Origin of the sequence: Streptomyces sp. NPDC046931 (assembly GCF_040644655.1) — a bacterium.
GTDB lineage: Bacteria > Actinomycetota > Actinomycetes > Streptomycetales > Streptomycetaceae > Streptomyces.
The window spans coordinates 27318-84599 of record NZ_JBEYWX010000011.1; the positions used below are offsets into that span (position 1 = coordinate 27318).

The following is a 57282-nucleotide window of genomic DNA, read 5'->3' on the forward strand; positions in this document are numbered from 1 at the left end:
CCGTCAGGGCCGTCAGGGCCGTCAGGGCCGTCAGGGCCGTCAGGGCCGTCAGGGCCGTCAGGGCCGTCAGGGCCGTCAGGGCCGTCAGGGCCGTCCGGGGAGGAGAGGGGCTGCGGCGCCTCAGCGGACACCGGCCGGCTCCGTCCGTACGGCGCCGGCGCGCTTGCGGGCCGCGCGGCGGGCGATCGGACCGTACGCGCCGCCCGCCATCACCAGCACCGCGCCCGCCGCGATCGTGCCGAGGATCAGCCGCAGCGGCCCCGGAGAGGAGAGCGGGCCCAGTTCCTGGAAGCCGGCCGGGCGGGCCAGCATGCCGTTCATGGGCCACACCACGGCGTCCACGCGGGCGTCCACCGCCTCGCGCTCCACCGTGCCGCTGAAGGCCTCCGTCAGGTGGGCCGTGGAGTCCAGGGAGCCGCTGCGCTCGTCGCCGAGCATGAACAGCCGGTCCTTCGGGACGGTGATCGTGGGGATGTTCCGGAACTCCGCGGCCTGGCCCTTGGCCAGGTACGACTCGTGGATCTCCTTGCCGTCGACGGTCAGCCGGCCGTCGGTGCAGCAGGCGACGGTGTCGCCGCCGACGGCCACGACCCGCTTGACCAGGGGCATGTCGCCCCAGCTCTTCTCCCGGAAGACGACGACGTCGCCGCGCTTGACGTCGGCTCCGTCCACGCGCTGGGCCAGCACCCGGTCACCGGCGGCGATGGTGGGCGACATGGAGTCGGTCGGCACGGTGTACGGCTTGTAGACGATCGCGCCCCAGACGAACCCGCCGAGGAAGAGCACACAGCCGAGGGCCACGGCCAGCCCCGACAGCGTGCTGCCGAGCCGTCCGCGGCCCTCTTCCGTACGGCCGGTTCGACCAGTCCCGCTCATCCCAGTGCTCCCCAGGTCGGAGAATCGACCCCCGCGGCCGTCCAAGGCCACGGAAGATCGGCGATCTGGGACGGCACCCTACCCGGCGGTACCGCCCCCGGGAACCCGAGGGTTTCCGGCGGTAAGGCGCGCGGTGAGGCGGCGCCTGCGCCACAGGACCAGCGGGAGGGCGCCCGTCAGGCCGAGTGCGGCGGGGGCCGTCACGTCCAGGCCCTGCTCGAAGGTGTCCGGGATCGGCAGCGTGTTCCAGCGGGTGGGCGGCCAGGCGACGACGACGGCGCGGCCCACGACGTTCCCCACCGGCACGAAGCCCTGGTACCTGTCCTGCTGGTGATAGCGGGAGTCCAGCGAGTTCTGCCGGTGGTCGCCCATGACCCAGATTCTGCCCTGGGGAACCGTGACCTTGAACTGGCCACCCTGGTCGTCGACGCTGCACGGGGTGTTGCCCGGGTACACATACGGCTCGTTGAGCGGCTTGCCGTTGACGATCAGGGGGCCGGTGTTCCTGCACTCGATGGTGTCGCCGGCGACCCCGATCACCCGCTTGATGAGGTCCTTCTCCTCCGCGGACGGCATCAGGCCGATCCAGCTCAGGGCCGTCTGGAGGGCGTTCGGAGTCGTGGTGGGCTCGCCCGCCAGCCAGTTGTCCGGGTCGTGGAAGACGACGACCTCGCCGCGGGTGGGCTGGGAGCCGAACCAGGGGGTCAGCTTGTCCACGAGGACGCGGTCGCCCTGCTGGAGGGTGTTCTGCATCGAGTCCGAGGGAATCGAGAACGCCTGCACCAGGAACGTCTTGATCAGCAGCGCGAGGACCAGCGCGATACCGATGAGGAGCGGAAGTTCCTTCCAGAAGGAGCGCTGCTTCGGCGGCTGGCCCGTCTGTCCGCCGCCGCCCTGGGTGACACCGTCGTCCGATGGGTCACTCCCGGAGCCGGTGTGGTCGGGCGAGGCCGGGGAAGCCGCGTCGTCGGGTCGTTGCGGCCTCTCTTCGGGGCCTTCGTGCCCAGACCGTGCTCCGACCGCCAAATCCCCCACATCCACTCCTCACTCCGTACCGCCGCCGGCGCCTGAGTCGGCGCAGGCCCACCACTCCCATAACGAGCGGGAGTTCCGCAGGGCTCGGGAGGGGGATCAATCCGTATCGATCCGCGGAGGCCACCCTATGCGACGGACCGAGCGCGGTGGTCGACCCGCTCGGCACGGACGCGTAAGTGTCTGGTTCCCTCAGACGTGTCCAGTGCCCTATGGGCCAGGCGATGACCATGGCGCGGCCGACGACGGACTTCTCCGAGACGGTACCGCCGTACTTCTCGGTGCGGTGGTAGCGCGAGTCGGCCGAGTTGGCCCGGTGATCGCCCATGACCCACAGACGGCCCGGGGGCACGGTCATGGAGAAGGCGAAGTCCGAAGGTTTGTTTCCCGGGTGAATGTACGGCTCGTTGAGGGGCATGCCGTTGACGGTGACGCGGCCTTGCGCGTCACAGCATTTGACGGTGTCTCCGCCGACCGCGACGACCCGCTTGATGAGGTCCTTGTCGTTGTCGGAGGGCAGCAGGCCGATCCAGGTGAGCCCTTCCTTGATCTGCTTGACGACGACCGGGTCGTTCTTCTTGGTCGTCTTCTCGCCCGCAAGCCAGTTCCCGGGGTCCCGGAAGACGACGACGTCGCCACGCTGCGGCTTGGAGCCGAACCATGGGGTGAACTTGTCCACAAGGACGCGGTCGCCGATCTGGATCGTGTTCTCCATCGAGCCGGACGGGATCACGAAGGCCTGCAGCAGGAAGGTCTTCAGGACCAGCGCTATGAGGACGGCGACGCCGACCAGGAGCGGTATCTCCTTGGCCGCGGAACGCCTTCTCTTGCGCTTGACCTTGCGCTGGAGCTTGCGCCGCTCGGCGCGGCTGCGCCCGGTGGGGCCGCTGCCGGCGGCGCGCCGTGCGCCGGTGGGCAGGAGATTCTGTGTGGCGGTGTCGGCCGGCAGGCCGCGCGGCTTGCCGCGGTTACCCATGGACACCGTCCGCCTTCTCCGGCGCGCCGGCCGCCGCGGCGGGTACGCGCGCGTAGGCGCCGGGGCGGGGCAGGCGCCGGAGGTCCGCAGCCGGCCAGACCACCCAGTCGGCCCTGCCGATCACGGCGCCGAGCGGGATCATGCCGCCGCCCGGGGAGCCCAGGTGGTCACGGGAGTCACTGGAGTCGCTGCGGTGGTCGCCGAGCACGAAGAGGGTGCCGGCGGGCACGACGACGTCGAAGGGGACGTCGGACGGGCTGTTCCCCGGGTAAAGAAACGCCGACTCGTCGACCGACCGGCCGTTCACGTCGAGCCTCCCCTCCCTGTCGCAGCAGACCACATGGTCTCCCCCCACACCGACTACCCGCTTGATGTAGTCGGCGTTCCCGAAGTATCCGGTGCCGTCGAACACGACGACGTCTCCCCGCTGCGGTTTCGATCCGAAACGGTACGCCAACTTATTTACGAGCACGCGGTCCCCAACCCTCAATCCGCGTTCCATCGAACCGCTGGGAATGTCGAAGGGCTGTACGACCCAGGTGCTGAGGGTGAGCAGGAAGAGCAGACAGATAAGGACGGCCAGGGTGATCCGTCCGCCGGGCAGCCGGCCGGCGATCCGGGACACCGACGCGAAGCGCGACCGGCCCTCCGCACCCGATGTGTCCGAGGTCTCCTCGGGGTCTCGGGGGCTGGAGGAGCGGTCGCGCTCCGTGTGCTGTGTCTCGGTGTCCATCGGGGCCAGATGCTATCCGGCCCCGGCAGGGACCCCGGGAGGCGCTCAGTTCTCGCGCTTCTCCTTGATCTTCGCCGCCTTGCCGCGCAGCTCACGCAGGTAGTACAGCTTGGCGCGGCGCACGTCGCCCCTGGTGACGAGCTCGATCTTCTCGACGATCGGGGTGTGCACCGGGAACGTGCGCTCGACGCCGACGGAGAAGGAGACCTTGCGGACCGTGAAGGTCTCGCGCACACCGGAGCCCTGGCGGCGGATCACTACGCCCTTGAACTGCTGCACACGGGAGCGGTTGCCCTCGATGACGCGGACGTGGACGTTGACGGTGTCACCGGGGCGGAACGCCGGGAGGTCGGTGCGCAGCGACGTGGCGTCGACGGAGTCGAGCAGGTGAGACATTTCGTCTGCTTTCTTCGCCGATGCCACAGGTCATCGACGGAAGGTAGTTTTTCGGTAAGAAGTCGCCGACCGGGTCGGGGCGGGCGTCGTATCCCCCCGTGGCAGGGGCGCACGCCGGACCTCGGACAACAGCCGCCTATTCTTCCACGGTCCCGGTCCTGCGCCAAAATCGGCCGTGCGCTGCGCCTTCCGAATCCGGTGCCCAGCCCAGGATGGAGAGCATCTCGCGGTCCTTCTTGTCGAAGGCCGAGGGTTCGCAACGCTCGATCAGATCGGGCCGGTTGGCCGTCGTGCGCCTCAGGGCCTCGTCCCGGCGCCAGCGGGCGATCCTGCCGTGGTGGCCGCTGAGCAGCACGTCGGGGATCCCGCGCCCGCGCCAGGCCGGCGGCTTGGTGTAGACGGGCCCTTCCAGGAGGTTCGCCATGGCGCCGGGCGCGAAGGAGTCGTCCCGGTGGGAGTCGGCGTTTCCGAGGACGCCGGGCAGCAGCCGGGCCACCGCTTCGGTGATGACGAGGACGGCCGCCTCTCCGCCGGCGAGGACGTAGTCGCCGATGGACACCTCGTACACGGGTATGCGGGTCGCGTACTCGTCGATGACGCGGCGGTCGATGCCCTCGTAGCGGGCGGGCGTGAAGATCAGCCACGGGCGCTCGGAGAGCTCGACGGCGAGCTCCTGGGTGAAGGGGCGGCCGCTGGGCGTGGGGACGATCAGCGCCGGAGCGTGGGAGCCGGACTCGTAGCCGTCGGAGAGGACGCAGTCCAGGGCGTCACCCCAGGGCTCGGTCTTCATGACCATGCCGGGACCGCCGCCGTAGGGGGTGTCGTCGACGGTGTTGTGCCGGTCGTACGTCCAGGACCGCAGATCGTGCAGGTGCACGTCGAGCTGTCCCCGCGCGCGTGCCTTGCCGACGAGGGAGACGTTCAGGGGTTCCAGGTACTCGGGGAAGATCGTGACGACGTCGAGCCGCATCACGCCTCGTCTCCCACGACGTCGATCTCGGCCCGGTCGTCGATCAGCCCGGGCGGCGGGTCGATGACCGCCCGCTGCTGCTCCAGGTCGATCTCGGTGACGATCTCCGCGACGAACGGGATCAGTACCTCGGTGCCGTCCGCGCGCTCCACCACGAACAGGTCCTGTGAGGGCAGGTGCGAGACCTCGGTGATGCGGCCCACCTGCACGCCGTCCCCCGTGACGACATCGAGGTCGATCAGCTGGTGGTCGTAGTACTCGTCCTCGCCCTCGGGCAGCTCGTCCGGGTCGACCTCGGCGATCAGGAGGGTGTTGCGGAGCGCTTCGGCGGCGTTGCGGTCGACGACGCCTTCGAACCGCAGGAGCAGGTTGCCGCTGTGCACCCGGCCGGACGCGATGGTGAGCGGCCCCGTGGAGGCGGGATCGGTGGCGAGCACGGCGCCGGGCGCGAGCCTGAGTTCGGGCTCGTCGGTACGTACTTCCACGGTGACCTCGCCCCTGATGCCGTGGGCGCGGCCGATCCGTGCGACTACCAGCTGCACTTGTGAAGATCTCCTGTCGTGACGACCACGGGCCGGGGACGGCCCAGTGGCCCTCCCCGGCCCGTGCCGGTGCTGTGTTGCGTTCAGCGGACGTGGTCCACGTCGACTAGGTCGACGCGGACACCGCGGCCGCCGATGGCGCCCACGACGGTGCGCAGAGCGCGTGCGGTGCGGCCGTTGCGGCCGATCACCTTGCCGAGGTCGTCCGGGTGGACCCGGACCTCGAGCACTCGCCCGCGGCGCAGGTTGCGCGAGGCCACCTGCACATCGTCAGGGTTGTCGACGATGCCCTTCACGAGGTGCTCGAGAGCCTCCTCGAGCATGCTCAGGCCTCGGTCGACGCGGACTCAGCCGCAGCCTCGTCCTTCTTCTCGGCCTTCTTCTTCTGGGTGATCGCCTCACCCTTGCCCTCGTCCTCGCCGCTCAGGGCCTCGAACGACGGACGGGTGGCCTTGGGCTCGGCCACGAGCAGCGGCGCCGGGGCGGGCTCGCCCTTGAACTTCTGCCAGTCGCCGGTCTTCTTCAGGATGGCGAGCACGGGCTCGGTCGGCTGGGCGCCGACGCCGAGCCAGTACGCCACGCGCTCGGCGTCGACCTCGATGACCGACGGGTTGTACGTCGGGTGGTACTTGCCGATCTCCTCGATCGCCCGGCCGTCACGGCGGGTACGGGAGTCGGCGACGACGATGCGGTAGTGAGGCGAACGGATCTTGCCCAGACGCTTCAGCTTGATCTTGACTGCCACGGGAGTGGGTTCTCCTGGATTTGACGTGGTGGGGCACGGCGGGACGGCCGCGTGGGGCTGCGGTACCCGAGTGCCCGATGGACGCGTCAGCCGGAGGAGAGAGGGGTCCTGTGCGGCTGTCGAGTACAGCTAGCCATTCTGCCACACCCTTCGGGGGGTCTGAGCCGAGGGGGTCGAGAGGGCCGAGGGCACGCGCGCGTGCGGGCATGCCGAAGGCGCACCCGGCGCCGGGCCCCCGGGCGTGGGTCACGCCACCCGGCGCTCACTGGGTGCTGTCGTCGCTGCGGACGGAGCCGAGCACGGCTGCCACGAGCAGCCGTCCGTTCAGCTCGCCGCGGCCCCCACCGGCTCGGGGATGCGGAACGGCTTGCCGCAGCCGCCGCACACGATCGGGGCCTGGGCCAGCACCGACGGGACGACGCGGACGTTGCGGCCGCAGTCGCAGACCGCCTTGACCCGGACGCCGCCCCCGGAGGAGCCGTGCCGCGCGGCAGGGCCCCGGAAGCTGCGGGCCGTGTCCGCGGCCGTCGCCGCCGAGTGGGCCTTCAGCGCGCGCTGGAGCCGCTCCATGGTGGGGCGGTAGCGCCGCTTCGCCTCGGGGCTGAGCGTGACCAGGGAGAAGCCGCTGCTCGGGTGCGGCTCCTCGGGGTGGTCCAGGCCCAGCTCCTCGGCGATCGCGAGGAATCTGCGGTTGTGGTAGCGGCCGGCGCGGGAGGTGTCGCGTACTCCGCGGGCGGCGGCGATGCCGTGGACTGCTTCGTGAAGCAGTCGCTCGAATGAGAGTTCGTGCCCGCAGGCGGACGACGACTCTCCGATCAGGGACTCCGGCGCGGCGAGATCCGGCAGTTCAGGGTGGTGCCGTTGAATGTCGGCCCACGCCTGTGCCAGCTCTGCGGCGAGTACAGGTGGTGTCGTGCTCACGTAATGACAACGAGCCTGGGGGCTCCCGTGTTCCTATTCCGGGGCATCCCAAATAATTTGCACGTACCCGTCAGTTGCCGCTGATGCGTCCTGACGAGGGCGGGTGCGCTGATCTGCGGAGAAGCCTCACAGCTCCTACCAAGCCGGTGCGTAGTGACGCGTACGGCCCGGCGCGTAGACGAGGCCCGCGCGCCGGGGCGGCTGGGTACTGCGGATGCGCAAGAGGCGTTTCGGTCGCTCTCCCGCTTCTGCCCGTACTTCAGTAAGCGCGCGTGACGGCCGCGACGTTACCCGGGTCGTCCTCGGCCTCCGGCACCGGCCCGTTCCCGGCCACCGGACACCGTACGGTCACCGGGCGCTCGGCGAGCTTCGTCTCGCCGTCCTCGCCCAGCACCGCCCAGTGGATGCGCGCCCAGCCTCCGGCGGTGGCCCCCTCCATGGCCTCCCCGATCGTCGGCACGTCCGCCGTCCGGGACTCGCGGCGCGCGCGGGACTGCGCGAGCAGCAGGGCCTGGTCCTCCTCGAGGATCCCGGGGAGGAGGCTCGCCAGCCGGCCGGTCGCCACCGGCTCCTTCCCCCCGGGGAAGCGGCGGGCCACCATCGCCGTGCCGTCGGCCAGGTCACGCGGACCCGTCTCGATGCGGACGGGCACGCCCTTGAGCTCCCGGTCCACGGCGCGGCGGCCGAAGGGGGCGTCGGTGCGGTCGTCCACCTGGACGCGCAGCCCGGCCGCCTTCAGCCGGTCGCCGACCTCACGGACCTTGGCCAGAACCGAGTCATCGCCCTTGATCGCGAGCTTGATCGCGAGCACCACGACCAGGATGTGCGCGAGGCGCGGCGGAACACGCAGTCCGTCGTCGTCGCCGTGCGCCATCACCGGGGCGCCGATCATGCGGGTCGTCGAGCCCCAGGAGGTCTGCCAGAGCAGCTCCGGCCGGCCCTCCTTCGACAGGTACCGCGTGTTGAAGGCTCTGGCGAAGTCCTGGCCCAGTTCGTGGCTGGCGGCCATCCGCAGGGCCTTGCCGTCGCCCATCTTGGCTTCCAGGGTGAGGGTGTTGACGGCGCCCGCGAAGCGCTCCCTGGCCGTCTTGCGGCCGGGGACGACGTCCATCGCCAGGACGCCGCGCATGAAGTTTTCGTAGAGGTGCCCGTCTCCTTGATGCGGGCGTCCATCCCCGTCTGCATCCGCTCCCACGGTCCGTACCCGTACGGCCGGATGACGGGCGCCGTGAATCATTTGTCAGCGGGGGTGACCTGGGGCGCACCAACGGCTCACACGGAGTGCGCCGCACCCCCTGGACGCCACGACGGGCGCGGAGTTACCTGACATACGGGGGCACGGGGGAAAGTGCGAGCGCATGTCACGGGGGGCCACGGAACCGGACACAGCGACAACCGACAGCGGATTGGGGCGCTTTCGATGACACCTACGCTCGCGGGGCAGCACCTCCCCCACGCGGGGGCGGCTCCCCACGTGGACCGGCGTGCACGCGCGCGTGACTGGGCCGAGATTCAGGAACGCATGCTCGTCCCGCTCTTCGAGGCCGTCTACGACCGGCTCGGTGTGGGCGTCGGGACGCGGCTGCTCGCGCTCGGGTGCGGTACGGGCCTCGCCCTCCTGCTGGCCGCCTCCCGGGGCGCCGCGGTCACCGGTGTCGACTCCGGCGCGGACGAACGGCTGGCGCTCGCCCGTGAGCGGCTGCGGCCCGCGGCGCGGTGGCCACGCGCGCGTGCGGACTCACGGATCGTCGACGGCCGCCCACAAGACGCGGCGCCCGCGCCCGGAGAGGGGGCGTACACCCTGCTGACCGCCTTCGGCCCGGCCGGATACGCGGCCGGCGACGACGAGGACCTCGCCGGACAGCTCGCGGCGGCGGCATCGCTCGCCCGGCGCGGGGCCCCCGTGGTGCTCGCCGGATGGGGTCCGCCGGAACGGTGCAGCACCGTGTCGGTGCTCCGGGTCGCGACCAAGCCGGCCGACCCCGGAGGCGATGCGGTCCGCCCGCGCCCCGCCGGGCGCGACGACCTGGAGGACACCGCGCGGCGCTCGGGGCTCCGGCCGGACGGATCGGGGCGGGTCGCCTGCCCGTTCGGGTACGCCGACCTGGACAGCGCGGTACGGGGGATGCTGTCCACGGGGCTGTTCGACGCGGCGATGGACGCGACGGACCAGGAGCAGGTCGGCAAGGAGCTGGCGGAGGCCCTGCACCCGCACCGGCGGGCGGACGGCACGGTGTGGATGCCGAACGTGTTCCGCTATCTGATCGCACGCGTCCCGTAGGACCAGCGACGGCCCGGGACCGGGAGCGACCGCCCGGGACGGGGGCGACGGTCCGGGATCGCTCAGTCGGCCTTCCTCACGCGCAGGATGCCGGCGATCCGGTACGCCTCCGCCTCGTCCAGTGTCTCGTTGACCAGCAGCGCCTCGGCCAGCGCGTCCAACTGACCCCTGTGCTCCTGGAGTTTGCGGCAGGCCTCCCCGTAGCACTCGTCCACGATGCGCCGCATCTCGATCTCGATCACATCCAGCGTCTGCGGGGCCGCCGCGAGGCCGTACGCCTGCTGGGCGTCGCTCGGCAGCGCGGACAGCCGGCCCACCCGCTCGCTCATGCCCCAGCGCGCGACCATGCCGCGGGCGATGTTGGTGACCTGTTCGAGGTCGCTCTCGGAGCCCGTGGTGATGACCCGGTAGACGACCTGTTCCGCCGCCATGCCGCCGAGCGCGCCGATGATACGGCCGCGCAGGTACTCCTCCGTGTACGCGTACTTGTCGGACTCGGGGGTCGACAGCGTCACCCCGAGCGCCCGGCCGCGCGGCACGATGGTGACCTTGCGCACCGGGTCGGCGCCCGGTTGCAGCATGCCCAGCAGGGCGTGCCCGCTCTCGTGGTATGCGGTCCTGCGGCGCTCCTCCTCCGGCATCACGAGCGACCGTTCGGCGCCCAGCTGCACCTTCTCCAGGGCCTCCGAGAAGTTGGCCTGGGTCACCCGGTCCTGCTTCCGCTTGACCGCGAGCAGGGCGGCCTCGTTGGCGAGGTTGGCCAGCTCGGCACCGGTCATGCCGGGAGTGGTACGGGCCACCTGGGCCAGGTCCACATCGGGGGCGAGCGGGATGTCCCGGGTGTGAATCCTGAGGATGGCCTCGCGTCCGGCGCGGTCCGGCGGGGAGACGTGGACGACACGGTCGAAGCGGCCGGGCCGGGTCAGTGCCGGATCCAGGATGTCGGCGCGGTTGGTCGCCGCGATGACGATCACGCCCTCGGAGCCGGAGAAGCCGTCCATCTCGGTGAGGATCTGGTTGAGCGTCTGCTCGCGCTCGTCGTGGCCGCTCACCGACGCGCCCGCGCCACGTGCCCGCCCGATCGTGTCGATCTCGTCGATGAAGATGATCGACGGGGCCACCTTGCGGGCCTCGGCGAACAGCTCGCGTACGCGGGAGGCGCCGACGCCGACGATCATCTCGATGAACTCGGAGGCGGAGGCGGAGAAGAACGGCACGTCTGCCTCGCCCGCCACCGCCCGCGCCAGCAGCGTCTTGCCGGTGCCGGGCGGGCCCGTGAGCAGCACGCCGCGCGGCGCCTTCGCGCCCATCCTGCGGTAGGCGTCGGGGTGCTCGAGGAAGTCGACGACGTCGTCCAGCTCGCCCTTGACCTCGTCGATCCCGGCCACGTCGGCGAACGTGGTGCGCGCGGTGCCCGGCCGCAGCTCCACCGGTCTGGGCGGCGCCTTGCGGCCGAGCATGCCGCCCGGGCCGCCGAGACCGGCCCCGATCCGCCGGGCGAAGAAGACCCACAGCGCCACGAGGATCACGAGCGGCGCGAGCGAGAGCAGCAGGTTGGACAGGAAGCTCCGCTCCTGCACCACGGGCTGGGCGGTGACCGTCACATGGTGCTTGCTGAGGTTCTGCCAGAGCTTGTCGTCCGCGAAGGCGGGGCGCTGGGTCTTGAACTTGGTGTATTTGCCGCCGCCGTGGGGTTTGGCCTGGGGATGCCTGAGCTGCCCCTGGATCGCGTCGCCCTTGGAGTAGATCGTTTTGACGTTGTCGTCGCCGATCTGCCTGCTGAACTCCGTGTACGAGATGGTCGGCTCGTTGCCGCGGTTGTAGTAGGACACCGTGGCGTAGGCGACGAAGAAGACGATCACCGCGGCGACGACCAGGCCCCACCAGCCGCCGCGCATCCTCCTGCCGCCCGGCCACCTGGACGGTTCCTCCGGCGTGCCCTCGGTGCGCCACGGTTTCTCGGGGGTCTTGCGTGGTGGCGCGGCGTTGCTCATACCTCGGACGGTACGGCACCCGGCAGGCCCCGGCACGCGCTGAGGGCGCCCCGGGAAGGGGGCGCCCTCGGTGCGGTACGGCGGGAGCCTTCGTACGGGCCGCCCGGTGAGTCCGGGTCAGCCCATGAACTTCTTGAACTCGTCCGGGAGCTCGAAGTCCTGACCGGCCTGCTGCGGCAGGCCGAAGGCGCCCTGGCCCTGGGCCGCTGCGGCGCGGCGCGCGGCCTCCTCCTGCTCCTGCTGCTTGCGCTTCATCGGGTTGCCGGAGCGCTGCTTGCCCTTGGCCTTCTTCGGCTGCTTCCTGGCCCGGCCGGGGCCGCCGCCCATCCCCGGGATCCCCGGCATACCCGGCATCCCACCGCCCTGCGCCATGCGGGACATCATCTTGCGTGCCTCGAAGAACCGCTCCACGAGCCCCTTGACCGCGCTGACCTCGACACCGGAACCCTTGGCGATACGGGCGCGGCGCGAGCCGTTGATGATCGTCGGGTCCTGGCGCTCGCCCGGCGTCATCGACTTGATGATCGCGCCGATGCGGTCGACCTCCCGCTCGTCCAGGTTGTTGATCTGGTCCTTGATCTGGCCCATGCCGGGCAGCATGCCGAGCAGCTTGCTGATGCTGCCCATCTTCCTGACCTGCTCCATCTGGGCCAGGAAGTCGTCCAGGGTGAAGTCCTGGCCCTTCTTGGACGCCAGCTTGGAGGCCATCTTCTCGGCCTCTTCCTGGCTGAACGTCTTCTCCGCCTGCTCGATCAGGGTGAGCAGGTCACCCATGTCGAGGATGCGGGAGGCCATCCGGTCCGGGTGGAAGGCGTCGAAGTCGTCGAGCTTCTCGCCGTTCGACGCGAACATGATCGGCTTGCCGGTGACCGAGGCGATCGACAGGGCGGCACCACCGCGGGCGTCGCCGTCGAGCTTGGAGAGGACCACGCCGTCGAAGCCGACGCCGTCGCGGAAGGCCTCCGCGGTGTTGACGGCGTCCTGACCGATCATCGCGTCGACGACGAACAGGATCTCGTCGGGCCGCACGGCGTCGCGGATGTCCGCGGCCTGCTGCATCATCTCCTGGTCGATGCCGAGGCGGCCGGCGGTGTCCACGATCACGATGTCGTGGACCTTGGTCCTGGCGAAGTCGATGGAGTCCCGGGCGACCTTGACCGGGTCCCCGACGCCGTTGCCCGGCTCGGGCGCGTAGACGGCCACGCCCGCGCGCTCGGCGACGACGCTCAGCTGGTTGACCGCGTTGGGGCGCTGGAGGTCGGCGGCGACCAGGAGCGGGGAGTGGCCCTGCTCCTTGAGCCACTTGGCGAGCTTGCCCGCGAGGGTGGTCTTACCGGCACCCTGGAGACCCGCGAGCATGATCACGGTCGGCGGCTGCTTGGCGAAGCGCAGGCGGCGGGTCTCGCCGCCGAGGATCGTGACCAGTTCCTCGTTGACGATCTTGAGGACCTGCTGGGCCGGGTTCAGGGCCCGGGAGACCTCGGCCCCGAGGGCCCGTTCCTTGACGTTCTTGATGAAGGTCCGGACCACCGGCAGCGCCACGTCCGCTTCGAGGAGCGCGATGCGGATCTCGCGCGCGGTGGCGTCGATGTCCGCCTCGGAGAGCCTGCCTTTCCCGCGGAGGCTTTTGAAAGTCGCGCTGAGGCGGTCGGAGAGGGTATCGAACACGGCGGCGTCGGTCCTCGGAGTCGGGGTCGTTTCGGGCTGCCCTCCAGGGTATCCGGCCCGGCGAGCAAATCGTCCCCGCCCGTCGTGGCGGGCGGGCGGGGGCCTGTGTCGGCAAACTCACGCTCGCAGCGTCTCCTCCAGCGTGCGCGCCACCGAGGGCGCCTCCTCCCCCGGCAGCGGGTCGCCCACCCCGGTGGTCACGTAGAAGGCGTCCACGGCGTTGGAGCCCAGCGTCGACACATGCGCGCTGCGGACCCGCACGCCCGCTTTGTCCAGGGCCTGCCCGATCCGGAACAGCAGTCCGGGCACGTCCTGGGCCCGCACCTCGATCACCGTGGCGTGCCGGGAGGCCGCCGGGGCGACGGTCACGCGCGGCGGGGGCGCCAGCACGCCCCGGCGGCGGGGGTAGGCCGCGTCCCGCTCGGCCAGGCGGCCCGCGATGTCCAGGGAGCCGTCCAGGGCCCGTACGAGGTCGGCACGCAGCCGTGCGGCCTGCGGCAGCGAGCCGTACTCCGCCGCGACCCGCCAGTCGAGCAGCAGGACGGAGCCGTCGTGGACGCCGTCCGGCAGCTCCAGGGTCCGCAGCTCGGCCGTGCGTACGGTGAGGCGGTGCATGGCCAGGACGCCCGCCACCGCGGGCAGCACGCCGGGCTGGTCGGGCACGGCGACGAGCAGTTCCACGCCGAGGGGTTCCGGCCCGTCGGCCGGTTTGCCGGTGGGCGGCTCGGTCTGTGTGCGCAGCGCGAGGACGGGGCCGCCCGTGCGGAACGCCTCGATGGCGAGCCGTTCCTGCTCGGCGGTGGGCGCGGCGGCCTGGGGGCCCTCGGGCTCGTCGCCGGCCAGCAGTGCCGAGACCCGTTTGACCAGGTCGGTCACCAGTGCGCCCCGCCAGGACGACCAGGCGGCGGGTCCGGTCGCCAGCGCGTCCGCCTCGGTCAGCGCGTGCAGCAGTTCGAGCGTGCTCTGCGAGCCCACGGCCTCGGCGACCGAGCGCACGGTGGCCGGGTCCTCCAGGTCGCGCCGCGTCGCCGTCTCCACGAGCAGCAGATGGTGGCGCACCAGGGTGGCGAGGACGGCGACGTCGCCGCGGTCGAAGCCGATACGGCCGGCCACGTCCCGGGCGATGATCTCGCCCGCGACCGAGTGGTCCCCGGGCCAGCCCTTGCCGATGTCGTGCAGGAGCGCGGCGACCAGGAGGAGGTCGGGGCGGCCGACCCGGCGGGTCAGTTCGGAGGCGCGTACGGCCGTCTCGATCAGGTGCCGGTCGACCGTCCACACGTGCACGGCGTTGCGCTGCGGGCGACAGCGCACGCGCTCCCAGTCGGGCAGCAGACGGGCGATGAGTCCTTCGGCCTCCAGGGCCTCCCAGACGTCGACGGTCGGGCGGCCGGAGCCCAGCAGGGTCACCAGTTGTTCGCGGGCCTCGGCGGGCCAGGGCGTGGGCAGGGGGCGTGCGGTTTCGGCCATGCGCCGTACGGCGTGCAGGGAGAGCGGGAGGCCGGCCTGCGCGGCGGCCGCGGCGGCACGCAGCGGCAGTACGGGGTCTCGCTCCGGGCGCGCGGCCCGGGCCAGCACCACTTCACCGTCCTGCTCCACCACACCCTCGGCCAGCGGGGACCGCTCCGCGACGGGCTTGCCGCCGAGCATGGCGCGCAGCCGGGGCCGGGCGCCGCGTGACCGCAGGACGCGCCCCACCTCGCGCCAGGTGACATCGCTGGCGTACGAGATGACGCGCGCCGCCTCGTACACCTGGCGCAGCAGCGTGTCGGCGTCCAGCAGGCCGAGCTCGGCGGCGACCTGGTCCTGCTCCTGGAGCCCGAGGCGGTCGGTGGCGCGCCCGGTGGTCAGATGCAGCGCGTCCCGGACGTCCAGGAGCACCTGCCGGGCCTCCGTGAGCCCCTCACGGGGGGCGTCGGCGAGCCAGGACGCGGCCACCGCGCGCAGGGCCGTGGCGTCGCGCAGCCCGCCCCGCGCCTCCTTGAGGTCGGGTTCCAGCAGATATTGCAGTTCGCCGTGGCGTGCGGCCCGCTCGGCGCACAGTTCCCGTAGCTCGGGGAGCCGCTTCGGCGCCTGGTTGCGCCAGTCGGCGAGGACGGCCGTGCGCAGGCCCGCGGTCAGTCCCGGATCGCCCGCGAGATGCCGGGCGTCCAGCAGGCCGAGCTGCACCTTGAGGTCCTCGCCCGCGGTCCTGCTGGCCTCCGCCGGGGTGCGGACGGAGTGGTCGAGGGCCAGGCCGAGGTCCCAGACGGGGTACCAGAGGCGGTCGGCCAGGGCGGCGACCGCCTTGCCGTCGCCGCCGTCGTGCAGCAGGAGCAGATCGAGGTCGCTGCGCGGGGACAGCTCACCGCGGCCGTAACCGCCGACGGCGACCAGGGAGGCGCCGCGCAGCCCCTCGGCACCCGCCCCGAACAGCTCGGCGAGCCAGCCGTCGGTCAGTTCGGCGAGGGCGGCACGGCGCGGCGGCCCGGACCGCGCCTCCTCCGTGAGGAGACGCAGCCGGGCCGCCGCGTAGCCGCCGGGTCCCGAGCCCTCTGCTTCCGTACGTACGTCCGTACTCGCCACCCGGCGACTCCTGTTCCGTCGTTGCCTTACAGCGCGTCCGGTCCGCGCTCGCCGGTCCGGACCCGGACGGCCGTCTCGACCGGGATGGACCAGACCTTGCCGTCTCCGATCTTGCCGGTGCGGGCCGCCTTGACGATGACGTCGACCAGCTGCTCGGCGTCGTCGTCCTCGGCCAGCACCTCGATACGGATCTTGGGGACGAGGTCGACGGTGTACTCGGCGCCCCGGTAGACCTCGGTGTGTCCCCTCTGCCGACCGTAGCCGCTCGCCTCGGTGACCGTCAGACCGTGCACTCCGAAGGCCTGGAGGGCCTCCTTGATCTCGTCCAGCCGGTGAGGCTTCACGACGGCGGTGATGAGCTTCATGCGTCCACCTTCCTGCTCTGCGGGGCGGCCGGGGCCGAAGCGGTGGCGGTGCCGATGACGCCGCCGCCCGCGCCGCTGAAGTCGTATGCGGTCTCGGCGTGCTCGGCCTGGTCGATGCCGGAGATCTCCTCGTCCTCGGGGACCCGCATGCCGATGGTCTTGTCGAGGAGGAAGGCGAGGATCGCGGAGGCGATCAGGGAGTAGGCGAGGACCGCGAAGACACCGGCGCACTGCTTCCAGAGCTGGTCGAAGTCGCCGCCGTAGAAGAGGCCCTTGACGTTCGACTGGCCCTTGCCGCTGGCGAAGAAGCCGATGAGCAGGGAGCCGGCGATACCGCCGACCATGTGGACGCCGACGACGTCGAGGGAGTCGTCGTAGCCGAACTTGTACTTCAGGCCGACGGCCATGGCGCACAGGACACCGGCGATGGCGCCGACGGCGATCGCGCCGAGCGGGGAGACCGCGCCACCGGACGGGGTGATCGCGACCAGACCGGCGACGGCCCCGGAGGCGGCGCCCAGCGTGGTGAACGCGCCGTGGCGGATCTTCTCGTAGGCGAGCCAGGCGAGCATGGCCGCGGCGGTGGCGACCTGGGTGTTGACGAACATCAGCGGGCCGACGCCGTCGTCGTTGCCGAGCCAGGAGCCGGCGTTGAAACCGAACCAGCCGAACCAGAGCAGACCGGCGCCGAGCATGACCAGCGGGAGGCTGTGCGGGCGCATCGGGTCCTTCTTGAAACCGACGCGCTTGCCGATGACGAGGATCACGCCGAGCGCCGCCGCACCGGCGTTGATGTGGACCGCCGTACCGCCGGCGAAGTCGATGACGCCCAGTTCATAGGCCCAGCCGCCGGTTCCCCAGACCCAGTGGGCGACCGGGAAGTACACGACCGTGACCCACAGTACGAGGAACAGGGACCAGGCGGTGAACTTCACACGGTCCGCGAGCGCGCCGCTTATCAGGGCCGGCGTGATGATCGCGAACATCAGCTGGAAGACGGCGAAGACGAAGACCGGGATGGTGTAGCCGGGCCAGAGGTCCGTCTTGCCGATGCCGCCGAAGCCGACGAAGTCGGAGGTCCAGCCGACGATCGAGCCCTTGTCGGTGCCGAAGGCCATGGAGAAGCCGTAGAGCACCCACAGGATCGTGACGATGCCGAGGCTGATGAAGCTCATCATCAACATGTTCAGGGTGCTCTTGACGCGGACCATGCCTCCGTAGAAGAAGGCCAGGCCCGGGGTCATGAGCATCACCAGGGCGGAACAGATCAGCATGAAGCCTGTGTTGGCGGACGACAGCTTGGGTGCGTCCGCCGCAAGCATGATGGCTGGTGCCATCGGCGTCTCCTCGTCGGTTGGTACGGCCCCGTGCGGGCGAAGCCTTGGGAGCGGGTGCGGTCGTGAGGGGTGGGCCGGTTATGCGCCATGAGATTGGCGCAGCACGGTTTCGGTCGGCGCCCCTCGGTGTTTCGCCGCAGTGACGAAGGCGCCGGGCGTGTTACGCGTCGATGAACTGCCGGATGCCGGCCCGGTCGATCGTTGCCGTGACGCGACCTTTGAGGAATGACATCGCGGCGGGAACACCGCGGCCATCATTTGCGGAAGCCCCGGGACGATCAACGGGGCCCGCGAGAGTCGCGCCCGTTCGGGCGGAAAGAGCATGCGTCCGGCCGCGACAGCCATCCGATGACCTGGCATGGGGGAGCCGAGTCGGGCAGTTCGGGATGGCGGCCGCGGCCGGGGTCGTGGGGACCCTTGCCCTCTGGCGGGCCCGGGGTCAGACGGCCTCGGCGGTCTCGGGCAGATGGGTGGCGAGGTGATCGGTCAATTCGACGACCTCGGCAAGATCACCGAAATCGCGCACGGCGGTGTCGACGGTCTTTCGAATACGAGTGTTGACCCGCTCGGACCGCACTTTTCTGGCGATTTCCATGGCTCGCCTGGCAAGCACCGCGCTCTGTTCCGGTTCGCGCTGGAGGAGGTGCACGGTGGCCATGCCGATGAGATTGAGTGCGTACGACCGCTGGTGCTCGGGGTCCTCGGAGAAGCCGTCGACGGCCTTGCGCATCACCGGCTCGGCGAGGGAGGCGTAGGTGGGGCTGCGGCCCGCGACATAGGCGAGGTCGCGGTAGGAGTGGGAGTTCTCGGCGTGCAGCTCCGCCTCGGAGAAGAAGCGGATCCAGTCGGGCTCGGGCTCGTCGAACTCGAGTGCGTCGGCGAAGGTGTCCTCGGCCATCCTGACGGCACGCTTGCACTTGCCCGGCTGGCCCATGTTCGCGTAGGCCCGGGCCTCCATCGCATACAGCATTGCCTGGGTGCGCGGGCTCGCGCACTCCCGGCTGCCGTACTGGGCGAGGTGGATCAGCTCCAGGGCGTCGTCGGGCCGGCCCAGGTGGATCATCTGGCGGCTCATGCTGGAGAGGATGTAGGAGCCGAGCGGCTTGTCACCGGCCTCCTTGGCGGCGTGCAGCGCGAGGACGAAGTACTTCTGCGCGGTGGGCTGGAGTCCCACGTCGTAGCTCATCCAGCCCGCCAGCTCGGCCAGCTCGGCGGCGACTTTGAAGAGGCATTTGGCGGCCGACTCGGACTGTGGTTCCTGGAGGAGGTCGGTCACCTCGTGCAGCTGGCCGACGACGGCCTTGCGCCGCAGGCCGCCCCCGCACTGGGCGTCCCAGCGCCGGAACATCACGGTGGTGGTCTCGAGGAGGTCGAGCTCGGGCCTGGACAGCCGGCCGCGGCCCCGCCCGGACGGTGTGGGCTCGGGCTGTTCGCGGGGGGCTGCGGGGCTGGGCACGAGCCAGCGCTGCATGGGCTCGATGAGGGTCGGGCCCGCGGACAGGGCCAGCGAGGTCCCCAGGAAGCCGCGCCGCGCCAGCATCAGGTCGCTGCGCGAGAACTCGCTGATCAGCGCCACCGTCTGCGGGCCCGTCCAGGGAAGGTCGATCCCGGACACGGAGGGTGACTGGTGGGCAGTGCGCAGCCCCAGGTCCTCGACGGAGACCACACAGCCGAAGCGCTCGGAGAACAGCTCCGAAAGGATGCGCGGGATGGGCTCGCGCGGGTTCTCCCCGTCCAGCCAGCGGCGCACCCGGGAGGTGTCCGTGGAGATGTGGTTGGCCCCCAGCTGGCGGGCCCGGCGGTTGACTTGCCGCGCCAGCTCGCCTTTCGACCAGCCGCTGCGCACGAACCACGAGCCGAGCAGCTCATTGGGGCGCTTGTCAGCGTTCGTACCGCCTTCGCCGTTGCCGCCCACCGGAACGCCCCCATCCCTGAATCCACCTGTGCGCTGTGTGCGCCAAGCCTTACCAGAATGCCGGTGGACAGAGCCCGGCGTCCGTCGGTTCTCGGCCGTCGGACGGGAACCCGGCTTGCCTCCGGCATACCCACGAGTGCGTGCGTCCCCAGGATTCGTGCACTCACGGTAGTCCTACGATCACCCGCCCAGCCATGGCGAATCCATAAGCGCCACCATTCGCCACCCCTTCGAATGAACTCACCGCCACCCCGTCGCGATTCACTTGACACATGACAGCCGGAAGTGGATGGAGCGGTGTATTCACCGGCGTGCACTGCGGAACTCACCACCCTGTACACCACCGGGCGCGCCCCGGATACGGACTCTGAGTCACTTTCCGATTCCACCGCGTAACCATCGGACGGCTGAAACCGTTGGAGGGGGCATGGGCTTCACGATCGGCGGCACGCGGAGTATCCGCGAGATCCGCTCCGGCGCCCGACGCCGGGGCCGCTCGTCGGACTGGATCGCCGTGGCCGAGTACACGGGCCTGTGGGGCTGGCACGTGGTGCCCGGCGCGCGGGCGGCCGCGGGGGCGTGCTCCTGCGGCGACACGGACTGTGCCGCGCCCGGCGCCCATCCCCTGTCCTTCGCCCCCGCGGTGCGCGCCGGTGCGACGCTCGACGAGGCGGCCGAGACCTGGGCCGAGATGCCCGGCGCGGCGGTGATGCTGCCCGTGGGCCGCGCGTTCGACGTGGTCGAGGTCGCCGAGGCGGCGGGGCGCCACGCTCTGGTCCGGCTGGAACGCATGGGCATTCCGGTCGGCCCGGTCACGGCGACCCCGGACGGCCGCGCCCAGTTCTTCGTCGCTCCCGGCTCCGCGGCCGAGCTTCCCGCGCTGCTGTACCGGATGGGGTGGGACGACGCGGACCTCGATCTGCACGCCCTGGGCCCGGGGACGTACATCACGGCGCCACCCTCGGACCGCGGCGGTCTCGGCCCGGTCCGCTGGCTGCGCTCCCCCGCCCTCGACTCGGCGACGGCACCGCCGGCCGCGCGCCTGCTGATCGGCACGCTGGCCTACGTGGCACATCGCGCCCGGGCCCAGGTGGTGTCCGACACCCCGTAGGGGGCGCCGGGCGGCGACAGCGAAGGGCCCCTGCCGCATCTGCACCGTGCGGCGGGGGCCCATCTCGTGTGGAGGAAGCAGCAGGACTCGTGTAGAGGAAGCAGCAGAAGAAGCGCCCGTCCCCCGTGCACCGGGGGGCGGGCGCTTCTCGGCATGCGTCGGGACCGGTGGGTGGTGGTCACTCTCCGATAAGGGCGTCAACGAACGCCTCCGGATCGAACGGCGCCAGATCGTCGGGGCCCTCGCCCAGACCGATCAGCTTCACCGGCACGCCCAGCTCGCGCTGGACCGCGACCACGATGCCGCCCTTGGCCGTTCCGTCCAGCTTGGTGAGCACGATGCCGGTGATGTCCACGACCTCGGCGAAGACGCGCGCCTGGACCAGGCCGTTCTGCCCGGTGGTGGCGTCGAGGACCAGCAGCACCTCGTCCAGCGGTGCATGCTTCTCGACGACGCGCTTGACCTTGCCCAGCTCGTCCATGAGGCCGGTCTTGGTGTGCAGGCGTCCCGCGGTGTCGATGAGCACCACGTCGAAGCCCGTCTCCTTGGCCTCCTTCACCGCGTCGAAGGCGACGGAGGCGGGGTCGCCGGCCTCCGGCCCGCGCACGGTGTGGGCGCCTACCCGCTCGCCCCAGGTCTGCAGCTGGTCGGCGGCGGCGGCACGGAAGGTGTCGGCGGCACCGAGGACGACGGTGCGGCCGTCGGCCACGAGGACGCGGGCGAGCTTGCCCGTGGTGGTGGTCTTGCCGGTGCCGTTGACGCCGACGACCATCACGATGCCCGGCTTGCTGCTCTCGGGCTCCGTCCGGACGGCGCGGTCCATGTCGGGCCCGACCAGCGTGAGCAGCTCCTCACGCAGCAGTCCGCGCAGCTCCCGGGGGGTGCGGGTGCCGAGCACCTTCACCCGCTCGCGCAGCCGCTCGACCAGCTCCTGGGTGGGCTGCACACCGACGTCCGCGGTGAGCAGCGTGTCCTCGACCTCCTCCCAGGTCTCGTCGTCGAGGTGCTCGCGGGACAGCAGGGTGAGCAGCCCCTTGCCGAGCGCGTTCTGCGAGCGGGACAGGCGGGCGCGCAGACGGATCAGACGGCCGGCGGTGGGCTCGGGGATCTCGATCGGGGGCGCTTCGACCGTGGGCGGCTCCTCCACGGCCACGGGAGCGGAGGCCTCCGGAAGATCCACCTCCTCGATCGTCCGGCGCTCCTCGTCGCGCGGGGTCTCGGCCTCGTCGCCGACGTGCGGCTCGGCCGGAGGGGCGGTGATGTCGGGCGTCGTGGGGGGCGCCGGCGGCAGCGACTTCTTTCTGCGGCTGCCGACGATGAGCCCGCCGAGCGCGCCGAGCAGGACCACGGCGATGACTACAGCAAGGATGACGAATTCCATAACGGGTCCAGTATGCGCGACCGGCCTGCGGGCCGATCGGTGGCGGCTCCGGGGCGCGGAGGCCTGGTTGTATGACGGCCCGTCAGCTACGGTCCCTCGTGCACACCCGCCCGGCGAAGGTGAAGGGGGCCCTGCGATGGCCGTCACGGTCGTACGTTTCAACCTCGTCGAGCCCGGCGCGACCCCCGCCTCGCTCGGCGCGCGCTACCGGGCGGCCCTGGAGATGGCCGCGTACGCCGACGACCACGGGGTCACCACCGTGCAGACCGAGGAGCACCACGGGGTGGCGGACAACTGGCTGCCGTCGCCGTTCGCCTTCGCCGGCGCCGTCTTCGGGGCGACCCGGCGGCTCATGGTCACGGTCTCGGCGGTCATCGGCCCGCTGTACGACCCGCTCCGGCTGGCCGAGGACATCGCCGTACTGGATCTGCTCAGCGGCGGCCGGCTGGTCACCGTCGCGGGCATCGGGTACCGGCCCGAGGAGTACGCCCTCTTCGACGTGGAGTGGAAGCGGCGCGGACAGCTTCAGGACGAACTTCTCGAGACCCTGCTGAGGGCGTGGACCGGAGAGGAGTTCCGCCATCGCGGCCGTACCGTGCGCCTCACCCCCCGTCCGTACACCCGGCCGCACCCCCCGCTGCTGGTGGGCGGCTCCTCGAAGGCGGCGGCCCGCCGCGCCGCACGGCTGGGCCTGCCCTTCTTCCCGAGCGCCCACCTGCCGGGGCTGGAGGCGTACTACCGGGAGCGGCTCGTCGAGTACGGCACCGAGGGCTGGACCATGATGCCGGCCGCCGAGACCCCGCTGCTGCACCTCGTGGAGGACCCGGACCGGGCGTGGGCCGAGTACGGCGGGCACTTCCTGCACGAGGCGCGGACGTACGCCTCCTGGCAGTCCGGCGACATCCGCTCGGCGGTCAGGTCCGCGGCCACGACGGTGCGGGAGCTGCGCGCGGAGGGGGTGTACCGCATGGTGACGCCCGACGAGTGCCTGGCCCTCGGCCTGGACAGCTACGTCCTGCACCCGCTGGCGGGCGGGATGCCGCTGGACGAGGGCTGGCGCAGTCTGCACCTGTTCTGCGAGCGGGTGCTGCCCCGGCTCGAGAGCTGATCCTCGTACTCCGGCACGCCCGCACGGGCGTGCCGGACGGGCGCGCCGCAGAGACGCGAGCGCGCGGCAGAGACGCGAGCCGCCGTGGAGGCGAAAGAGCCGGGAGAACGCACGCCGCCGCCCGGCTCGGGCAGTGACCGGGCCGGGCGGCGGACGGGTGTCGAGGAGAGAGGCAGCGGGGACTTGGGCCTTCTCCTCGAGTCCGGGTGGGCGGTCAGCCCATTTCCTCCAGGGCCTTGCCCTTCGTCTCCTTCACGAACTTCAGGACGAACGGGATGGAGAGCGCGGCGAAGACCGTGTAGATCACGTAGGTGCCGGAGAGGTTCCAGTCGGCCAGCGACGGGAAGCTCGCGGTGATGGCCCAGTTGGCGACCCACTGGGCGGCGGCGGCCACGCCCAGGGCGGCGGCACGGATCTTGTTCGGGAACATCTCGCCGAGCATGACCCAGACGACCACGCCCCAGGACAGGGCGAAGAAGAGGACGAACACATGGGCGGCGACCAGGGCGACCCAGCCCTGGGTGCTCGGCAGCTTGCCGTCGACCAGGTGGTACGAGAACGCCCAGGCCTCCAGGGCCAGGCCGACGGCCATGCCGACCGAACCGATGAGCGCGAGCGGCTTGCGGCCGATGCGGTCCACGAAGATCATCGCGATCACGGTGCCGACGATGTTGATGATCGACGTCGTGAACGAGTAGAAGAACGAGTCCGCCGGGTCGACGCCGACCGACTGCCACAGCGTCGAGGAGTAGTAGAACGCGACGTTGATGCCGACGAACTGCTGGAAGACCGACAGGCCGATGCCGATCCAGACGATCGGCTTGAAGAAGAAGCCGCCGCCGAGCAGGTCCTTGAAGCTGGACTTGTGCTCGCTCCTCATGGCGTGCTCGATCTCGGCGACGCGTCCGTCCAGGTCGACGTCCTTGGCCTCGACCTCGGCGAGGATCTCACGGGCGCGGTCGTGCTTGCCGACAGAGATCAGGAAGCGCGGGGACTCGGGGATGGCGAAGGAGAGCAGGCCGTACAGGACGGCCGGGACGACCATGACGCCGAGCATGACCTGCCAGGCCTCGAGACCCATCAGCTTGCCGCGCTGGTCGCCGCCGGCGGCGTTCAGCAGGCCCCAGTTGACCAGCTGCGAGATGGCGATGCCGACGACGATGGCCGCCTGCTGGAAGGAGCCGAGCCGGCCACGGTAGGCGGGCGGGGCGACCTCGGCGATGTAGGCGGGGCCGATGACGGAGGCCATGCCGATGGCGAAGCCGCCGATGATGCGCCACAGGGCGAGGTCCCACAGCGCGAAGGGCAACGCGGAGCCGACGGCGCTGACGGTGAAGAGGACCGCCGCGATCTGCATGCAGCGGATGCGGCCGATGCGGTCCGCTATTCGGCCGGCGGTGGCGGCGCCGATCGCACAGCCGATCAGGGCGACGGCGATGACCTGGGCCAGCGCTGCGGAACCGATGTCGTAACGGTCCCGGACGGCCTCCACGGCGCCGTTGATCACGGAGCTGTCGTAGCCGAACAGGAATCCGCCCATCGCGGCCGCCGCCGCGATGAAGATGACGTGCCCCAGATGTTCGGGGTGAGCCGTCCCGGCTCCTGACTTGGGTGCCTGCGCTGTGCTGGTCACGAATAACTCCTCGGGCCACCGGCAACGCTGCCGGGGGTGGGGGGGCGAGCCCTTCCGGGTGCGGTTCGGCTTCCAGATACCCGGAGAGCACTGGTCCACGCCGCTCACACCTGAAGGTAAAAGCAACGCTGCAGAGACTATGCCTTCAAGTGCCGAAGTCAATAGGCCCGCTCTGCCGGGCGGATCTAGGCTAGCGAAGAGCTTGTGTTCAGAAGTTGAATTTCCGAGGAGGTCCAGGTCAGGGCAGTGGGGGGCGCGCCCCGTCTAGCGGAGCCGCTGCGAGATGACCTTCGACACACCGTCGCCCTGCATGGAGACGCCGTACAGCGCGTCGGCGACCTCCATCGTCCGCTTCTGGTGAGTGATCACGATCAGCTGCGAAGCCTCCTGAAGCTCCTGCATGATGCGGATCAGCCGCTGGAGATTGGTGTCGTCGAGGGCGGCCTCGACCTCGTCCATGACGTAGAACGGGCTGGGCCGGGCCTTGAAGATGGACACCAGCAGCGCGACGGCGGTCAGTGACCGCTCGCCACCGGAGAGCAGGGAGAGCCGCTTGACCTTTTTGCCGGGCGGCCGGGCCTCGACGTCGACGCCCGTGGTGAGCATGTTGTCCGGGTCGGTCAGCACGAGCCGTCCGTCTCCGCCCGGGAAGAGCCGGCTGAAGACGCCCTCGAACTCTCGGGCCGTGTCCCGGTAGGCCTCGGTGAAGACCTGCTCGACGCGCTCGTCGACCTCCTTCACCACCTGGAGCAGGTCGGCCCGGGTCTTCTTCAGGTCCTCCAGCTGCTCGCTGAGGAACTTGTGGCGCTCCTCCAGCGCCGCGAACTCCTCCAGCGCGAGCGGGTTGACCTTGCCGAGCTGCTGGTAGGCCCGCTCGGCCGCCTTGAGCCGCTTCTCCTGCTCGGCGCGCGCGAACGGGCGCGGCCGGTTGCGCGGGTGCCCGGGGTCCTCGGGCAGTTCCTCGCCCTCGGCGGGCGGCGAGGGCGGCACCGGCTGGTCGGGGCCGTACTCGGCGACCAGACCCGCCGGCTCGACGCCGAGTTCCTCCAGCGCCTTGGTCTCCAGCTGCTCTATGCGCAGCCGCTTCTCCGCGCCGAGCACCTCGCCGCGGTGCACGGAGTCGGTGAGTTTGTCCAGCTCGGCCTTGAGGTCACGGCCCTCGGCGCGGGCGGCGGCGAGTTCCTCCTCGCGGCGCGCCTTGGCGGCCTCGGCGGCCGTGCGCTCGGCCTGCGCCCGGCCCAGGGACACCTCGACATGCGCGAGGAGCCGGCGGGCACCGGAGGCGACGGCCTCCGCGACGGCCGCCTCGTGCCGCAGCCGGGCCCGCCGCTGCTCGGCACGCGCGCGTGCCTCGCGTTCGGCGCGCGCGGCCCGGTCCAGGGAGTCGGCACGCCCGGCCAGTCCCTTGACCCGCTCCTCGTGGGTACGGACCTGGAGCCGGGCCTCCATCTCGGTCTGCCGGGCATTCGCTCCGTCGGCGGCGAGCCGGTCGCGTACGGAGGTGTCGGGCTCCTCCTCGACCGGCATCTCCTCGGCGACGGCGAGCCGCTCGGCGAGTTCCTCGACCTCCGTCAGGGCCTTCTCCAGCGCCTCCTGCGCCCGGGCCGCGGCGGCGGTGGAGCGCTCGGCCTCCCCGGCGGCGGCCCTCGCCTGCCCGGCGAGCCGTCCCAGCTGCTGGGCGACCGAGGACTTCTCCCGCTCGGCGGCCCGCCGCCGCTCCCCCACCTCCTCGACGGACAACGCGCACTCCTTGCGGCGCTCTCCCGCCAGTCGCTGAGCCTCGGCCGACTCCTCGCATCGGACGGCGAGCTCCTCGAGCTCGGCGGCGGCCTCGTCGACCGATGCCTGCACCTCGAGCAGGCTCGGGGCGCCGGCGGAGCCGCCGTGCGCGAAGTGCGCCCCGAGCAGGTCGCCCTCGGCCGTGACGGCCGTCAGCTCGGGCCGCGCCTCCACGAGTTCCTCGGCGTCCTCCAGAGTGCCGACCACGACAATGCCGTGCAGCAGGCGCCGTACGGCGGGCATCAGCGCGGCGGGACCGCGGACGAGGTCGGCGGCGAACGGGAGCCCGGCCGGGGAGTCCTGCCGGGCACCGCGCTCCGCGTCACCGTCCGGGTCACTGCCCACGCCGGTGGTCTCCGCGCCCTGAACCCCGGCGGTCCCGAGGCCCCCCGCCCGGGCGTCCCCGTCTCCCCGAAAGACGGCGGGAGCGGCGTCGGCGGGGCGGGGGCGCCCGCCGTGGCCGGTCACGTCCGCCACCGCCGGGGCCGCGTCCCGCTCGTCGGCGTCCCCACCCGGTGCGTCGGCTCCCGAGCGGCCCACCGGTCCCGGTCGCCGGCCCGGGCCGTCCGTGAGCGGCTCGTCGCCCGGCTCCCCCAGGGGGCCTGCCAGCAGCAGTGCCGCCCGTCCCGCGTCCTGCTTGCGCAGCAACCGGATCGCCTCGGCCGCCGAGGAGGGGTCCGTCACGGCGATCGCGTCCGCGGCGGCACCGAAGGCCGCCGCCAGGGCCACCTCGTGCCCGGGCGTCACCGTCAGCAGCTCGGCGGCCGGGCCCAGGAGGCCGGAGAGACGGTCCTGGGCCCCGAGCAGGACGCCCGTACCGTCCTTGCGGCGCAGCCCCAGAGAGAGGGCCTCGTGGCGGGCCGCGACCGCGGCGCGCCGGCGCTCGGCGGCGGTGGCCGCCTCACGGGCGGCCGAATGGGCCGCCTCCGCCTCGGCCAGGGCCCGCTTCGCCGTCTCGTGCTGCTCGGTCAGGTCGGCGTCGCCCGCGTCGAGACCGTCCACCTCGGCCTTGAGGGCCTCGTACTCCTCCTGCGCGGCGACCGCGCGCTCCTGCGCCTCGTCGCGTGCCGCGGCGAGCCGGTCGATCTCGGCCTGGGCGGAGGCCGCGCGGGAACGGGCCGCGCCCACCTGTCCGTTCAGCCGGGCCAGGCTTTCGCGGCGATCGGCGATGGCCCGCGCCGCGTCCTTCAGCCGCCGCTCCTCCAGGGCCAGTTCGCGCTCCAGTTCGGCCCGGTGCGCGACGGTGTCCTCCAGCGCGCGCTCGGCCGCTTCCAGGGCGGCCTCCAGCTCGGCCTCCTGCTCGCGGATGCGGGCGGCCTCGCGTTCCATGTCCTCGGGGTCGCGTCCGCGCCGCTCTTCCGGGGGCGCTGAGGTGGCGCTCTTGACCCGGGCCTCGGCCAGCGAGATCGTGCCGCGCACGCGCTCCGCGAGCTGGGACAGTTCGTACCAGGTCTGCTGGGCGCGTTGCAGACGGGGCGTCAGCTGCCGCACCTCGTCCTCGAGGAGCGCCTCCCGCTGAAGCGCCTTCCTCAGTTCGGCCTCGGCGGCCTCCTTGCGTTCCTTGAGCGCGGCCTCGTCCGCGATCTCGGCCCGCAGTGCCCGCCGCAGCCGTACGAGGTCGTCGGCGAGCAGGCGCAGCCGGGCGTCCCGCAGGTCGGCCTGGATGACGGCGGCCCGCCGGGCGACCGCGGCCTGCCGTCCCAGCGGCTTGAGCTGGCGGCGCAGCTCGTCGGTCAGGTCCTGGACGCGGGCGAGGTTCGCCTGCATGGCGTCCAGCTTCCGGAGCGCCTTCTCCTTGCGCTTGCGGTGCTTGAGGACTCCCGCGGCCTCCTCGATGAAGGCACGGCGGCCCATGGGGTCGGCGTGCAGCACCGAGTCGAGCTGCCCCTGGCCGACGATCACGTGCATCTCGCGGCCGATGCCGGAGTCGGAGAGAAGTTCCTGGATGTCCAGGAGGCGGCAGGTGTCGCCGTTGATCTGGTACTCGCTGCCGCCGTTGCGGAACATGATCCGCGTGATGGTGACCTCGGAGTACTCGATCGGGAGTGCTCCATCGGAGTTGTCGATGGTCAGCGAGACCTCGGCGCGGCCGAGCGGCGGGCGCCCGGTGGTGCCGGCGAAGATGACGTCCTCCATCTTGCCGCCGCGCAGCGACTTGGCCCCCTGCTCGCCCATGACCCAGCTGAGCGCGTCCACCACATTGGACTTGCCCGAGCCGTTCGGTCCCACCACGCATGTGATCCCCGGCTCGAAACGGAGCGTGGTCGCAGACGCGAACGACTTGAACCCGCGGAGGGTCAGGGCCTTGAGGTGCACGCCGCCGGACTCTACCTTCCGCCCGTATCTCACACTATGAACCGCGGCACCCTCGCGGTTTCGCCCTTGAACATGCAGGGCAGACCATCCGTTAAAGAGACCGGAAGGGTAGGCGGGGGCAAGAAAGAAGGGACGCCGGGGGCGTCCCTTGCAACTCTGACGGCTGAGCGGTTGATACGGGCAGCCCAACCACTGCTTGTGCCTTGTGGAGCGATGCAGTGATCAGGTGAGCGCAGGCTCCGCCTGGTGTGCGTCGATGCTCTCCATGATCCTGTCGTGAGAAGCGGCAGCCGTCAGCGCGTCGTTCTCCGCCTGGATCCGTACGAGCTCGGACTCAAGCTCCTGGACGCGCTGCTGGAGCCGTCGCATCTCGGCGAGGAGTCGCGGGTCGGAGCCGCCGACGTAACCGAGAAGCGCCTTTGCCATGATGGATGGTCCTCCACACTGAGTGACCGACCGATGCGGTGTGGGTCGTGAGGGATTCGCACCCGCGGTGCTTGGCAATCTTCAGTTCTTGCGCCGTTCTTACATGCCAAACAGCTAAGGTGCGCGGGGCTTTCAGCGTCTCACCAAAAAGTTTGACGGTCAACACGATCACACCCCGCATCGGCGGGCATCCCGGGGGGCACGGCCCTGGACGGGCGGCGCTGCGGCTCCTTCGGGTCCCGGAGGGTGTGGCGATCATTCTTGTCCGCGGAGCTTGACACGACAAGGCCTTCTTGGCAACTACCTGGGCCTTTCTACTGGGGGCAGATGCCGACGGCATGTCCCTGCGCTTCCGCCGGGGGAGCCGCGGCCCGGGCTCAGCGGATCGCGAAGCCGTCGTAGCCGCCGCGGGGCGTGTCCCAAATCTCAGTTACTCCGTCCACCCTCCCGGGTGTGTCGTCACCCCGGAGCCAGTCCAGGAGTCCCTCGCAGTCCCTCCGCGGCCCCTCGGCGACCACCTGGACCCTGCCGTCGTCGAGATTCAGCGCAAAGCCCCTGAGGCCGCCGATCTCGAGCGCCTTGGCCCGGGTGAACCAGCGGAAACCCACGCCTTGGACACGTCCGCGCACCCACGCGACGAGCCGTGCATCGTCGTTCATGGCTGCACGCTAACCGGCCAATGTCCCAGTGGGCACTTCCTCCCCTCGCGCCATGCTGTAGCGTCCCCACCCATATGAAGCTCGTGTGAAACTCACTCGATCGAGCGAGTTTCGGTCGAGTAGCGCTGACCGCAAGACCAGGAAGGCCAGCAGATGGGACGCCACCGACGCTCCGCCGCCGGACGCGCCGCCACCGCCCGCGCGACCGGGGTGACACAGAAGAACGAGCCCCCCACGGAGCGCTACGGTCCGGAAAACCTCTACGGCTTCGCCGCGGTCCTGGAAGCCGAGCGGCGGGCGATGCGCTCGCACCGCAGGAAGAAGGCCGCCACCCCGGTGCGCACGGGTCTGCTGGGCGTCTCGGCGGCCGTCGCGCTGGGCACCGCCGCAGTCGCGACGGGTGTTCTGCCCGGCGCCAAGAACTTCACGGTGAGCGGCGACGCCGGCGATGTGCAGGCCGGCGGCACCAGCCCGTCGGGCTTCGCCACCCAGCAGGGCGGCACCAGCGGCACGGCCGACGGCCGCGGCTCGACGTCCACAAGCCGCGACCACGACCGCGGGCGCGCCACCTCGCCGGCCGCGACCCCCTCGGCCCCGACACCCTCGACCGCCCCGACGCGGGAACCCTCGCAGTCGCAGTCGCAGTCGCCGTCCCCGGCCGAGACGCAGACGGCGACCACCGCTCCGCCCGAGAAGGAGCACCCGAAGAAGCCCAAGCCCCACGTTCCGCCACCCAGGTCCGCACCGGCCTCGACCACGGCCGCGGTGCTCGATCTGGTGAACCAGGAGCGGGCCAAGGTGGGCTGTACCCCGGTGTCCGCGAGCAGTGAGCTGACGGTGCTGGCGCAGGCGTTCAGCGATGACATGGCCACGCGGAACTTCTTCGACCACATCGACCCGAACGGCAAGGACCCCTGGGACCGGGCCGCCTCACTCGGGATAACGGACCTGGGCGGCGAGAACATAGCCCGCGGCCAGGCGACCGCCCAGGAGGTGATGGACGCCTGGATGAACAGCCCCGGCCACCGCGCGAACATACTGAACTGCGACTTCAAGACGCTGGGCGTCGGCGTGCACCACGGGGCCGGTGGCCCCTGGTGGACGCAGGACTTCGGCTACTGAGATAACCGCAGGTCAGACGGCTAAGCACCCTCCTGGGCCGTGTCCGGGCCGTCAATCGTGGGTTCCTCGTCCGCGAAGACGCGATCCACGGCGGCCCGGGTCCGTGTCCCGCTCGACGGCATCAGGTGCGTGACCGAGCCGCACTTTTGGAACTCGGCGACCTTCGCCGAGAGCGACCTACTCCGCTACGGGACCCGATTCGTGCCACCTCAGCCGGACGAGCCCCACGTCCTCTACAACGGTGATCCCGCTTCGGTGCTGAAGGCCCTGGACGAGGACTCGACGCCACGTCCGTGACCATGGGACCAATCGCACCCACGAGCGGAACGCACTGACCGACGAGCGATCCCGGTACGGATTTCTCTACCTCATCAAGTGCCCGCGCGAGGCGCGGGCCGGCCCCTGGGGCCTGGACGGGCAAGCCGAGGTCAGGAGAATGCCTCCGGCGGGGATCGGCCGGCACCGGGATGGAGGGGGCGCCGTCGCCGACGCAGGTCCGTCGTGGCAGATGCCGGGGGGCTCCCATCCCGTACGCCATCGACCCAGGCGGAGCCGAGCAGACGCGGCCCATGGCGTACGGGATGGGAGCTCGGGGGTGGTTACTGCCGGAGGCAACAACTCATGTGCATGGCTGTCCCGCCGATGAGATGAGGTTCTATCCTGAGCCGGCAGTATGAGGGGGACAGATGAGCGGAGTTCGCAGGTGATCGGGGGCTTCATTGCGCTAGCCCTGTTCGTGGCGCTGGCTGTCCGGTACGTCGTGGTGGCCGTCCGGCTCTGGGGACATCCTGAGCGCGCTCCCGATGCCGCGCAATCGTTCAGTGTGAGAGGGGCGCCCGGATGGGCCCTCACACGTGGCGTCGTGGTCGTTGCGGCGAGCTTCGTTTTGATGGCCGTCATGGTGATCGCGCTGGTCGTGGGACTCGCAGTCACGCGGACACAGAAACCGGCCGAGCCTTGGTTGGGGATTTCGGCGGTGTCAATCGGTGGGATGTTGCTCTGCTGGCTGCTGATCCTCCTGATCGGGATCTTCAACAAGCCGCGGTTTCTCGTGCTCCCCTACCTCAGAGACAAGCGGCGGCTGTGACGCCGGGGGAGCGCTTGGCGATCACTCCCGGAAGCGCTGACAGCAGACCTGTCAAGAGGGAGTCAGCCGGCTGACACCAACCGCTGACACCAACAGCGGCGTACAGGGGCGGACGAGAACGGCCCCCAGCGGTCATGCCACCCGCGCCGGGCCAGGCTCTCTCCGACGACCAGGGGGTGCGTGATCGACCTGATAAAGATGACCACAGGCCTCAAAGCTCTGGCCTCGCGGGGGCACCGTTCCTGTCGGCCGGCGCTCCCCCTTGACCAAGGTCGCTCGGCGCAGTGCTAGTAGTGCCTCCGACGGAGGCGTTGCGCGAAGAGCGCCACCGACAGGAGCAGTAGGGCTCCTTCAACGGCCAGACTGACCAGCCCGAGCGGTTCCGTCCAGTTGCCGACGTCGTCGCTGTAGTCGGGCAAGCCCGGGCCCCTGGAGAGCATGTATCCCAGCAGGGGGCCCACGGCGACCCCGGCCGCCAGCAGCCACCCCAGTCGGACGAGACCGACGAGAAGAAGCGCGGCGGCGACGACGGCAGCGATCTCCAGGACGTGATAGGCCACACCGATGTAGTGGGGGTCCCTCGTTGCCGTGACGCCGCCTTGATCTTTGACATGGATGACGGCCACCGCGAGGCAGAGCAGAGCTCCCGCCAGCCTGGCCGCCCAGGTGGCCTCCGGCCCCCTCGCAGTGTGCTGTGACATGGGAGCACCCTTTCCCTCCGTCAGCAATCTGTGGCGCCGCGTTTCCGGCATACGGTCGGGCTTTCGGACCGACAGCGCGCCGCGATGGTGTCACGTCCAGCCTCGGCGGACTGCTGCTCGCCGTCGCCCCCGACAGCGCAGACGAGTGACGCGGAAGGAGCGCATCGCGGACGACGCTCCTTAACCAGGCGAACAAACACGCTTGACGCACAAAACCACGTCAGCCGGGCGGATCCTCAGGCCGATGGCGGTCTCGAAGTTGGCAGCGGTGACCTCTTGCAGGTGCAGCGAAGTCGGCATGTCTGCACCCTAAGCAGGCACGTGCCCCCTGAGCAGGGCGTGCCCCCGCCCGGTCTCTCCCGGTCGGGGGCACGGCCGTGGCCGGTGTCTACGCCGCCGCGCGGCCCAGGGCGAAGAGCCGGGCCGTCTCCGCGACACGGCGGCCGAGGTGCCGGGCGGTCTCCACGTCGGCCTTGTGGACGGCGTCGGGTCCCTCGTCGACGTTCGTCTGCGCTGCGGCACCCAGGAAGACGCCGAGGCGGTTCAGGTCGTGCTCGGAGGCGGAGCTGTTGTTCCAGCCCGGGTGGAGTCCGAGGCTGATCCAGTTCATGCCGTGCTGCGCCGCCAGGATCTGGAAGAACTGGAGAGTGTGCAGCTTGTCGCCGCTCTTGGACCCCGAGTTGGTGAAGCCGGCGGCCAGCTTGTCCTTCCAGTCCTGCCCGAACCAGCGCTGCGACGAGGCCTCGGCGAAGGCGTGGAAGGCGGCGGACGCGGTGCCCATGTAGGTCGGCGAACCGAAGACGATCGCATCCGAGCCGTCGAGGGCCGTCCACTGCTCGTCGGTGATCTCGTCGACCTTGATCAGGTGCACCTGGGCCCCGGCCTCGGCGGCACCCTCCCGCACGGCCTCGGCGAGGACGGCGGTGTGGCCGTAGCCGGAGTGGTAGGCGATGGAGACGACAGGGGTGGTCACGGTGGGTACTCCTCGTGGGAATGGAAGGACGTCCGCGGGGGACGGGGACGGGGGCCGCGGCACAGCGACGCCCCTCGATCGCGCGATGACCTCAGGAAAGCACTAACTTCTAGTTAGCGCAACCCGCCGGTTAGCGCTGTGCTGGAGTACCCTGCGGTCATGACGACCACGCAGGAGGAGAACCTCCCGTACGACGTGTTCTGCAAGGCGTGCCCGTCGCGGGGCACGCTGGAGCATGTGACGGGACGCTGGGGGTCACTCACCCTCGGCGCGCTCCACGAAGGCTCGCTCCGCTTCAACGAGCTGCGCCGCCGGGTCGACGGGGTGAGCGAGAAGATGCTGTCCCAGACCCTGCACGCGCTGGAGCGCGACGGTCTGGTGCACCGCGAGGCACAGCCGACGAATCCGCCGCGCGTGGACTACGAGCTGACTGTGCTGGGACACGAGGTGGCCGAGCGGCTGCTCGGCCTCATCCACTTCGTGGAGGGACGCATGGACGACGTGCTGGAGGCTCGCCGGCGCTACGACGGCGCCCGCACGAACTGACGCCTCGGCGCCTCTACTGCATCACGGGTGGCGCGGGGCGCGGCGTCCGCTGGCACTTCGGGCAGAAGTAGCTGGACCGGTTCATCCACGAGCGGCGGCGCATGGGCGTCGCGCAGCGCCGGCAGGGCAAGCCCTCGCGGCCGTACGCGTCCAGTGACCGGTCGAAGTAGCCGGACTCTCCGTTGACGTTGACGTAGAGGCTGTCGAAGCTGGTGCCGCCGACGGACAGCGCGGCGTTCAGCACATCCCGTACATGGCCGAGGAGTTCGGCGGTGCGGGGGCGGGTGAAGTGGGCCGTCGGGCGCTCGTAGTGGACGCGGGCGCGCCACAGGGCCTCGTCGGCGTAGATGTTGCCGACCCCGCTGATCAACGACTGGTCGAGCAGGGCCCGCTTGATCGTCGTGCGCTTGCGGCGCAGGGCCTGATGGAAGGCGGCGTCGTCGAAGAGCGGGTCGAGAGGATCGCGGGCGATGTGCCCGATCACGTCGGGCAGCCCGTCGGGGGTGGTGTCGTGCAGCGACAGCCCGCCGAAGGTGCGCTGGTCGACGAACCGGAGCTCGGTGTCGAGGCCGTCGTCGAAACGCAGACGGATGCGAAGGTGCTTCTCGTCGGGGGCGTCGTGCGGCCGGACGAGGAGCTGGCCGCTCATGCCGAGGTGGGCGAGGACCGCCGTGCCGGCGCCCTCGACCGGGATCCAGAGGTATTTTCCGCGGCGGCTCGGCGTGCCGAGAAGCTGCCCCTTCAGGCGGTGCGCGAAGTCCTCGCCGCCCGCCGTGTGCCGGCGGACGGCGCGCGGGTGCAGCACCTCCACATCGGCGACGGTCCGGTGGGCGACCCAGCTCTCCAGGCCGCGGCGCACGACCTCGACCTCGGGCAACTCGGGCACGGGGCTCCTTTGAAGGGGCTGAACGGGGCGACGCCCGAAGAGTACCTCCCATGAAACGGACCCCGCCGCGGCGCGTACGCCGGGACGGGGTCCGGATGTGAAGGATTCAGGCCGTGGCCGTGTCGCTGGACGGGGCCGCGACGGATTCGGCGACCCCGTCGGGGGACGCCGCCTCGGCCGCCGCCTTGGCGCGCTCGTCCGCGGCTGCACGGATGGAACGCCAGGCCGACTCCGCGGCCTGCTGCTCCGCCTCCTTCTTGCTGCGGCCGGTGCCGGTGCCGTACGAGACGCCTCCGACGCGGGCGGCAGCAGTAAAGGTCTTCTCGTGATCCGGGCCGGTCTCCGTGACCAGGTACTCGGGAACACCGAGCCCCTCGGTCGCGGTCAGCTCCTGGAGACTGGTCTTCCAGTCCAGGCCGGCACCGAGATTCGAGGACTTCTCGATCAGCGGGTCGAACAGGCGGTGCACCAGCTCCGCCGCCGAGTCCAGCCCCTGGTCGAGATAGACAGCGCCGATCACCGCTTCGAGGGTGTCGGCGAGGATGGACGCCTTGTCCCGGCCGCCCGTGCCCTCCTCGCCCCGGCCGAGCCGGATGAAGGAGCCCAGGTCGAGGCCGCGGCCCACGTCCGCCAGCGCACGCGAGTTGACCACCGCGGCCCGCAGCTTGGCCAGCTGGCCCTCGGGCAGGTCGGGGTGGGTGCGGTACAGCGTGTCGGTGACGACGAGGCCGAGGACGGAGTCCCCGAGGAACTCCAGGCGCTCGTTCGTCGGCAGACCGCCGTTCTCGTACGCGTACGAGCGGTGGGTCAGCGCACGCACCAGAAGGGCGGACTCGACCTTGTAGCCGAGCCGCCCTTCCAGAAGCGTGTGGGACGAGGCTGTGTTGTCCGCCCTCTTCCTGGCGTTTGGGTCCGCCTTGGCGTCAGACATCAGACCTCTCACCAACCGCTCAGACCTCGAGGACCTGGCGCTTGTTGTAGGTGCCGCACGAGGGGCACGCGATGTGCTGCTGCTTGGGCTCGTGGCAGCGCTCGCACGCAACCAGGGTGGGGACCGCAGCCTTCCACTGCGACCGGCGGTGGCGCGTGTTGCTGCGCGACATCTTCCGCTTCGGAACAGCCACGGCTACTTCTCCTGCTTCTCGTCGACGCCCGCTTCGGCGCCGCTCATCTCGTCCTTATCGCCGGGTTCGAATGAATCGGCGAGTCCCTGCAGTGCCGCCCAACGGATGTCGACGGCGTCGTGGTGGTGGTCCGGGTCGTCCGCGAGCCGCGCTCCGCACTCGGAGCACAGACCCGGGCAGCCTTCCTGGCACACCGGCTGCATCGGCAGTGCGAGCACCACCGCATCGCGCAGCAGAGGTTCGAGGTCGAAGAGTCCGTCCTCGAGGAAGAACCTGTCCTCGTCGTCCTCGGCGTCGTCGCCCGGCTCCGCGATCACACGGCCCCGGTCGTCGGCGTCAGGGTACGTGAACAGCTCCTGGAATTCCGCTTCGAGCTCCAGCTCGACCGGCTCCAGACACCTTACGCACTCCCCCTCGGCCGATGCACGGGCGGTGCCTGTGACGAGCACCCCTTCCATGACCGACTCGAGCCGGAGTTCGAGCTCCACCGGGGCGCCTTCCGGCACTCCGATGACCCCCTGGATCCCGAAGTCCTTGGGGGCGTCGACCGTACGGGTCAGGCGCTGGAGCGCACCAGGACGCCGCCCCAGCTCGTGCGTGTCGAACACGAGGGGGTTGCGGTGGTCGAGGCGGGCGTTCAGAGCCATTCCTGCTTTCGGTCTCGAAGCTCATGGGGGACGCTGTCCCGTGGTGTTCCGGGCAGCACGGACCGCGAAGGGTACGCGCGACCGAAGAGCCAGGATACTGGACCTTTCGCTCACGGCCCAATCCGCTGCACCCGGCCGTTCCGGCGACCCGGGCGGCCGGCACGCTCAGTGACCGCCGCGCCCCTGTTCGTAGGCACGAAGCTGCTCGGCGCTGATCATGCTGGTGTCGAAGAGGCTGGTCTCGTCGAGGGCGTTGCCCTGCGGGTAGCCGTGGCCCTGACTCTGATCGTACGGCGCCGCCTGCTGGTCGTACGCCGCCGCCTGCGGGTAGGCGGCGTACGGGTCCGCCTGCTGGTAGCCGTAGGCGTCCTGCTGGGCGTAGGTCTGCTGATAGCCGTACTGGTCGGGCTGCTGGTATCCGTAAGGATCCTGCGTTTGCGCGTAGGCGGGCTGCTGCTGGGCCGGGATCTCGGGCTCGGCAGGCATCGCGGGGGCCTGGGCCGGCATCGCGGGGGCCTGGGCCGGGGTCTCGGCGAGGGCCGCGAGGTCGGCGAGGTAGTCGGCGTCGCTGGAGTGCTGGACGGTCGTCGGGTCGTCGGCGAGGGCGCCGAGGTCGTCGGTGGCGATCCGGCCGTGCAGCTTCTGCCGGCCCTTGCCGACGGCCTCCAGGGTCTTGGCGAGTACGGCCTCGAAGGCGCCGAGCTTGGCGTCCACGTACGCGTCGGCGTCGCGGCGCAGCGTCTCGGGGTCGTGGCTGCGCTCCGGAGCGTCCTCGTCCTCGTAGCCCTGCTCGTCGAGGCCCGGACCGGTGCCGAGAAGCTTCTCGCGGCCGCGGCCGACGGAGCCGAGGGTCTTGGTGAGGACGACCTCGAAGTTGGCGAGCTTGGAGTCGACGTAGTCGTCGGCCTCGGCGCGGATCTCCTCGGCCTCCTGGCGGGCCTCGGTCAGGATGCGGTCGGCCTCGCTCTGGGAGCGGCGGGCGACCTCGGTGTCAGAGATCAGGGAGCCCCGCTCTGCGTGTGCGCCCTCGATGATCCGCTCGGCCTCCTGGCGGGCCCGCTCGACCATCTGCTCCCGGTCGCCGATCAGCTCCCGGGCCTGGGCCAGGGAGTCGGGCAGGGCCGTGCGCACCTCTTCGAGCATCGAGAGCAGCTGGGCGCGGTTGATCACGCACGAGGCCGACATGGGCATGGCCCGGGCGCTGGAGATCATCGCGACGATCTCGTCGAGCTTCTTCTGCACGTCCACCGTGTGCTCGCCACTCTCTACAGCTGTGTTGGAGACGGACGGGTCGACTGTACGGCCACTGCCGCCCCTGCCGACACCAGGTGACGAGCTGTCAGAAGACGCGGGTGCTCCGTGGGGTGCGGTCAGCGGTTGCCGAGGCGGTTGCCCAGGGCTTCCAGGACGGCCGGCGGCACCAGGTGGGAGACGTCCCCGCCCCAGGCCGCGACCTCCTTGACGAGCGAGGAGGACAGGAAGCTGTAGGTGGGGTTGGTGGGGACGAAGAGGGTCTCCACACCGGAGAGGCCGTTGTTCATCTGGGCCATCTGCAACTCGTAGTCGAAGTCGCTGACGGCCCGCAGGCCCTTGACGATGGCGGGGATGTCGCGCTGCTTGCAGAAGTCCACGAGAAGCCCGTGGTGGGATTCCACGACGACGTTCTCGAACTCGGCGGTGACCTGGCGGATCAGGTCCATGCGCTCCTCGACGTCGAAGAGGCCCTGCTTGGTCTGGTTCACCATCACCGCGACGTACACCTCGTCGTACAGCTTGGAGGCGCGGGCGATGATGTCGAGGTGTCCATTGGTGATCGGGTCGAACGACCCGGGACAGACGGCGCGGCGCACTTGTGATCCCTCGCTCTCCGGTCCGGTCATCGTGCGTCTTCGCACGTAGAGGCGGCGCGACCGTACCAAAAGGTCCCTTCCCCGTAACGACGGGCCCTGATCCCGTCGAAGCCCTCCGGCCAACGGAATTCTCCGCCTCTGGTGCTGCGCTCCACGGTGACGAGGACGTCGGCCGCGAGCCACCCCCCTGTGCGGAGTGTGAGGAGAATCTCGCGAAGATCGTCGTCCGTGACCGCGTACGGCGGATCCAGGAAGACGAGGTCGTACGGCCGGTCGGGCGCCGGTGTACGGATGATCTGTTCCGCTTTGCCCGCCCGTACTTCGGCGCCGGGCAGGCCGAGCGCCCTGACGTTCTCACGGACGGTACGGACGGCGCGGGCGTCGGCCTCCACCAGAAGGGTGTGCCCGGCTCCCCGGGACAGGGCCTCCAGGCCGACGGCGCCCGAGCCGGCGTACAGGTCGAGGACCCGCTCGCCCTCCAGGGGGCCGCCGAGGAGGGACTGCCAGGTGGAGAAGAGGCCCTCGCGCGCCCGGTCGGAGGTGGGGCGGGTGCCGTTGCCCGGCGGGACGGCCAGGCGGCGTCCGCCGGCCCGGCCGGCGATCACGCGGGTCATCTCTGCGGTCCTTGTCGGTTTGCGGTCGGAAGCCCTGTTCCACGGGGCGGGTGTGCTCCTTCAGTCTCGCAGCCCGGCGGCCGTCGGCGCTCGGTCGCCCGGTCACCCCTTGGCAGCCTTTGCCAGTCCTTGTCAGCCCTTGTCGAGGTACTGCTCCCGCTCCTCGTCCAGCAGTGCCTCCAGGGCCGTGCGCAGGCCGGGCAGCCGTTCCAGGTCCGGGTCGGCGGCGACCACCCCGGCGGCCTCCTGGCGGGCTTCGGCGATGATCTCCTCGTCCTCGATGACCGCGAGCATGCGCAGCGAGGTGCGGGCGCCGGACTGGGCCTGGCCGAGGACGTCGCCCTCGCGCCGCTGTTCGAGGTCGATGCGCGAGAGTTCGAAGCCGTCCAGGGTGGAGGCGACCGCGTTCAGGCGCTGCCGCGCCGCGCTCGCCTCCGGCATCTCGGTCACCAGGAGGCACAGGCCGGGCGCCGAGCCGCGGCCCACGCGGCCGCGCAGCTGGTGCAGCTGCGAGACTCCGAAGCGGTCGGCGTCCATGATCACCATCGCGGTGGCGTTCGGCACGTTGACGCCGACCTCGATGACCGTCGTCGCGACCAGCACGTCGGTCTCCCCGGCGGCGAACCGGCGCATCACCGCGTCCTTGTCGTCGGGGTGCATACGACCGTGCAGCACCTCGACCCGGAGGCCCTTGAGGGGGCCCTCGGCCAGCTGATCGGCCACGTCGAGCACGGCGAGCGGCGGGCGCTTCTCCACCTCGTCCTCGGGCGAACTCCCCGCCTTCTTCGGGCCGCCCGGCTCGTCGACGTCATCACCGATACGGGGGCAGACGACGTACGCCTGATGACCGCCCGCCACCTCCTCGCGCACCCGCTCCCAGGCGCGCGCCAGGAAGTGCGGCTTGTCGGCGGCCGGCACCACATGGCTGGCGATCGGCGAGCGCCCGGCCGGGAGCTGGTCGAGGACGGAGGTCTCCAGGTCGCCGAAGACGGTCATGGCGACGGTCCGGGGAATCGGCGTGGCGGTCATGACCAGCAGGTGCGGCGGCTGCTTGCCCTTGCCGCGCAGTGCGTCGCGCTGCTCGACCCCGAACCGGTGCTGCTCGTCGACCACGACCAGACCGAGGTCGTGGAACTGCACCTTGTCCTCGATCAGCGCGTGGGTGCCGATCACGATCCCGGCCTCGCCGGTGACGAGATCGAGCAGCGCCTGCCGGCGCCCGGCCGCGCCCATGGACCCCGTGAGCAGCACCACCTTGGTGGCCTGCTCGGCTCCGCCCAGCATCCCTCCCTCGGCCAGCTCTCCCATCATCTCGACGATCGAGCGGTGGTGCTGCTGGGCGAGCACCTCGGTGGGCGCGAGCATGGCGGCCTGGCCGCCCGCGTCCACGACGGCGAGCATGGCGCGCAGGGCGACCAGGGTCTTGCCGCTGCCGACCTCACCCTGGAGCAGGCGGTGCATCGGGTGGTCGGTGGCCAGGTCGTCGAAGATCTCCTGGGAGACCGTCCGCTGGCCGTCGGTGAGGGTGAAGGGGAGCTTGCCGTCGAAGGCCGCGAGCAGGCCGTCCGGCGTGGGGACGCGGGGCACCGCCGGGAGCTGGGCGTCCGCGTGGCGGCGGCGGGCGAGGGCGACCTGGAGGACGAACGCCTCGTCCCACTTGAGGCGGGAGCGTGCCTCGGCGATGTCCGCCTTCGTGTGCGGGCGGTGGACCTTGAGGAGTGCTTCGGGGAGGGAGACGAGGCCCCGGCCCTCGCGCAGGGAGTCCGGCAGGGGGTCGATGGCGTCCTGGACACGGGGCAGGACCGTCTGCACCGATTTGGCGATCTTCCAGGACTCCAGCTTGGCCGTGGCCGGATAGATCGGGATGAGCGCGCCCGCCCAGCTGTCGACCGTCTCGGCCACGTCGTCGCCGCGCAGCAGCTCGTAGGCGGGGTGGGCCAGTTGGAGCTTGCGGTTGAAGACGGAGACCTTGCCCGCGAACAGCGCTCGGGTGCCCGGCAGGAGTTCCTTGTGGGGCTTGTGCACGCCGTTGCCGAAGAAGACCAGTTGGAGGCGGCCGCTGCCGTCGGTGATCGTGACCTCCAGGCGCTGGCCCTTGCCGCGGGGCGCCTTGGCCGAGGCAAAAGTGTGCAGGCGGGCGTCGGCGACCTGGGCGACGACCGTCACGTGCTCGTCCATGGGGAGGTCGGCGAGCCGGGTGAGCTGACCGCGCTCCTCGTATCTGCGCGGGTAGTGGTGGAGCAGGTCTCCGGCGGTGTGCAGGCCGAGGTGCTCGGCCATCACCTTCGCGGTGGCGGGGCCGAGCACGTTCTTCAGCGGTTCTTGCAGTGCGGGCACGAGATCCATTGCACACCACACCACCGACAACGCCGTATATGTCTTGCAAATCCGCTGGTCAGCGGGGTGGCTTGCGGCCTAGGATGGCGCATCCTTCCGGCTCGCCCCCCGCGGTCACCGCCCCACCGGGACCGCCCGACCCCGCGCCGTCGACCGTCCCCCACCCACGGCGCCGTGACGATGGACTCCCAGATCTCAAAGGCATCTCAGGCACCTCAGTCACCACAGTCACCCCATACGTTCCAGGTCGACCTGCGCGGTCTGGTGGACCTGCTCTCCCATCACCTGTACTCCAGTCCCAAGGTCTACCTGCGCGAGCTGTTGCAGAACGCCGTGGACGCCATCACCGCCCGCCGCGCCGAGCAGCCGGACGCGCCGGCCGCCGTCCGGCTGTACGCGGACGGCGGCAGCCTGCGCGTCGAGGACACGGGTGTCGGGCTCACCGAGTCCGATGTGCACAGCCTGCTCGCCACCATCGGGCGCAGCTCCAAGCGGGCCGAGGGACTCCAGGAGGCCCGGTCCGACTTCCTGGGCCAGTTCGGCATCGGGCTGCTCGCCTGTTTCGTGGTCGCCGAGCGCATCCGGGTCGTCAGCCGCAGCGCCCGTACGCCGGACGCGGCACCCGTGGAGTGGACGGCCACCGACGACGGGTCCTATGTCGTGCGGACGTTGCCGCCGGACGCCCGGCCCGAACCCGGCACCACGGTGCACCTGGTGGCGCGCCCCGGTGCCGCGGACTGGCTCTCGGCGGACCGGGTACGGTCCCTGGCGCGGGACTTCGGTTCGCTGCTGCCGTACGACGTCCGGGTCGGCGACGAGCCGGTCACGGAGCTGCCCGCGCCCTGGGACCGCGCATACCCCTCCCCCTCCACCCGGAGGGTGGCCCTGGCGCGCCACTGTCACGACCTGTTCGGTTTCACGCCGCTGGACTCGATCGACCTGGACGTGCCGCTCGCCGGGGTACGGGGGGTGGCCTATGTGCTGCCGAGTGCGGTCAGCCCGGCGCAGCGGGCGAGCCACCGTGTGCATCTGAAGGGCATGCTGCTGACCGAGCGGGCCGAACAGCTGCTGCCCGACTGGGCGTTCTTCGTGCGCTGTGTGCTCGACACGGACAGTCTGCGGCCCACGGCCTCGCGCGAGTCGCTGTACGAGGACGAGACGCTGGCAGCCGTGCGCGAGGCCCTCGGGGAGCGCATCCGCTCCTGGCTGACCGGGCTCGCGGCCGGTGACCCCGAGCGTCTCGCCGCCTTTCTGTCCGTGCACTACCTGGGCGTGAAGTCGCTCGCGCGGCACGACCGGGAGATGCTGCGCACGATGCTGCCGTGGCTCCCCTTCGAGACCACGGACGGGCGGCTGTCCCTGGAGGAGTTCGCGCAGCGGCACCCCGTCGTGCACTTCACGCGGACGGTGGAGGAGTACCGGCAGGTCGCGCCGATCGCGTCCGCGCAGGGCGTCGGGGTGGTCAACGGCGGCTACACGTACGACAGCGAGCTGGTGGAGGCACTGCCGTCGGTGCGCCCGGGGACGGTGGTCGCGGAGCTGGACGCGGACACCGTGACCGCGCACCTGGACGCGGTGGACCCGGCCGAGGAGCTGGCGCTGTCCGCGTTCCTGGGAGCGGCACGCGCCAGACTCGACCCGCTCGGCTGCGATGTCGTCCTGCGCGCGTTCCACCCCCTGTCCGTACCCGCCCTGCACCTGGACGACCGGGCGGCCCGCCACGAGCAGGCCCGTGCGGAGGCCGAGGAGCAGGCCGACGACCTGTGGGCGGGAATCCTCGGATCGCTGCGCGGCAGCGCTCCGCGTGCCCGTCTGGTCCTCAACCACCTCAACCCGCTGATCCGCAGGATCAGCTCGCTGCGCGACCCGGAGCTGATCGGCACCGCCACCGAGTCCCTCTACGGGCAGGCCCTGCTGATGGCCCAGCGCCCGCTGCGGCCGGCGGACTCCGCGCTGCTGAACCGGGCATTCATCGGCCTGCTCGAATGGGCCACCCACACCGACTCCCCCAAGGACGGCTCCCGATGAGCCAGGTCATGGACTTCGACTCGCTGCGCAGGGCGATGGCGGACAACTACGAGCAGCCGGAAGGCCCGGCGCGCAACGCGCGCGCCGAGCAACTGCTCGTGGAGGCGGAGAAACTGAACATTCCGCTGGCCGTGATCGAGGCGCTCGGGCACCAGCTGAAGGTCTACAACTACAGCTCCGAGAAGGACAAGATGTTCGTCCCCTTCGCGCGACTTCTGCGCATGTGGGACGAGCGCCCGGAGGACTTCGACGAGTACGAGACCCACTCGCTGCACTGGGTCTTCAAGTGGATGTCGGCGGGCATGCTGGGCCAGCCGCACATCCCGCTCGCCTCCATGGAGAAGTGGCTCGGCGAGATGGAGCACCGCTACCGGCTCGCCGGGCACTCCGAACGCGCCGTGCGCAGCGCGGAGTTCAGCGTCGCCGCGCACGTCGGTGACCTGGCGCGCGCCGAACGGGCGTACGCCGCCTGGCTGGCCGCCGACCGTGACGAGATGGCCGACTGCCATGCGTGCGAGCTGCACGACCAGGGATGGTGGCAGGCGCGCAAGGGCGAGGACGAGCGGGCGCTTCAGTTGTGGGGGCCCGTCCTGGACGGGGAGTACGTGTGCGCGCACGAGCCGCACGCCGTTCTGGCCTCCTCGCTGCTGCCGCTGCTGCGCCTGGGCCGTCCGGACGAGGCACGCGGGCACCACCTGCGCGGGTTCCGGCTGGTGCGGGGCATGGAGAGCATGCGCAGCTCGTACGCCTACCACGTGGAGTTCTGCGCGCTGACCGGCAACGAGGCCCGCGGCCTGGAACTCCTGGCCGAGCGTCCGGCGTACTTCACGGACTCCGGGGATCCGCGCAGCAGGCTGGACTTCCTCGCGGTGGTGGCCCTGCTGATGGACCGCCTGGTCGTGCTGGGGCTCGGCGAGCAGACGGTGCCGGGTCCGGCGGGCCGGGAGTGGACCGCCCGGGAACTCGCCGCCCACGCGCGCGGGGAAGCACTCGCGCTCGCGGCCCGCTTCGACGCCCGCAACGGGACGGCCTACGTCGGTGAGCGCACCCGGGAGCGCATGGACCGCCCTCCGCTGGTGGACCGGCTGCCGCTCGGCGTGCGGACGGCCCGCCCGGCGCCCGCGCCCCCGCCGGTCCCTGCCGCACCGGTGCCGGAGCGGGACCTTCCGGCGCTGCTCGCCGAGGCGCGGCGGCTGTCGGACGCCCTGCATCCGGACGCCGTGGACGCGTGGGCCGCGGTGGCGCGCGCGGCGGAGGGCCACGAGCTGGATGCCCGGGACCGCGCGGACCTCGCCGACCACGAGGCGATCGGCCGGGGCCCGGAGGGCGCCGAGTCCTTCGAGCGCGCGGCCGAACTGTACGCGGCGGCGGGCGACCCGGGTGAGGCGCTGGCGGCACGCGCGCGTGCCGCGTTCGTCCGCGCCCTGACGGGCCACTCCGACCGGGCGCTGGAGGAGATCACCGGGCTGCGGCAGGAGGTCCTCGCCCTTTTCGAGGAGGGCGGGACGGGAGTACGGCAGACGGCGTCCGTCCTGGTGGGGCGGGCCCGCATACTGATGCACCGGCTGGAGGAGGACGAGGGCAACGCCGGGGCCGCCGAGGAGGCCGTACGGGAGCTGCTGGCGTTCGCCGGGCCGCACACGGCCGAGACGCGTCCCGCGTCCCGGGCCGCGGAGGCCACGGCCATGCTCGGCGAACTGGCCGGGCGCGCCGGGGACGCGGAGACGGCCGCGGAGCTGCTGGCGCGGGCGGCCGAGGAGTACGTGGCGGCGGGCCTGCCCTGGTTCGCGGTGGAGCACGAGGCGCGGCTGGCCCATCTCGCGCTGCAGCTCGGCGACCCGGAGGGCGCCGAACGGGCGGCCCGCGCGGCGCTGGAGCACGGCCAGGGGCGCCTGGAGCCCATCGGACAGGCGCAGCTGCACCTGGGGCTGGCGGAGGCGCTGAGTGCGTCGGGACGGGTCGCGGAGGCCGCCGAGCACGCCCTGGAGGCCGCGCACTGGGCCGACGAGGCGGGCGAGGGCCCGACGCTGGGCGCGTGGGCGCGCCACCAGCTGGGCGGTCTGCTGCTGCGGCAGGGCCGGTTCGCGGAGGCGGCCGAGGTGCTGGAGTCGGCGCTGCCCGACCTGACCGCCGAGACCCACGGCGACGGGGCGATCGTGCAGACGCAGTGGTGGCTCGGCGACTGCCACACGGAGCTGGGCGAGCACCGGGCCGCCGCCGAACGGTGGCTGCGGGCAGCGGAGATCGCACGGCACTGGCCGGAGCAGCGGGACCACGCCATGCTGGCGCATCTGGCCGCGGAGGCGCTGGGCCACGCGGACCTGCCGGCGGAGGCGGACCGGGCCTACGCCCGCGCCGCGGACCTGTGGCGCGGGCTCGGCAACACCCACGGCCTGGTGCGCGCCCTGCGTGCCCGCGCCTGGCTCGCCGCCCGCGGGGAGGCGGGCCTGGACGCGGCTCGGGAGCTGATGGCGGAGGCGGCCCGGGTGTGCGAGTCCAGCTCGCCCGAGGACGAGGAGGCGCGGATCCGGCTGGTCACCGAACTCGGCCACACCCACCGCCAGTTCGGCGATCTGGTCGCCCGGTCGGCCGCAGAGGGCACGGACGAGGACACGGCGGCCTTCGAGGAGGCGCTCGGACACATGGCGGAGGCGATCGCGGTCTTCGCGTCCCTCGGCGCGGCCGGCCTCGGCCCGCGTACCGGCGCCGAACTGGCCGCGGGATGGCTGGAGGCCGACCTGCACCGCCCGGACGCGGCGTCGGCACGCGCGCGTGCGGTGCTGTCGGCGTACGAGGGCGCGGACGGCGACACCGAGCCGGTCCGGGCACGGCGCGCGGAGGCGGAACGGCTGCTGGAGATGCTCGAGGCGCAGCACAAGGAGTGACGCCCGTGCCGGGTGCCCATGACCGCGGACGGGCACCCGGCCCGCACCGCCGGGTGCGCGCCGCTCCCCGCCCTGCCCGGACGGCCGCGGACCCGGCCGTTCAGGTCACTCCACGCCGATCAGCAGCAGCGGCCCCTGCCGGCCGCCCCGGTAGACCACCGTGTCGACCGCCAGGTACGACTCGCGCACCCGGGCCTCCAGATGCGCCGCGACCGTCTTCGGGGCCTCGTCGCCCAGGACCAGGGTGACCATCTCGCCGCCCGCCGCGAGCATCCGGTCCAGGACGGTCTCGGCGGTCGCCGTGACGTCCGAGCCGATGACCGCGACATCGCCGTCGATCAGGCCGAGGACGTCCCCGGCCTGGCAGATGCCCGCCATCGTCCAGGACTGCCGTTCGGCGACCGCGACCTCGGCGTACCGGGTCGCCCCCGCCGCCGACGTCATCGCCACGACGTCCTCGTCGAAGCGCCGTTCCGGCTCGTGGACGGCCAACGCCGCGATCCCCTGCACCGCGGACCGGGTCGGGATCAGCGCCACGCGGATGCCCTCCGTACGGGCCTGCTCGGCCGCCGCGGCGGCGGTGTGGCGCAGGTCCGCGTCGTTGGGCAGCAGCACCACCTCGCGCGCGTGCGCCCGCCGGACCGCCTGCACCAGTTCCCCGCTCGCCGGCGGCTCCCCGGGCCGGGCGAGCACGGTGGTCGCCCCGGCCTGCCCGTACAGCCCGGCCAGGCCCTCGCCCGGCACGACCGCCACCACCGCACGCTGGGCCCGCTCGCGCGGCGGCCGCGCGGCACGCGTGGTGTGCACGTCCCCGGCGGCGAAGTGCGTGATCCGGATCCGGTACGGCCGCCCGGCCTCGACGCCCGCCTCCACGGCGGCGCCCGCGTCGTCGACGTGCACATGGACGTTCCACAGCCCGTCGCCACCGACCACGACCAGTGAGTCGCCGAGCGCGTCGAGCCGCTCCCGCAGCCGTGCCACGGCCTCGTCGCCGGCCTCCAGGAGGTAGATCACCTCGTAGGCGGGGCCACCGCCGTCCGCCGGGGCGCCCGCGCACTCCTCGCAGGCGGCCCGGGTGTCGCCGTTCACGCGCGCGTAGGCCCCCGAACCGCCGGGGACCCGTGGTGCCTCCCCCGTGAACGTCTCCACCAGGGCGGCGAGCACCGCCACCAGTCCCCGGCCGCCCGCGTCGACCACACCGGCGCGCTCCAGGACCGCCAGCTGCCCGGGCGTCTCCGCGAGGGCCGCGCGCGCTCCCTCGTACGCCGCCCGGGCGACGCCGGCGCAGTTCTCCTCCGCGCCGATGGCGGCGTCCGCGGCGGCCGAGGCGACGGTCAGCACGGTGCCCTCCACGGGGTGGGCGACGGCCTCCCGCGCGGAGTCGGCCGCCCTCCGCAGCGCGAGCCGCAGTCCCTGGCCGTCGGTGTGAGCGCTCTCACCGTCGGCGGCGAGCACCTGGGCCATGCCACGCAGGAGCTGCGCGAGGATCGTCCCGGAATTGCCGCGGGCCCCGATGAGCGCGCCGTGGGCCATGGCCCGCATGGCGTCGGCGAGCGTCGGCCGTTCGGTGCCGCCCGCCTCGTATCCGGCGAAGACCGCCTCGACGGCCGCGGCGGCCGACTCCACGGTCAGATAGAGGTTGGTACCGGTGTCCCCGTCGGCCACGGGATAGACGTTGATCGCGTCGATCTCCTCGCGCGCCCGTCCCAGCGCCTTGAGCGCGAGACCGCACCAGGTGCGCACCGCGAGGGCATCCAATGGCTGCGGCACCTGCGCCACCTGCGCCTCCTTGAGCTGCTGGACGTGGGACGCAGCGTAGACCCACACCGGGTACGGCGCGGAAGAGGGCCGGAGGGACGTCCGGCGCCGGGGGCCTCGGCGCGGCCGGCTCCGGGCCCGGAGCCGCTCCGGGCCCGCGACGTGGGGCGGGGCGGCCGTGGTAGTTTCGTTGTACGGGCGCAGCCGTTGTATGCTGCTCCGGTTGCCCGATCCAGGTCGGGCTTTTCCCCTGGCAGAGCCACTCAGATCCTATGATCTCGATCCCGGCATGCCGGGATCAACCGTAAGTGCATCTGAAGTCTTTGGAGTGACCCGTGGCTGCCAACTGCGACGTCTGCGGCAAGGGGCCGGGCTTCGGCAACAACATCTCGCACTCGCACCGCCGTACGTCCCGCCGCTGGAACCCGAACATCCAGCGTGTGCGTACCGTGGTGGGCGGGACGCCGAAGCGCGTGAACGCTTGCACCTCGTGCATCAAGGCCGGCAAGGTCTCGCGCTGACGCCAGTTAAGCGCGCGGCCACCGCCGGTTCGCCGCACAAAGCCGGTCCACTGACGTGGGCCGGCTTTCTGCTGTGCCCGCACGGCCGCCACCTGCCAGAATCCGCCCCATGCGCTTCGGCATCCTCGGGCCCCTAGACGTCCGCACCGACGACGGAACCCCCCTGGACCCGGGCGGCCCCCGCCCCCGCGCACTGCTGACACTGCTGCTCCTCGACGCGGGCCGGACCGTGTCCGCCGGGCGCCTCGCCGACGATCTGTACGGCGACGAACCGCCCGCGGGCCGGGCCAACGCGCTCCAGTCGCAGATCTCCCGCCTCCGCAAGCGGCTGGCCCCGCACACGCGGATCGAGGCGACCGCCACCGGGTACCGGCTCTCCGTCTCCCCCGACACCGTGGACGCCCACCGCTTCGAACGGCTCGCCCGGGAGGGCTCCTCGGCCCTTGCGGCCGGTGACCACCGTGGGGCCGCGGCCGTGCTGCGGGAGGCCCTCGGGCTGTGGCGCGGCCCCGCACTCGCCGATCTGCCCGGCGCGCCCGCCGGGCGGGTCCGCCTCGAGGAGCTGCGGCTGGCCGCCGTGCAGGACCGCGCCGAGGCGGACCTCGCGCTCGGCGCCGGCCCCCGCCTCGTACCCGAGCTGCGCGAGCTGCTCGCCGTCCACCCGCTGAGCGAGCGGCTGTACGCGCTGCTGATGCGGGCCCTGCACGCGAGCGGACGGTCCGCGGAGGCGCTCACGGTGTACGAGGAAGCCCGTCGCACGCTCGCCGAGCAGCTCGGCGCCGACCCCTCCCCCGAGTTGTCCGCTCTGCACCAGGAGCTGCTGCGCGGCACCGGACCCGCCCTGGGCGGCCGCCTGCCCGCCCAGCTGACCCGCTTCGTCGGCCGGGCCCCGGAGCTCGCCCGTATCCGCACCCTGCTCGCCTCGCCCGGCACCCGCCTGGTCACCCTCACCGGGCCGGGCGGCGCGGGCAAGACCCGACTGGCGACGGAGGCGGCGCGCAGGTACGCCGAGGGCCGGGACGACACCGGTGGCGCCCCCGGCACGAGGGCCCGGGCCACCGCCCCCGACGTCTGCTTCGTCGAGCTCGCCCCGCTGACCGACGGCTCCCGGATCCCGTACGCGGTGCTGGCCGCGCTGGGCGTGCGCGAGGGTTTCCGGGGGCCCGCCGCGGACGCCGGGGAACGGCTGCTGGCCGTTCTGGAGGACCGGGAGCTGCTGCTGGTGCTCGACAACTGCGAGCACCTCGTGGAGGACGCGGCGCGGTGGGCCGCCCTGGTCCTCGGCTCCTGCCCCGGCGTACGGATTCTGGTGACCGGACGCGAGGCGCTGGGCATCACCGGGGAGGTGCTGTGCCCGGTGCCGCCGCTGCCCCCGGAGCACGCGATGGGGCTCTTCCTGGACCGGGCCCGCGCCGTACGCCCCGGCTTCGGCGGGCACGCGCGCGTGGCGGACGTCTGCGCCGCGCTCGACGGACTGCCGCTGGCCATCGAGCTGGCCGCGGCCCGGCTGCGCACGCTGACCCCCGAGGAGCTGGCCGACCGCCTGGACGACCGGTTCCGGCTGCTGTCCCGGGGCGACCGCACCAAGGCGCCCCGGCACCGCACCCTGCGCGCGGTCGTGGAGTGGAGCTGGGACTTGCTGGACGACGAGGAGCGGGAGCTGGCCCGGCGGTTGTCGGTGTTCTCGGGTGGCGCCACGCTGTCGGCGGTCGAGGCGGTGTGCGGTGTGCCGTACCCGGAGGACCTCCTGGCGTCGCTGGCCGAGAAGTCCTTCCTCGAGGTGGCCGACGGGCGCTACCGGATGCTGGAGACCATCCGCGCGTTCGCCGCCGAGCACCTGGTGGCGGCCGGTGAGCGGGAGCGGCTGCGGGAGGCGCACGCCGCGTACTTCCAGCGGCTGGCCGAGCGGGCGGAGCCGTACATCCGCGGCGGCGAGCAGCTGACCTGGCTGGCCCGGCTGACCGCCGAGCACGGCAATCTGGACGGGGCCCTGCGCCACCTCGTGGCCACGGCTCCCGAGGACGCGCTGCTCCTGATGGCTCACCTCTCGTGGTTCTGGCGGCTGCGCGGTCCGCACGGCGAACAGGTGCCCGTCGCTCGTGCGCTGCTGGCGGCCATAGGCGACGAACCTCCCGAGGGGCTCGCCGAGGAGTACGCCCTGTGCGCGATGAACACGGTCACCGGACGCGGCGACGACCCGGCGGAACCCGGCCGCGTCGCGCGCATCTCCGGGATCCTGCGCGCCCTGGACCGGCCGCTGCGGCTGCCGTTCACGATGGTCCTCTGGGCGCTCTGCGGAGGCCCCTTGCTCACCGCGGACACGGAACTCGAGGCCATCCGGCTCGAGGACGACCCGTGGGGCCGCGCACTGCTCGATGTGGGGCTCGCCTACCAGGCACAGTTCGCGGGCCGCCCCGACGACTCCGAGGCCGCCTTCGCCCGGGCCCTGGACGGCTTCCGCGCGACCGGTGACCGCTGGGGCATGGCCAACTGCCTCGATCCGCTGGGCGGCTTCGCCGACGGGCGCGGCGAGTACGGGCGGGCGCTGGAGCTGTTCGACGAGGGCCTGGCACACGTGCAGGAGCTGGAGGCGCCCGAGGAGACCGCGGACCTGCTGCGCTCCCGGGCGGCCGCGCTGCTGCACCAGGGCGACTTCGAGGAGGCGGCCGCGCACTTCGAGCAGTCGGCCGGCCTCGCCCGCGCGGCCGGTGTGCCCGACAAGGAGGCGAGCGCCCGCCGCGGCCTCGGTGATCTGGCCCGGCTGACCGGGGACACCGCCCGGGCGCGCATGGAGTACGAGAGAGCCCTTCAGGCGTGTGCCGCCAACTGGTTCAGCGTCGGCGAGAGCGTCCGCATCCTGATCGGGCTCGGCCGTACGGCGGCCGCCGAGGGGCGGACGGAGGAGGCCCGCGCCTGGTTCGGGCAGGCCGCCGAGCTCGCCGGGGAGGGGGCGGGTGTGCTGGAACTCGCCGCGGCCGCCGAGGCATTGGCGTCGGTCGCAGAGTCGCCCGAGCGCGCGGCCGAGCTGCTGGGCGCCGCCACGGCCCTGCGGGGCGCGCCGCTCCCGGGCGACCCCGATGTCGTACGCACCCTGCGGGCCACCCGCGAAAAGCTGTCCCCCAAAGCCTACGAAGAGGCCTTCGACCAGGGGCGACGTCTGCGGTCAGCGGCGGTCAGCGAACGGTAGGAGCACGGTCAGCGCCGTCACCGAAGCTCCTTCCCATGACGAACACACCCGACCTCGGCCACCTCACCGTCCTCGTCTCCGGCGCCAGCGTCGCCGGACCCGCCGTCGCCCTGAACCTCGCCCGGTACGGTGCCCGCGTCACCGTCGTCGAGAAGGCTCCGGCCCTGCGCGAGGGCGGCTTCGCGGTCGACTTCCGTGGACATGTGCACCGCAGGGTGCTGACGGCGATGGGCATCTGGGACGACATCCACGCCCATCAGACCCACATGGGCCGGCAGACCGTGGTGGGTGCCGACGGCACCCCGCGTGTGGACCTGCCGGCGGAGTTGATGAGCGGCGATGTGGAGATCTCCCGCGGTGACCTCGCACGGATCATGTACGAGCGCACCAAGGACCGCGTGGAGTACGTGTTCGGCGACTCCATCGTCACGCTCACCGACACCCCCGAAGGCGTCGACGTCACCTTCGAGCGGGGCGCGCCCCGCCGCTTCGACCTGGTCGTCGCCGCGGACGGGCTGCACTCGCACACCCGCCGCCTGGTCTTCGGCGACGAGTCCCGCCATCTGCGCTTCTTCGACCACTATGTGGCCGGCTTCGACGTCCCCAACCACCTGGGGCTGGACCGCACCGGGCGGGTCTACAGCGAGCCCGGCCGCGCGGTCGTCATCGGCAACTACGACGGCGACCCGGACCGCGCCGGCGCCCTGCTCGTCTTCCGGTCCGAGCAGCTCGCGTACGACCGCCGGGACGTCGCCGCGCAGAAGAGGATCCTCGCCGAGCGGTTCTCGGGGATGGGCTGGGAGGCGCCCGCGGTGCTGAAGGCCCTGGAGACGGCGGACGACCTGTACTTCGACGCGATCGCCCAGATCCACATCGACCGGCTGACCAAGGGACGCGTGGTGCTCCTCGGGGATGCCGGGTACGGCGCCACGATGGGCGGGATGGGCACCGGTGTGGCCGTCGTCGGCGCGTATGTCCTGGCGGGCGAACTCGCCCTCGCCCGCGGCGACCACCGCACGGCCCTGGCCGCGTACGAGGCACGGATCCGGGACTTCGCCAGGGGCTGCCAGAAGATCTCCGGCAACGCGGGCCCCTTCTTCGCCCCGGCGACCGAGCGGCGGATCCGCAGCCGGGACCGGATGTACCGGCTGCTCAGCTCGCGTCTGCTCGCCGGATTCTTCAAACGGCTGACGGAGAAGGCGGCGACGGACATCAGGCTGCCCGAGTACCCCGCGTGAGGCAGTGACCGCTTCCGCGAGCGGGCAGGCGTCCCGGAGGCGAACGGGACGGGAGACTACATCTCGATGTCTCCGAAGTGGTCCCAGCCCCCCTTGCTGGTCCACGGCGCCCCGTCGACCGTCACCTGGGGCAGCGCGGAGGGGTTGAGGACCTCGCCGATCACCTTCCAGCGCGCGGGCAGCTTCACGTCCGCCGGGAAGGTCGCCACGATCGCGTGGTCCTCGCCGCCCGTGAGCACCCACTGGATGGGGTCGACGCCCACGGCCTGCCCGATGTCGTTCATCTGGGAGGGGATGTCGATGGCGCCGGAACGGATGTCGATGCGCACCTTGCTGGCCTCCGCGATGTGCCCGAGGTCGGCGATGAGCCCGTCGCTGACGTCGCACATCGCGGTCGCGCCGAGCCCGGCGGCGGCCGGCCCCGCGTGGTACGGCGGCTCAGGGCGCCGGTGCGCCTCGACGAAGGCGCGCGGCGAGCGGAACCCGCGGGAGAGCACCGCGTGCCCGGCCGCGGACCAGCCGAGCCAGCCGGTGACGGCGACCACGTCACCGGGCTGGGCGCCGGCCCGGGTGACCGGCTCGTGGCCGCGCAGATCACCGAGCGCGGTGATCGAGACCATGATGGTGTCGCCGCGTACGACATCGCCGCCCACCACGGCCGCGCCCGCCACCTGGCACTCGTCGCGCAGGCCGTCCATCAGCTCGGTGGGCCAGGCGACGGGCAGTTCGGCCGGGACGACCAGACCGAGCAGCAGAGCGGTCGGCACGGCGCCCATCGCGGCGATGTCCGCGAGGTTCTGCGCGGCCGCCTTGCGCCCGACGTCGTACGCCGTCGACCAGTCCCGGCGGAAGTGCCGCCCCTCCAGCAGGATGTCGGTGCTCGCCACCACCCGGCGGTCGGGCGCTGACACCACCGCGGCGTCGTCGCCGGGGCCGAGCCGGACCGCCGGGGTGGTGGTGAGCCGCGCGGTGAGCTCCCTGATGAGCCCGAACTCGCCCAGCTCGCCCACGGTGCCCTTCATCGTCGTACGTCCCCTTCTCTTGCCTGCCGCGCGCGGTCGCGAGCCGTCGTCGCCGCCGGTACGGTCGAGTCGACCGTCAACTTGTGTCGCGGGTGTTCCCCGGTGCTCACGCCACAGCCCCCGCGGGTCTCCCCGCGGCAAGCGGCGACGCGATACCGTGGCGTCCTTTCCCCCCACATGATCCTCGTGGCCGCCTTGGAGGTTCCGTGGTACAGGCGTACATCCTGATCCAGACGGAGGTCGGCAAGGCGTCGACCGTCGCCGAGACGATCAGCAAGATCCCTGGCGTCATCCAGGCCGAGGACGTGACGGGTCCCTATGACGTCATCGTGCGCGCCCAGGCCGACACCGTCGACGAGCTGGGCCGCATGGTGGTCGCGAAGGTCCAGCAAGTGGATGGCATCACCCGCACCCTGACCTGCCCGGTGGTGCACCTGTAGCCCCCGTCTACCCTTGGCCGGTGGACTTCTTCCGTCACCGGCTCCTCGGACTGCCCGCTCTCGCCCTGTTGATCGCCGCGGCGGGCTGTTCCTCAAGCGACGGCAGCCCCTCGGCGGCGGTTCCCAGCCCGGACCCGAAGGTCACGCAGCTGTGCCGGAACCTGGACAAGGTGCTGCCGCGGAAGGTGGACGGCCTCGAGCGGAACGATCCCGAGCCCCGGTCCGCACTGACGGCGGGCTGGGGAAGCCCGGCGATCATACTGCGCTGTGGCGTGGTGAGGCCCGCGGAGATGGACGACGCCGAGGCCGACGGCATGGAGGTCGACGGTGTGGGCTGGCTCCTGGAGAAGCGGGACGACGGCTCCTTCCGCTTCACCACCACGCTGCGCCGGGCATACGTCGAGGTGAGCCTGCCCAAGACACACACGGAGGGCGGGGTGGCACCGCTCGTCGCTCTGGCGCCCGCCGTCAAGAAGGCGATCCCCAAGGGGATCGCCGACTGAGAGATCGTCCCGCTGCTGCCGCGGGCTCGCCGAACGGTGCTACCGCAGGCCCGTCGAACGGTTCAGCGCCGCCTGGATCAGGCGGTCCACCAGCTCTGCGTAGCCGATGCCGCTCGCCTGCCACATCTGCGGGTACATGGAGATCGGCGTGAAACCGGGCATCGTGTTGATCTCGTTGATCACGAACTTCCCGTCCTCGGCGAGGAAGAAGTCCGCGCGGACCAGCCCCTCGCAAGAGGCGGCCTCGAACGCCTGCACGGCGAGCCGCTGGACCTCGGCGGTCTGCTCGTCCGTCAGCGGCGCGGGCACGATGCCGGGGGTGGAGTCGATGTACTTGGCCTCGAAGTCGTAGTAGGCGTGCGCGTCCGGCGGCGGGATCTCGGCCGGCACCGAGGCGCGCGGGCCGTCCTCGAACTCCAGCACACCGCATTCGATCTCGCGTCCGCGGACCGCGGCCTCCACGAGGATCTTGGGGTCGTGCCGCCGGGCCTCGGCGATCGCCTCGTCGAGACCCGAGAGGTCGTCGACCTTGGTGATGCCGATCGACGAACCCGCGCGCGCGGGCTTCACGAACAGCGGCCAGCCGTGCTCGCCGGCGAAGTCGACGATCTTCTTGCGGGCGGCGGACTCGTGGCGCTCCCACTCGCGCGGGCGGATCACCACGTAGGGGCCGACCTCGAGCCCGAACGAGGTGAACACGCGCTTCATGTACTCCTTGTCCTGGCCGACGGCGGAGGCGAGGACTCCGGAGCCCACATACGGCACACCGGACAGCTCCAGCAGGCCCTGGAGGGTGCCGTCCTCCCCGTAGGGGCCGTGCAGCACCGGGAAGACCACGTCGACCTCGCCCAGTGCCTTGGGCACCGAACCGGGCTCGCTGTAGACGACTTCGCGGTTCGTGGGGTCGACGGGCAGGACGACGCCGCCTTCGTGCGACTCGGCGAGCTCCTCGACGCTGGGCGTACGGCGGTCGGTGATCGCCATCCGCTCGGGCTCGTCGGCGGTGAGCGCCCAACGGCCGTCCCGGGTGATACCGATCGGCAGGACGTCGTACTTCGTCCGGTCGATGGCGCGCAGCACGGCACCGGCCGTGACCACGGAGATGCCGTGTTCGGAGCTGCGGCCGCCGCAAACGACGGCGACGCGCGGCTTGCGAGGGGGCTGCCCAGGACTCTGGGGGAGGTTCTCGGTGCTCATATCGCGATGAGAGTACCCGGTGGTAGGGCCCTGAGACAGCGTCCGCCGGCTGGGTCGCTCAGCGTCGTTCCGGCTTCGCGCTGCGCGACATCAGCTCCTTGAGGGCGACGACCGGGGGCTTGCCCTCGTGCACGATGCCGACGACCGTTTCCGTGATGGGCATGTCGACGCCGTGCCTGCGGGCCAGATCCAGCACGGACTGACAGGACTTGACGCCCTCGGCGGTCTGCCGGGTGACCGCGATGGTCTCCTCCAGCGTCATGCCCTTGCCCAGGTTGGTGCCGAAGGTGTGGTTGCGCGACAGCGGCGAGGAGCAGGTGGCCACCAGGTCGCCGAGGCCCGCGAGCCCGGAGAAGGTCAGCGGGTCGGCACCCATGGCGAGGCCGAGCCGGGTGGTCTCGGCGAGCCCGCGCGTGATGAGCGAGCCCTTGGCGTTGTCGCCGAGGCCCATGCCGTCCGCGATGCCGACCGCGAGACCGATGACGTTCTTGACCGCCCCGCCGAGTTCGCAGCCGACGACGTCGGTGTTGGTGTACGGCCGGAAGTACGGGGTGTGGCAGACGGTCTGGAGGCGCTGGGCGACGGCCTCGTCGGTGCAGGCCACCACGGCGGCGGCCGGCATCCGGGCGGCGATCTCGCGGGCCAGGTTGGGTCCGGTGACGACGGCGACGCGTTCCGGTCCGACCTTGGCGACGTCCTCGACGACCTCGCTCATCCGCATGGCCGAGCCGAGTTCGACGCCCTTCATCAGGGAGACGAGGATCGTGTGGGGCGCGAGCAGCGGCGTCCACTCGGCGAGGTTCCCGCGCAGGGTCTGCGAGGGGATCGCAAGTATCGCGAAGTCGGCCCCGCGCGCGGCCTCGGCCGGGTCCGCGGTGGCCCTCAGGTTC

General features: G+C 71.7%; 49 protein-coding genes and 1 pseudogene (1 of these 50 cut by a window edge). 14 read left to right on the forward strand and 36 right to left on the reverse strand.

Annotated features, from left to right (window positions below; all coding sequences use genetic code 11):
* Window positions 1–120 precede the first annotated feature (120 nt).
* The 11 genes and pseudogenes from lepB (ABZ876_RS20405) to ABZ876_RS20455 form a co-directional block, all read right to left on the reverse strand.
* The gene (gene lepB, locus ABZ876_RS20405) at window positions 121–876 is read right to left on the reverse strand and encodes a signal peptidase I (protein WP_361782775.1); all 756 of its coding nucleotides are present in this window, start codon (window positions 874–876) and stop codon (window positions 121–123) included.
* 78 nt (window positions 877–954) lie between these two features.
* The gene (gene lepB / locus ABZ876_RS20410; RefSeq protein ID WP_361782778.1) at window positions 955–1911 is read right to left on the reverse strand and encodes a signal peptidase I; all 957 of its coding nucleotides are present in this window, start codon (window positions 1909–1911) and stop codon (window positions 955–957) included.
* Window positions 1796–2884, reverse strand: coding sequence for a signal peptidase I (gene lepB, locus ABZ876_RS20415; RefSeq protein ID WP_361783225.1), 1089 nt, complete (start codon window positions 2882–2884; stop codon window positions 1796–1798). Before lepB (ABZ876_RS20415) ends, lepB (ABZ876_RS20410) begins: the two co-directional genes overlap by 116 nt.
* Complete coding sequence (gene lepB, locus ABZ876_RS20420) at window positions 2877–3617, reverse strand: signal peptidase I (protein ID WP_361782781.1); 741 nt, start codon at window positions 3615–3617, stop codon at window positions 2877–2879. Before lepB (ABZ876_RS20420) ends, lepB (ABZ876_RS20415) begins: the two co-directional genes overlap by 8 nt.
* Before the next feature lie 45 nt (window positions 3618–3662).
* Entirely contained in the window at window positions 3663–4013 is a 351-nt protein-coding gene (gene rplS / locus ABZ876_RS20425) for a 50S ribosomal protein L19 (RefSeq protein ID WP_361782784.1), read from the reverse strand.
* A gap of 136 nt (window positions 4014–4149) precedes the next feature.
* The gene (gene trmD, locus ABZ876_RS20430; RefSeq protein ID WP_361783228.1) at window positions 4150–4983 is read right to left on the reverse strand and encodes a tRNA (guanosine(37)-N1)-methyltransferase TrmD; all 834 of its coding nucleotides are present in this window, start codon (window positions 4981–4983) and stop codon (window positions 4150–4152) included.
* Complete coding sequence (gene rimM / locus ABZ876_RS20435; RefSeq protein ID WP_361782787.1) at window positions 4983–5525, reverse strand: ribosome maturation factor RimM; 543 nt, start codon at window positions 5523–5525, stop codon at window positions 4983–4985. The genes trmD and rimM overlap by 1 nt, the downstream gene beginning before the upstream one ends.
* Window positions 5526–5608: 83 nt before the next feature.
* Window positions 5609–5848: an RNA-binding protein gene (locus ABZ876_RS20440; protein WP_003973401.1), complete on the reverse strand. Its 240-nt coding sequence runs from the start codon at window positions 5846–5848 to the stop codon at window positions 5609–5611.
* A gap of 2 nt (window positions 5849–5850) precedes the next feature.
* Complete coding sequence (gene rpsP, locus ABZ876_RS20445) at window positions 5851–6270, reverse strand: 30S ribosomal protein S16 (RefSeq protein ID WP_361782790.1); 420 nt, start codon at window positions 6268–6270, stop codon at window positions 5851–5853.
* A gap of 324 nt (window positions 6271–6594) precedes the next feature.
* Window positions 6595–7191 carry a hypothetical protein gene (locus ABZ876_RS20450; RefSeq protein WP_361782793.1) on the reverse strand — a complete coding sequence of 199 codons (597 nt, stop codon included), beginning with the start codon at window positions 7189–7191 and terminating at the stop codon, window positions 6595–6597.
* A gap of 259 nt (window positions 7192–7450) precedes the next feature.
* Window positions 7451–8335: pseudogene (locus ABZ876_RS20455) on the reverse strand (His/Gly/Thr/Pro-type tRNA ligase C-terminal domain-containing protein); the annotation flags it as partial.
* A gap of 276 nt (window positions 8336–8611) precedes the next feature.
* On the opposite strand from ABZ876_RS20455, the gene ABZ876_RS20460 reads away from it, so the two are divergent.
* Entirely contained in the window at window positions 8612–9472 is an 861-nt protein-coding gene (locus tag ABZ876_RS20460) for an SAM-dependent methyltransferase (RefSeq protein WP_361782796.1), read from the forward strand.
* Window positions 9473–9534: 62 nt separating this feature from the next.
* Here ABZ876_RS20460 and ftsH read toward each other — a convergent pair whose 3' ends face one another.
* The 6 genes from ftsH to ABZ876_RS20490 form a co-directional block, all read right to left on the reverse strand.
* The gene (gene ftsH / locus ABZ876_RS20465; protein ID WP_361782799.1) at window positions 9535–11466 is read right to left on the reverse strand and encodes an ATP-dependent zinc metalloprotease FtsH; all 1932 of its coding nucleotides are present in this window, start codon (window positions 11464–11466) and stop codon (window positions 9535–9537) included.
* A 117-nt stretch (window positions 11467–11583) separates the two neighbouring features.
* Entirely contained in the window at window positions 11584–13134 is a 1551-nt protein-coding gene (gene ffh, locus ABZ876_RS20470) for a signal recognition particle protein (protein WP_361782802.1), read from the reverse strand.
* Window positions 13135–13251: 117 nt separating this feature from the next.
* Entirely contained in the window at window positions 13252–15696 is a 2445-nt protein-coding gene (locus ABZ876_RS20475) for a [protein-PII] uridylyltransferase (RefSeq protein ID WP_361782805.1), read from the reverse strand.
* A 26-nt stretch (window positions 15697–15722) separates the two neighbouring features.
* Window positions 15723–16061, reverse strand: a complete 339-nt coding sequence (locus ABZ876_RS20480) for a P-II family nitrogen regulator (RefSeq protein WP_165263595.1) — start codon at window positions 16059–16061, stop codon at window positions 15723–15725.
* On the reverse strand, window positions 16058–17398 hold the full coding sequence (locus ABZ876_RS20485) for an ammonium transporter (RefSeq protein ID WP_361782809.1): 1341 nt from the start codon (window positions 17396–17398) through the stop codon (window positions 16058–16060). Before ABZ876_RS20485 ends, ABZ876_RS20480 begins: the two co-directional genes overlap by 4 nt.
* 439 nt (window positions 17399–17837) lie before the next feature.
* Entirely contained in the window at window positions 17838–19313 is a 1476-nt protein-coding gene (locus ABZ876_RS20490; RefSeq protein ID WP_361782812.1) for a hypothetical protein, read from the reverse strand.
* A 427-nt stretch (window positions 19314–19740) separates the two neighbouring features.
* On the opposite strand from ABZ876_RS20490, the gene ABZ876_RS20495 reads away from it, so the two are divergent.
* Window positions 19741–20424, forward strand: a complete 684-nt coding sequence (locus ABZ876_RS20495; protein ID WP_361782815.1) for a bifunctional DNA primase/polymerase — start codon at window positions 19741–19743, stop codon at window positions 20422–20424.
* Between the two features lie 178 nt (window positions 20425–20602).
* Here the strand turns inward: ABZ876_RS20495 and ftsY are convergent, their stop codons facing one another.
* Complete coding sequence (gene ftsY, locus ABZ876_RS20500) at window positions 20603–21805, reverse strand: signal recognition particle-docking protein FtsY (protein WP_361782818.1); 1203 nt, start codon at window positions 21803–21805, stop codon at window positions 20603–20605.
* A gap of 136 nt (window positions 21806–21941) precedes the next feature.
* Here ftsY and ABZ876_RS20505 point away from each other — a divergent pair, with 136 nt between their 5' ends.
* Window positions 21942–22913 carry an LLM class flavin-dependent oxidoreductase gene (locus tag ABZ876_RS20505; RefSeq protein WP_361782821.1) on the forward strand — a complete coding sequence of 324 codons (972 nt, stop codon included), beginning with the start codon at window positions 21942–21944 and terminating at the stop codon, window positions 22911–22913.
* Between the two features lie 214 nt (window positions 22914–23127).
* Here the strand turns inward: ABZ876_RS20505 and ABZ876_RS20510 are convergent, their stop codons facing one another.
* The 4 genes from ABZ876_RS20510 to ABZ876_RS20525 form a co-directional block, all read right to left on the reverse strand.
* Window positions 23128–24546 (reverse strand): sugar porter family MFS transporter, encoded by a 1419-nt coding sequence (locus ABZ876_RS20510; protein ID WP_361782824.1) that lies wholly within the window; start codon window positions 24544–24546, stop codon window positions 23128–23130.
* 264 nt (window positions 24547–24810) lie between these two features.
* Entirely contained in the window at window positions 24811–28641 is a 3831-nt protein-coding gene (locus ABZ876_RS20515) for an AAA family ATPase (RefSeq protein ID WP_361782826.1), read from the reverse strand.
* Window positions 28642–28863: 222 nt separating this feature from the next.
* Window positions 28864–29067 (reverse strand): hypothetical protein, encoded by a 204-nt coding sequence (locus ABZ876_RS20520; RefSeq protein ID WP_043444185.1) that lies wholly within the window; start codon window positions 29065–29067, stop codon window positions 28864–28866.
* A 377-nt stretch (window positions 29068–29444) separates the two neighbouring features.
* Window positions 29445–29726 carry an acylphosphatase gene (locus ABZ876_RS20525; RefSeq protein ID WP_361782829.1) on the reverse strand — a complete coding sequence of 94 codons (282 nt, stop codon included), beginning with the start codon at window positions 29724–29726 and terminating at the stop codon, window positions 29445–29447.
* A gap of 153 nt (window positions 29727–29879) precedes the next feature.
* On the opposite strand from ABZ876_RS20525, the gene ABZ876_RS20530 reads away from it, so the two are divergent.
* The 3 genes from ABZ876_RS20530 to ABZ876_RS20540 all read left to right on the forward strand — a co-directional run bounded on the left by ABZ876_RS20530 (window position 29880) and on the right by ABZ876_RS20540 (window position 31935).
* Window positions 29880–30848 carry a CAP domain-containing protein gene (locus ABZ876_RS20530; protein WP_361782832.1) on the forward strand — a complete coding sequence of 323 codons (969 nt, stop codon included), beginning with the start codon at window positions 29880–29882 and terminating at the stop codon, window positions 30846–30848.
* A gap of 39 nt (window positions 30849–30887) precedes the next feature.
* Window positions 30888–31145 carry a hypothetical protein gene (locus ABZ876_RS20535; protein WP_361782835.1) on the forward strand — a complete coding sequence of 86 codons (258 nt, stop codon included), beginning with the start codon at window positions 30888–30890 and terminating at the stop codon, window positions 31143–31145.
* Between the two features lie 406 nt (window positions 31146–31551).
* On the forward strand, window positions 31552–31935 hold the full coding sequence (locus ABZ876_RS20540; protein WP_361782838.1) for a hypothetical protein: 384 nt from the start codon (window positions 31552–31554) through the stop codon (window positions 31933–31935).
* A gap of 287 nt (window positions 31936–32222) precedes the next feature.
* Here ABZ876_RS20540 and ABZ876_RS20545 read toward each other — a convergent pair whose 3' ends face one another.
* Entirely contained in the window at window positions 32223–32636 is a 414-nt protein-coding gene (locus ABZ876_RS20545; RefSeq protein WP_361782841.1) for a hypothetical protein, read from the reverse strand.
* A gap of 388 nt (window positions 32637–33024) precedes the next feature.
* The gene (locus ABZ876_RS20550; protein ID WP_361782843.1) at window positions 33025–33609 is read right to left on the reverse strand and encodes a flavodoxin family protein; all 585 of its coding nucleotides are present in this window, start codon (window positions 33607–33609) and stop codon (window positions 33025–33027) included.
* 159 nt (window positions 33610–33768) lie between these two features.
* On the opposite strand from ABZ876_RS20550, the gene ABZ876_RS20555 reads away from it, so the two are divergent.
* On the forward strand, window positions 33769–34155 hold the full coding sequence (locus ABZ876_RS20555) for a helix-turn-helix domain-containing protein (RefSeq protein WP_361782846.1): 387 nt from the start codon (window positions 33769–33771) through the stop codon (window positions 34153–34155).
* A 13-nt stretch (window positions 34156–34168) separates the two neighbouring features.
* On the opposite strand, the gene mutM is transcribed toward ABZ876_RS20555, so the two are convergent.
* The 8 genes from mutM to recG all read right to left on the reverse strand — a co-directional run bounded on the left by mutM (window position 34169) and on the right by recG (window position 41622).
* Window positions 34169–35041 (reverse strand): bifunctional DNA-formamidopyrimidine glycosylase/DNA-(apurinic or apyrimidinic site) lyase, encoded by an 873-nt coding sequence (gene mutM, locus ABZ876_RS20560; protein ID WP_361782849.1) that lies wholly within the window; start codon window positions 35039–35041, stop codon window positions 34169–34171.
* 106 nt (window positions 35042–35147) lie between these two features.
* Entirely contained in the window at window positions 35148–35972 is an 825-nt protein-coding gene (rnc, locus tag ABZ876_RS20565; protein ID WP_361782852.1) for a ribonuclease III, read from the reverse strand.
* Window positions 35973–35991: 19 nt separating this feature from the next.
* Window positions 35992–36165 carry a 50S ribosomal protein L32 gene (gene rpmF, locus ABZ876_RS20570; RefSeq protein ID WP_003951102.1) on the reverse strand — a complete coding sequence of 58 codons (174 nt, stop codon included), beginning with the start codon at window positions 36163–36165 and terminating at the stop codon, window positions 35992–35994.
* Between the two features lie 2 nt (window positions 36166–36167).
* On the reverse strand, window positions 36168–36812 hold the full coding sequence (locus tag ABZ876_RS20575; protein ID WP_361782855.1) for a YceD family protein: 645 nt from the start codon (window positions 36810–36812) through the stop codon (window positions 36168–36170).
* A 165-nt stretch (window positions 36813–36977) separates the two neighbouring features.
* Window positions 36978–38060, reverse strand: coding sequence for an ATP synthase F0 subunit B (locus tag ABZ876_RS20580; RefSeq protein WP_361782858.1), 1083 nt, complete (start codon window positions 38058–38060; stop codon window positions 36978–36980).
* 122 nt (window positions 38061–38182) lie between these two features.
* Window positions 38183–38662, reverse strand: a complete 480-nt coding sequence (coaD, locus tag ABZ876_RS20585; protein WP_361783231.1) for a pantetheine-phosphate adenylyltransferase — start codon at window positions 38660–38662, stop codon at window positions 38183–38185.
* Between the two features lie 26 nt (window positions 38663–38688).
* The gene (gene rsmD, locus ABZ876_RS20590; protein WP_361782861.1) at window positions 38689–39276 is read right to left on the reverse strand and encodes a 16S rRNA (guanine(966)-N(2))-methyltransferase RsmD; all 588 of its coding nucleotides are present in this window, start codon (window positions 39274–39276) and stop codon (window positions 38689–38691) included.
* Between the two features lie 132 nt (window positions 39277–39408).
* Entirely contained in the window at window positions 39409–41622 is a 2214-nt protein-coding gene (gene recG / locus ABZ876_RS20595) for an ATP-dependent DNA helicase RecG (protein ID WP_361782864.1), read from the reverse strand.
* Between the two features lie 171 nt (window positions 41623–41793).
* On the opposite strand from recG, the gene ABZ876_RS20600 reads away from it, so the two are divergent.
* Window positions 41794–43641, forward strand: a complete 1848-nt coding sequence (locus ABZ876_RS20600) for an HSP90 family protein (RefSeq protein ID WP_361783234.1) — start codon at window positions 41794–41796, stop codon at window positions 43639–43641.
* A complete protein-coding gene (locus ABZ876_RS20605) occupies window positions 43638–46526 on the forward strand; it encodes a tetratricopeptide repeat protein (RefSeq protein ID WP_361782866.1) in 2889 nt (962 codons plus the stop codon). Before ABZ876_RS20600 ends, ABZ876_RS20605 begins: the two co-directional genes overlap by 4 nt.
* 105 nt (window positions 46527–46631) lie before the next feature.
* Here the strand turns inward: ABZ876_RS20605 and ABZ876_RS20610 are convergent, their stop codons facing one another.
* Window positions 46632–48305 carry a DAK2 domain-containing protein gene (locus tag ABZ876_RS20610; protein WP_361782869.1) on the reverse strand — a complete coding sequence of 558 codons (1674 nt, stop codon included), beginning with the start codon at window positions 48303–48305 and terminating at the stop codon, window positions 46632–46634.
* 314 nt (window positions 48306–48619) lie between these two features.
* Between ABZ876_RS20610 and rpmB the strand changes: the two genes are divergently transcribed.
* The 3 genes from rpmB to ABZ876_RS20625 all read left to right on the forward strand — a co-directional run bounded on the left by rpmB (window position 48620) and on the right by ABZ876_RS20625 (window position 53230).
* Window positions 48620–48805 carry a 50S ribosomal protein L28 gene (rpmB, locus tag ABZ876_RS20615; RefSeq protein ID WP_003993230.1) on the forward strand — a complete coding sequence of 62 codons (186 nt, stop codon included), beginning with the start codon at window positions 48620–48622 and terminating at the stop codon, window positions 48803–48805.
* Window positions 48806–48914: 109 nt separating this feature from the next.
* Window positions 48915–51992 carry a BTAD domain-containing putative transcriptional regulator gene (locus tag ABZ876_RS20620; RefSeq protein ID WP_361782872.1) on the forward strand — a complete coding sequence of 1026 codons (3078 nt, stop codon included), beginning with the start codon at window positions 48915–48917 and terminating at the stop codon, window positions 51990–51992.
* A 35-nt stretch (window positions 51993–52027) separates the two neighbouring features.
* Window positions 52028–53230, forward strand: coding sequence for an FAD-dependent monooxygenase (locus ABZ876_RS20625; RefSeq protein WP_361782875.1), 1203 nt, complete (start codon window positions 52028–52030; stop codon window positions 53228–53230).
* A 56-nt stretch (window positions 53231–53286) separates the two neighbouring features.
* On the opposite strand, the gene ABZ876_RS20630 is transcribed toward ABZ876_RS20625, so the two are convergent.
* Window positions 53287–54252 carry a thiamine-phosphate kinase gene (locus ABZ876_RS20630; protein ID WP_361782878.1) on the reverse strand — a complete coding sequence of 322 codons (966 nt, stop codon included), beginning with the start codon at window positions 54250–54252 and terminating at the stop codon, window positions 53287–53289.
* 206 nt (window positions 54253–54458) lie between these two features.
* Here ABZ876_RS20630 and ABZ876_RS20635 point away from each other — a divergent pair, with 206 nt between their 5' ends.
* Window positions 54459–54692, forward strand: a complete 234-nt coding sequence (locus tag ABZ876_RS20635) for an Lrp/AsnC ligand binding domain-containing protein (RefSeq protein ID WP_028802415.1) — start codon at window positions 54459–54461, stop codon at window positions 54690–54692.
* 20 nt (window positions 54693–54712) lie between these two features.
* Window positions 54713–55195 carry a DUF3515 domain-containing protein gene (locus ABZ876_RS20640; RefSeq protein ID WP_361782882.1) on the forward strand — a complete coding sequence of 161 codons (483 nt, stop codon included), beginning with the start codon at window positions 54713–54715 and terminating at the stop codon, window positions 55193–55195.
* A 39-nt stretch (window positions 55196–55234) separates the two neighbouring features.
* Here ABZ876_RS20640 and ABZ876_RS20645 read toward each other — a convergent pair whose 3' ends face one another.
* Both ABZ876_RS20645 and ABZ876_RS20650 read right to left on the reverse strand, forming a co-directional pair.
* Entirely contained in the window at window positions 55235–56392 is a 1158-nt protein-coding gene (locus ABZ876_RS20645; RefSeq protein ID WP_361782885.1) for a D-alanine--D-alanine ligase family protein, read from the reverse strand.
* 58 nt (window positions 56393–56450) lie between these two features.
* Window positions 56451–57282, reverse strand: partial view of an NAD(P)H-dependent glycerol-3-phosphate dehydrogenase gene (locus ABZ876_RS20650; RefSeq protein WP_361782887.1) — the 3' portion only. 179 nt of this gene lie beyond the right edge of the window; 832 of the gene's 1011 nt are visible here — the last part of the coding sequence; its start codon lies off the right edge, out of view; the stop codon is at window positions 56451–56453.

Bases quoted from the DNA above. Each gene is read 5' to 3' on its own strand.
- ABZ876_RS20495 (WP_361782815.1), top strand. From the start codon at position 19,741: ATGGGCTTCACGATCGGCGGCACGCGGAGTATCCGCGAGATCCGCTCC.
- ftsH (WP_361782799.1), bottom strand. From the start codon at position 11,466: ATGAGCAACGCCGCGCCACCACGCAAGACCCCCGAGAAACCGTGGCGC.
- recG (WP_361782864.1), bottom strand. From the start codon at position 41,622: ATGGATCTCGTGCCCGCACTGCAAGAACCGCTGAAGAACGTGCTCGGC.
- ABZ876_RS20480 (WP_165263595.1), bottom strand. From the start codon at position 16,061: ATGAAGCTCATCACCGCCGTCGTGAAGCCTCACCGGCTGGACGAGATC.
- ABZ876_RS20520 (WP_043444185.1), bottom strand. From the start codon at position 29,067: ATGGCAAAGGCGCTTCTCGGTTACGTCGGCGGCTCCGACCCGCGACTC.
- ABZ876_RS20575 (WP_361782855.1), bottom strand. From the start codon at position 36,812: ATGGCTCTGAACGCCCGCCTCGACCACCGCAACCCCCTCGTGTTCGAC.
- ftsY (WP_361782818.1), bottom strand. From the start codon at position 21,805: ATGGAATTCGTCATCCTTGCTGTAGTCATCGCCGTGGTCCTGCTCGGC.
- rplS (WP_361782784.1), bottom strand. From the start codon at position 4,013: ATGTCTCACCTGCTCGACTCCGTCGACGCCACGTCGCTGCGCACCGAC.
- lepB (WP_361782775.1), bottom strand. From the start codon at position 876: ATGAGCGGGACTGGTCGAACCGGCCGTACGGAAGAGGGCCGCGGACGG.
- ABZ876_RS20440 (WP_003973401.1), bottom strand. From the start codon at position 5,848: ATGCTCGAGGAGGCTCTCGAGCACCTCGTGAAGGGCATCGTCGACAAC.
- ABZ876_RS20525 (WP_361782829.1), bottom strand. From the start codon at position 29,726: ATGAACGACGATGCACGGCTCGTCGCGTGGGTGCGCGGACGTGTCCAA.
- lepB (WP_361783225.1), bottom strand. From the start codon at position 2,884: ATGGGTAACCGCGGCAAGCCGCGCGGCCTGCCGGCCGACACCGCCACA.
- ABZ876_RS20555 (WP_361782846.1), top strand. From the start codon at position 33,769: ATGACGACCACGCAGGAGGAGAACCTCCCGTACGACGTGTTCTGCAAG.
- ABZ876_RS20645 (WP_361782885.1), bottom strand. From the start codon at position 56,392: ATGAGCACCGAGAACCTCCCCCAGAGTCCTGGGCAGCCCCCTCGCAAG.
- trmD (WP_361783228.1), bottom strand. From the start codon at position 4,983: ATGCGGCTCGACGTCGTCACGATCTTCCCCGAGTACCTGGAACCCCTG.
- ABZ876_RS20460 (WP_361782796.1), top strand. From the start codon at position 8,612: ATGACACCTACGCTCGCGGGGCAGCACCTCCCCCACGCGGGGGCGGCT.
- ABZ876_RS20600 (WP_361783234.1), top strand. From the start codon at position 41,794: ATGGACTCCCAGATCTCAAAGGCATCTCAGGCACCTCAGTCACCACAG.
- lepB (WP_361782781.1), bottom strand. From the start codon at position 3,617: ATGGACACCGAGACACAGCACACGGAGCGCGACCGCTCCTCCAGCCCC.
- ABZ876_RS20530 (WP_361782832.1), top strand. From the start codon at position 29,880: ATGGGACGCCACCGACGCTCCGCCGCCGGACGCGCCGCCACCGCCCGC.
- rnc (WP_361782852.1), bottom strand. From the start codon at position 35,972: ATGTCTGACGCCAAGGCGGACCCAAACGCCAGGAAGAGGGCGGACAAC.
- ABZ876_RS20485 (WP_361782809.1), bottom strand. From the start codon at position 17,398: ATGGCACCAGCCATCATGCTTGCGGCGGACGCACCCAAGCTGTCGTCC.
- ABZ876_RS20620 (WP_361782872.1), top strand. From the start codon at position 48,915: ATGCGCTTCGGCATCCTCGGGCCCCTAGACGTCCGCACCGACGACGGA.
- ABZ876_RS20605 (WP_361782866.1), top strand. From the start codon at position 43,638: ATGAGCCAGGTCATGGACTTCGACTCGCTGCGCAGGGCGATGGCGGAC.
- ABZ876_RS20630 (WP_361782878.1), bottom strand. From the start codon at position 54,252: ATGAAGGGCACCGTGGGCGAGCTGGGCGAGTTCGGGCTCATCAGGGAG.
- ABZ876_RS20545 (WP_361782841.1), bottom strand. From the start codon at position 32,636: ATGTCACAGCACACTGCGAGGGGGCCGGAGGCCACCTGGGCGGCCAGG.
- rsmD (WP_361782861.1), bottom strand. From the start codon at position 39,276: ATGACCCGCGTGATCGCCGGCCGGGCCGGCGGACGCCGCCTGGCCGTC.
- ABZ876_RS20505 (WP_361782821.1), top strand. From the start codon at position 21,942: ATGGCCGTCACGGTCGTACGTTTCAACCTCGTCGAGCCCGGCGCGACC.
- ABZ876_RS20625 (WP_361782875.1), top strand. From the start codon at position 52,028: ATGACGAACACACCCGACCTCGGCCACCTCACCGTCCTCGTCTCCGGC.